The sequence below is a fragment of the Klebsiella sp. TF21-TM genome (assembly GCF_019753495.1).
Lineage (GTDB): Bacteria > Pseudomonadota > Gammaproteobacteria > Enterobacterales > Enterobacteriaceae > Klebsiella > Klebsiella quasipneumoniae.
Genome location: NZ_JAIJYL010000012.1, coordinates 1 through 57671 on the forward strand (window position 1 = coordinate 1; position 57671 = coordinate 57671).

General features: G+C 55.6%; 51 protein-coding genes and 3 tRNA genes (1 of these 54 running past the window's edge). 33 read left to right on the forward strand and 21 right to left on the reverse strand.

The features are described from left to right. Nucleotide 1: 1 nt before the first annotated feature. Nucleotides 2–77 (reverse strand) — tRNA-Gly (locus K5R89_RS13195). Between the two features lie 68 nt (nt 78–145). Then, a tRNA-Gly gene (locus K5R89_RS13200) sits at nt 146–221 on the reverse strand. A gap of 294 nt (nt 222–515) precedes the next feature. On the opposite strand from K5R89_RS13200, the gene K5R89_RS13205 reads away from it, so the two are divergent. Then, entirely contained in the window at nt 516–1247 is a 732-nt protein-coding gene (locus tag K5R89_RS13205) for a transporter substrate-binding domain-containing protein (RefSeq protein WP_086076015.1), read from the forward strand. Between the two features lie 43 nt (nt 1248–1290). Here K5R89_RS13205 and orn read toward each other — a convergent pair whose 3' ends face one another. Beyond that, on the reverse strand, nt 1291–1836 hold the full coding sequence (gene orn, locus K5R89_RS13210; RefSeq protein WP_004206435.1) for an oligoribonuclease: 546 nt from the start codon (nt 1834–1836) through the stop codon (nt 1291–1293). A 94-nt stretch (nt 1837–1930) separates the two neighbouring features. Between orn and rsgA the strand changes: the two genes are divergently transcribed. From rsgA to mscM, 3 genes are all read left to right on the forward strand, one after another. Then, nucleotides 1931–2992: a small ribosomal subunit biogenesis GTPase RsgA gene (rsgA, locus tag K5R89_RS13215; protein WP_023291707.1), complete on the forward strand. Its 1062-nt coding sequence runs from the start codon at nt 1931–1933 to the stop codon at nt 2990–2992. A gap of 138 nt (nt 2993–3130) precedes the next feature. Next, nucleotides 3131–4093 (forward strand): archaetidylserine decarboxylase, encoded by a 963-nt coding sequence (gene asd / locus K5R89_RS13220; protein ID WP_032454624.1) that lies wholly within the window; start codon nt 3131–3133, stop codon nt 4091–4093. A gap of 23 nt (nt 4094–4116) precedes the next feature. Beyond that, nucleotides 4117–7446 (forward strand): miniconductance mechanosensitive channel MscM, encoded by a 3330-nt coding sequence (mscM, locus tag K5R89_RS13225; protein WP_165458144.1) that lies wholly within the window; start codon nt 4117–4119, stop codon nt 7444–7446. Nucleotides 7447–7483: 37 nt separating this feature from the next. On the opposite strand, the gene yjeM is transcribed toward mscM, so the two are convergent. Continuing rightward, complete coding sequence (gene yjeM, locus K5R89_RS13230) at nt 7484–8986, reverse strand: glutamate/gamma-aminobutyrate family transporter YjeM (RefSeq protein ID WP_048336483.1); 1503 nt, start codon at nt 8984–8986, stop codon at nt 7484–7486. Between the two features lie 187 nt (nt 8987–9173). Beyond that, complete coding sequence (gene epmA / locus K5R89_RS13235) at nt 9174–10151, reverse strand: elongation factor P--(R)-beta-lysine ligase (RefSeq protein WP_004206428.1); 978 nt, start codon at nt 10149–10151, stop codon at nt 9174–9176. Between the two features lie 274 nt (nt 10152–10425). Here epmA and frdA point away from each other — a divergent pair, with 274 nt between their 5' ends. The 5 genes from frdA to K5R89_RS13260 all read left to right on the forward strand — a co-directional run bounded on the left by frdA (nt 10426) and on the right by K5R89_RS13260 (nt 14366). Then, nucleotides 10426–12216 (forward strand): fumarate reductase (quinol) flavoprotein subunit, encoded by a 1791-nt coding sequence (gene frdA, locus K5R89_RS13240; protein WP_048296462.1) that lies wholly within the window; start codon nt 10426–10428, stop codon nt 12214–12216. Beyond that, nucleotides 12209–12943 carry a fumarate reductase iron-sulfur protein gene (gene frdB, locus K5R89_RS13245; RefSeq protein ID WP_004177729.1) on the forward strand — a complete coding sequence of 245 codons (735 nt, stop codon included), beginning with the start codon at nt 12209–12211 and terminating at the stop codon, nt 12941–12943. Before frdA ends, frdB begins: the two co-directional genes overlap by 8 nt. A 10-nt stretch (nt 12944–12953) precedes the next feature. Further along, nucleotides 12954–13349, forward strand: a complete 396-nt coding sequence (gene frdC, locus K5R89_RS13250; RefSeq protein WP_002885530.1) for a fumarate reductase subunit FrdC — start codon at nt 12954–12956, stop codon at nt 13347–13349. Between the two features lie 10 nt (nt 13350–13359). Next, nucleotides 13360–13719 (forward strand): fumarate reductase subunit FrdD, encoded by a 360-nt coding sequence (gene frdD, locus K5R89_RS13255; RefSeq protein WP_002885526.1) that lies wholly within the window; start codon nt 13360–13362, stop codon nt 13717–13719. A gap of 113 nt (nt 13720–13832) precedes the next feature. Further along, the gene (locus K5R89_RS13260; protein WP_049013722.1) at nt 13833–14366 is read left to right on the forward strand and encodes a lipocalin family protein; all 534 of its coding nucleotides are present in this window, start codon (nt 13833–13835) and stop codon (nt 14364–14366) included. On the opposite strand, the gene sugE is transcribed toward K5R89_RS13260, so the two are convergent. From sugE to efp, 4 genes are all read right to left on the reverse strand, one after another. Further along, the gene (gene sugE / locus K5R89_RS13265) at nt 14363–14680 is read right to left on the reverse strand and encodes a quaternary ammonium compound efflux SMR transporter SugE (RefSeq protein WP_049013723.1); all 318 of its coding nucleotides are present in this window, start codon (nt 14678–14680) and stop codon (nt 14363–14365) included. The genes K5R89_RS13260 and sugE overlap by 4 nt on opposite strands. A gap of 143 nt (nt 14681–14823) precedes the next feature. Further along, nucleotides 14824–14970 carry a lipoprotein toxin entericidin B gene (gene ecnB / locus K5R89_RS13270; protein ID WP_004206423.1) on the reverse strand — a complete coding sequence of 49 codons (147 nt, stop codon included), beginning with the start codon at nt 14968–14970 and terminating at the stop codon, nt 14824–14826. 157 nt (nt 14971–15127) lie between these two features. Continuing rightward, nucleotides 15128–15259 carry an entericidin A/B family lipoprotein gene (locus tag K5R89_RS13275; RefSeq protein WP_050533655.1) on the reverse strand — a complete coding sequence of 44 codons (132 nt, stop codon included), beginning with the start codon at nt 15257–15259 and terminating at the stop codon, nt 15128–15130. A gap of 73 nt (nt 15260–15332) precedes the next feature. Next, complete coding sequence (gene efp, locus K5R89_RS13280) at nt 15333–15899, reverse strand: elongation factor P (RefSeq protein ID WP_004206421.1); 567 nt, start codon at nt 15897–15899, stop codon at nt 15333–15335. Nucleotides 15900–15940: 41 nt separating this feature from the next. Here efp and epmB point away from each other — a divergent pair, with 41 nt between their 5' ends. Further along, a complete protein-coding gene (epmB, locus tag K5R89_RS13285; protein ID WP_117145837.1) occupies nt 15941–16969 on the forward strand; it encodes an EF-P beta-lysylation protein EpmB in 1029 nt (342 codons plus the stop codon). Nucleotides 16970–17098: 129 nt separating this feature from the next. Here epmB and K5R89_RS13290 read toward each other — a convergent pair whose 3' ends face one another. Further along, entirely contained in the window at nt 17099–17743 is a 645-nt protein-coding gene (locus tag K5R89_RS13290; RefSeq protein WP_044525214.1) for a winged helix-turn-helix domain-containing protein, read from the reverse strand. A 477-nt stretch (nt 17744–18220) separates the two neighbouring features. On the opposite strand from K5R89_RS13290, the gene K5R89_RS13295 reads away from it, so the two are divergent. From K5R89_RS13295 to yjeJ, 8 genes are all read left to right on the forward strand, one after another. Next, nucleotides 18221–18781: a fimbrial protein gene (locus K5R89_RS13295; protein WP_072421229.1), complete on the forward strand. Its 561-nt coding sequence runs from the start codon at nt 18221–18223 to the stop codon at nt 18779–18781. A gap of 60 nt (nt 18782–18841) precedes the next feature. Beyond that, on the forward strand, nt 18842–19534 hold the full coding sequence (locus K5R89_RS13300) for a molecular chaperone (RefSeq protein ID WP_087826852.1): 693 nt from the start codon (nt 18842–18844) through the stop codon (nt 19532–19534). 35 nt (nt 19535–19569) lie between these two features. Further along, entirely contained in the window at nt 19570–22110 is a 2541-nt protein-coding gene (locus tag K5R89_RS13305; protein WP_217259589.1) for a fimbria/pilus outer membrane usher protein, read from the forward strand. 15 nt (nt 22111–22125) lie between these two features. Then, on the forward strand, nt 22126–23157 hold the full coding sequence (locus tag K5R89_RS13310; protein ID WP_227523336.1) for a fimbrial protein: 1032 nt from the start codon (nt 22126–22128) through the stop codon (nt 23155–23157). 292 nt (nt 23158–23449) lie between these two features. Next, nucleotides 23450–23818, forward strand: a complete 369-nt coding sequence (locus K5R89_RS13315; protein ID WP_049013727.1) for a hypothetical protein — start codon at nt 23450–23452, stop codon at nt 23816–23818. An 84-nt stretch (nt 23819–23902) separates the two neighbouring features. Beyond that, the gene (locus K5R89_RS13320) at nt 23903–25189 is read left to right on the forward strand and encodes an HlyD family secretion protein (RefSeq protein ID WP_049013728.1); all 1287 of its coding nucleotides are present in this window, start codon (nt 23903–23905) and stop codon (nt 25187–25189) included. Further along, complete coding sequence (locus tag K5R89_RS13325) at nt 25182–27305, forward strand: peptidase domain-containing ABC transporter (RefSeq protein ID WP_072421225.1); 2124 nt, start codon at nt 25182–25184, stop codon at nt 27303–27305. The genes K5R89_RS13320 and K5R89_RS13325 overlap by 8 nt, the downstream gene beginning before the upstream one ends. A gap of 22 nt (nt 27306–27327) precedes the next feature. Next, entirely contained in the window at nt 27328–28191 is an 864-nt protein-coding gene (gene yjeJ / locus K5R89_RS13330; RefSeq protein ID WP_049013730.1) for a YjeJ family protein, read from the forward strand. Between the two features lie 54 nt (nt 28192–28245). Here the strand turns inward: yjeJ and K5R89_RS13335 are convergent, their stop codons facing one another. From K5R89_RS13335 to K5R89_RS13345, 3 genes are all read right to left on the reverse strand, one after another. Beyond that, nucleotides 28246–28599 carry a DUF4156 domain-containing protein gene (locus tag K5R89_RS13335; protein WP_004152419.1) on the reverse strand — a complete coding sequence of 118 codons (354 nt, stop codon included), beginning with the start codon at nt 28597–28599 and terminating at the stop codon, nt 28246–28248. Nucleotides 28600–28858: 259 nt separating this feature from the next. Further along, nucleotides 28859–30505: a chaperonin GroEL gene (gene groL, locus K5R89_RS13340; protein WP_023291693.1), complete on the reverse strand. Its 1647-nt coding sequence runs from the start codon at nt 30503–30505 to the stop codon at nt 28859–28861. A 37-nt stretch (nt 30506–30542) separates the two neighbouring features. Further along, nucleotides 30543–30836: a co-chaperone GroES gene (locus K5R89_RS13345; RefSeq protein WP_004152420.1), complete on the reverse strand. Its 294-nt coding sequence runs from the start codon at nt 30834–30836 to the stop codon at nt 30543–30545. A 232-nt stretch (nt 30837–31068) separates the two neighbouring features. Here K5R89_RS13345 and yjeH point away from each other — a divergent pair, with 232 nt between their 5' ends. Continuing rightward, complete coding sequence (gene yjeH, locus K5R89_RS13350) at nt 31069–32319, forward strand: L-methionine/branched-chain amino acid transporter (RefSeq protein WP_086075967.1); 1251 nt, start codon at nt 31069–31071, stop codon at nt 32317–32319. Between the two features lie 50 nt (nt 32320–32369). Here the strand turns inward: yjeH and K5R89_RS13355 are convergent, their stop codons facing one another. Next, nucleotides 32370–32846 carry an FxsA family protein gene (locus tag K5R89_RS13355; RefSeq protein ID WP_023291691.1) on the reverse strand — a complete coding sequence of 159 codons (477 nt, stop codon included), beginning with the start codon at nt 32844–32846 and terminating at the stop codon, nt 32370–32372. Nucleotides 32847–33183: 337 nt separating this feature from the next. Here K5R89_RS13355 and aspA point away from each other — a divergent pair, with 337 nt between their 5' ends. The 7 genes from aspA (at nt 33184) to K5R89_RS13390 (ending at nt 41183) form a co-directional block, all read left to right on the forward strand. Next, a complete protein-coding gene (gene aspA / locus K5R89_RS13360) occupies nt 33184–34620 on the forward strand; it encodes an aspartate ammonia-lyase (RefSeq protein ID WP_004177762.1) in 1437 nt (478 codons plus the stop codon). A gap of 114 nt (nt 34621–34734) precedes the next feature. Further along, nucleotides 34735–36036, forward strand: coding sequence for an anaerobic C4-dicarboxylate transporter (locus K5R89_RS13365; protein ID WP_023291690.1), 1302 nt, complete (start codon nt 34735–34737; stop codon nt 36034–36036). A 94-nt stretch (nt 36037–36130) separates the two neighbouring features. After that, on the forward strand, nt 36131–36454 hold the full coding sequence (gene cutA, locus K5R89_RS13370; protein ID WP_050533651.1) for a divalent cation tolerance protein CutA: 324 nt from the start codon (nt 36131–36133) through the stop codon (nt 36452–36454). Continuing rightward, entirely contained in the window at nt 36430–38226 is a 1797-nt protein-coding gene (locus K5R89_RS13375) for a protein-disulfide reductase DsbD (RefSeq protein ID WP_217259588.1), read from the forward strand. The genes cutA and K5R89_RS13375 overlap by 25 nt, the downstream gene beginning before the upstream one ends. A gap of 20 nt (nt 38227–38246) precedes the next feature. Further along, entirely contained in the window at nt 38247–38837 is a 591-nt protein-coding gene (locus K5R89_RS13380) for a transcriptional regulator (RefSeq protein ID WP_023291688.1), read from the forward strand. A 67-nt stretch (nt 38838–38904) separates the two neighbouring features. Continuing rightward, nucleotides 38905–40992 (forward strand): DUF1176 domain-containing protein, encoded by a 2088-nt coding sequence (locus K5R89_RS13385; protein WP_217259587.1) that lies wholly within the window; start codon nt 38905–38907, stop codon nt 40990–40992. Nucleotides 40993–41107: 115 nt separating this feature from the next. Continuing rightward, a tRNA-Phe gene (locus tag K5R89_RS13390) sits at nt 41108–41183 on the forward strand. A gap of 929 nt (nt 41184–42112) precedes the next feature. Here the strand turns inward: K5R89_RS13390 and K5R89_RS13395 are convergent. Continuing rightward, on the reverse strand, nt 42113–42469 hold the full coding sequence (locus K5R89_RS13395; protein WP_305961458.1) for a PerC family transcriptional regulator: 357 nt from the start codon (nt 42467–42469) through the stop codon (nt 42113–42115). Between the two features lie 245 nt (nt 42470–42714). Beyond that, entirely contained in the window at nt 42715–43281 is a 567-nt protein-coding gene (locus K5R89_RS13400; protein ID WP_032454598.1) for a LuxR C-terminal-related transcriptional regulator, read from the reverse strand. A 633-nt stretch (nt 43282–43914) separates the two neighbouring features. On the opposite strand from K5R89_RS13400, the gene pgaA reads away from it, so the two are divergent. The 4 genes from pgaA to pgaD are packed head-to-tail and all read left to right on the forward strand — an operon-like array spanning nt 43915 to nt 50153. After that, nucleotides 43915–46362, forward strand: a complete 2448-nt coding sequence (pgaA, locus tag K5R89_RS13405) for a poly-beta-1,6 N-acetyl-D-glucosamine export porin PgaA (protein ID WP_217259586.1) — start codon at nt 43915–43917, stop codon at nt 46360–46362. Nucleotides 46363–46370: 8 nt separating this feature from the next. Further along, a complete protein-coding gene (gene pgaB / locus K5R89_RS13410; RefSeq protein ID WP_217259585.1) occupies nt 46371–48386 on the forward strand; it encodes a poly-beta-1,6-N-acetyl-D-glucosamine N-deacetylase PgaB in 2016 nt (671 codons plus the stop codon). Further along, nucleotides 48379–49710, forward strand: coding sequence for a poly-beta-1,6-N-acetyl-D-glucosamine synthase (pgaC, locus tag K5R89_RS13415; RefSeq protein WP_217259584.1), 1332 nt, complete (start codon nt 48379–48381; stop codon nt 49708–49710). The genes pgaB and pgaC overlap by 8 nt, the downstream gene beginning before the upstream one ends. After that, the gene (gene pgaD, locus K5R89_RS13420; RefSeq protein ID WP_023291681.1) at nt 49707–50153 is read left to right on the forward strand and encodes a poly-beta-1,6-N-acetyl-D-glucosamine biosynthesis protein PgaD; all 447 of its coding nucleotides are present in this window, start codon (nt 49707–49709) and stop codon (nt 50151–50153) included. The genes pgaC and pgaD overlap by 4 nt, the downstream gene beginning before the upstream one ends. A gap of 47 nt (nt 50154–50200) precedes the next feature. Here pgaD and K5R89_RS13425 read toward each other — a convergent pair whose 3' ends face one another. Further along, nucleotides 50201–50986 (reverse strand): DsbA family protein, encoded by a 786-nt coding sequence (locus K5R89_RS13425; protein ID WP_023291680.1) that lies wholly within the window; start codon nt 50984–50986, stop codon nt 50201–50203. Nucleotides 50987–51211: 225 nt separating this feature from the next. On the opposite strand from K5R89_RS13425, the gene K5R89_RS13430 reads away from it, so the two are divergent. The 3 genes from K5R89_RS13430 (at nt 51212) to cbpM (ending at nt 53263) form a co-directional block, all read left to right on the forward strand. Continuing rightward, nucleotides 51212–51895 (forward strand): TerC family protein, encoded by a 684-nt coding sequence (locus tag K5R89_RS13430; RefSeq protein ID WP_064155498.1) that lies wholly within the window; start codon nt 51212–51214, stop codon nt 51893–51895. Nucleotides 51896–52040: 145 nt separating this feature from the next. After that, nucleotides 52041–52958: a curved DNA-binding protein gene (cbpA, locus tag K5R89_RS13435; protein ID WP_023291678.1), complete on the forward strand. Its 918-nt coding sequence runs from the start codon at nt 52041–52043 to the stop codon at nt 52956–52958. Next, nucleotides 52958–53263 carry a chaperone modulator CbpM gene (gene cbpM / locus K5R89_RS13440; protein ID WP_020481009.1) on the forward strand — a complete coding sequence of 102 codons (306 nt, stop codon included), beginning with the start codon at nt 52958–52960 and terminating at the stop codon, nt 53261–53263. Before cbpA ends, cbpM begins: the two co-directional genes overlap by 1 nt. Before the next feature lie 395 nt (nt 53264–53658). On the opposite strand, the gene K5R89_RS13445 is transcribed toward cbpM, so the two are convergent. The 4 genes from K5R89_RS13445 to K5R89_RS13460 form a co-directional block, all read right to left on the reverse strand. After that, entirely contained in the window at nt 53659–54030 is a 372-nt protein-coding gene (locus K5R89_RS13445; protein ID WP_017900087.1) for a plasmid partitioning/stability family protein, read from the reverse strand. 9 nt (nt 54031–54039) lie between these two features. Continuing rightward, nucleotides 54040–54996, reverse strand: a complete 957-nt coding sequence (gene parM, locus K5R89_RS13450) for a plasmid segregation protein ParM domain-containing protein (protein WP_032454592.1) — start codon at nt 54994–54996, stop codon at nt 54040–54042. A 275-nt stretch (nt 54997–55271) separates the two neighbouring features. Further along, entirely contained in the window at nt 55272–56687 is a 1416-nt protein-coding gene (gene melB, locus K5R89_RS13455; RefSeq protein ID WP_044525156.1) for a melibiose:sodium transporter MelB, read from the reverse strand. Between the two features lie 92 nt (nt 56688–56779). Further along, nucleotides 56780–57671, reverse strand: partial view of an alpha-glucosidase/alpha-galactosidase gene (locus tag K5R89_RS13460; protein ID WP_023291675.1) — the 3' portion only. 461 nt of this gene lie beyond the right edge of the window; the window shows 892 of its 1353 coding nt (coding positions 462–1353); its start codon lies off the right edge, out of view; the stop codon is at nt 56780–56782.

Sequence of the window (57671 nt, forward strand, 5' to 3'; positions counted from 1 at the left end):
TTGGAGCGGGAAACGAGACTCGAACTCGCGACCCCGACCTTGGCAAGGTCGTGCTCTACCAACTGAGCTATTCCCGCTTAATCTTTGGCTTTCGCCCCGCATCTGCGAGATGAAATCCTTTGATCAGGATGGTGCTTTCAAATTTTGGAGCGGGAAACGAGACTCGAACTCGCGACCCCGACCTTGGCAAGGTCGTGCTCTACCAACTGAGCTATTCCCGCGTTACTGCATTTTTTGCCATATTTCGATGGCGTCGTAATTTGCATTTCTGCGTCGTTACGGGAGGCGCATTATACGAGAATTCGATGCCCCTGCAACCCCCTGTTCATCACTTTTTTGCGTTTTTTGTTTAAATGGATATTTTCTCGCCACCTACGCCGCTGAATTGTATAAATAAGCGTCATTTCGGGCAAAATCGCTTTTTCCGCCCGCCTGAATGACGCAAAATCGCTCGCATCATACAGCGGTGGCGCGACGTAAAACGAGGCCACCACGCCGCCAAACAGGGAATTAGCATGAGAAAAGTCCTCACCGTCCTGCTGCTGAGCACGCTGGCCATCGGAACCGCGTCAGCCGAGACGCTCCATTTTGGCACCAGCACGGCCAATCCGCCGTTTGTCACCGCCAACGGCAAAAATCAGCCTGTCGGCTTCGATATCGATCTTGCCCAGGCCCTGTGCCAGCAGATGCAGGCGCAGTGCCAGTTCACGGCGCAGCGTTTCGATACGCTGATCCCGGCTTTACGCTTCAAGAAATTTGACGCGGTGATTGCCGGCATGGAAGTGATCCCGATGCGTGAGAAGCAGGTCGCCTTCAGCCGTCCCTATCGCCAGGCGCTCTCCGGGGTGGTGATCGTCAACAAAGATGTCGCCCATACCTTTGCCGACCTGAAAGCCAAAAAAGTCGGCGTGGTGAAAGGCACACTGCATCAACACTATCTGCGTGATAAACAGAAAGCCGTACAGGCTGTTCCTTACGACGACGTCGCCAGCGCCCTGGCCGCGCTGAAGGCCGGGCAAATAACCGGCGTCATGGGCGACTTCGCCACCCTCGACGCCTGGCAGCAGGAGAACCCTGACTACGCCATCATGGATGAACGGGCCACCGACCCGGTTTATTACGGTAAGCAGTATGCAATTGCGGTGCGCAAAGACGATCCGGAGCTGCTGAATGCGATCAACGATGCCCTGACCGCGGTCATGGCGACGCCTGACTTCCAGCAGATGCAGCAGAAGTGGTTTAAATAACGCAGAAAGGTGTACCGGGCCGCGCACAGGGCCCGGTCGCGGTTTACAGCTTAATGAAATGCTCGCGGTAGTAAGCCAGCTCGGCGACTGACTCGCGGATATCGTCCATCGCCTGATGGGTACCCTGCTTTTTAAAGCCGTCGAGAATTTCCGGCTTCCAGCGACGCGCCAGCTCTTTCAGCGTGCTAACGTCCAGATAGCGATAGTGGAAATAGGCTTCCAGTTGCGGCATGTACTTAAACAGGAAGCGACGATCCTGGCCGATGCTGTTGCCGCAGATCGGCGACTTGCCCGCCGGCACCCACTGCTTAAGAAACTCAATGGTCGCCAGTTCGGCGTCGTGCTCGCTGACGGCGCTGGCCTTCACGCGATCCACCAGCCCGCTGCCGGTATGCGTCCGCACATTCCACTCGTCCATCAGCGCCAGCTGGGCATCCGATTGATGCACCGCGATGGTCGGCCCCTCGGCCAGAATGTTCAGGTTGGCATCGGTCACCAGGGTGGCGATTTCAATAATGCGATCGCGCTCCGGATCCAGCCCTGTCATCTCAAGATCGATCCAAATGAGGTTGTTTTCATTTGCACTCATGCTATTTTCCACCCTTCTTGCGTGACTATATTCATCTAAAATAGCGTGTATCATAGAGGTTTTGCCCCATCAGGGCGACCAGGAGCCAGTTCGATTGAGTAAAAATAAACTCTCCAAAGGCCAGCAGCGCCGCGTCAAAGCCAACCACCAGCGCCGTCTGAAAACCACTGCGGAGAAGGCCGACTACGATGACAACCTGTTTGGCGACACGTCGGAAGGCATTGTCATCAGTCGCTTTGGCATGCATGCCGACGTCGAATCCGCTGACGGCAGCGTGCATCGCTGCAATATCCGCCGGACGATCCGTTCGCTGGTCACCGGCGACCGCGTGGTCTGGCGGCCGGGTAAAGACGCCGCCGACGGCGTAAGCGTCAAAGGGATCGTCGAAGCGGTTCACGATCGCGCCTCCGTCCTGACGCGCCCGGATTTTTACGACGGCGTGAAGCCTATCGCCGCCAATATCGACCAGATCGTGGTGGTTTCCGCGATCCTGCCTGAGCTGTCGCTGAATATTATCGATCGCTATCTGGTGGCCTGCGAGGCGCAGGATATCGAGCCGTTAATCGTCCTGAACAAAATCGATCTGCTGGATGACGATGGCCTGCGCTTCGTCAATGAGCAAATGGACATCTACCGCAACATCGGTTACCGCGTACTGCTGGTCTCCAGCCGTACTCAGGACGGCCTCAAGCCGCTGGAAGCGGCCCTGACCGACCGCATCAGCATCTTCGCCGGGCAGTCCGGGGTGGGTAAATCAAGCCTGCTGAACGCCCTGCTGGGGCTGAATGAGGATCAGATCCTCACCAATGATGTCTCGGACGTTTCCGGCTTAGGCCAGCACACCACCACCGCGGCGCGCCTCTACCACTTCCCGCACGGTGGCGATGTGATTGATTCACCGGGGGTACGTGAGTTCGGCCTGTGGCATCTGGAAGCGGAACAAATCACCAACGGCTTTGTCGAATTCCATGATTATTTAGGCCGTTGCAAATATCGCGACTGTAAACACGATACCGATCCTGGCTGTGCGCTTCGCGAAGCGGTAGAGAGCGGCAAAATCGCCGAAAGCCGTTTCGAGAACTACCACCGCATCCTGGAAAGCATGGCGCAGGTACAGGTAAAAACGCGTAAAAACTTTTCCTCGACCGATGACTGACCATTAAGCTGAGCGTCACGTCAGGCGCGGCTTACGCGGATGCCATTTGGCGAGTTTTACGTATAGAATCGTCCCCTTTTTTCAGGTCCCCGCCCGCTGGCGGGGTCAGGAACGACATATCATGGCCTGGAGGCTACTTTGTTAAACGATCTTAAACTTTCACTGCAATACATTCTGCCTAAACTGTGGCTCACCCGCCTCGCAGGCTGGGGTGCGAGCAAACGCGCAGGTTGGCTGACGAAGCTGGTCATCGATCTGTTCGTGAAATACTACAAGGTCGATATGAAAGAGGCGCAGAAGCCGGATACCGCGGCCTATCGCACCTTCAACGATTTCTTTGTGCGCCCGCTGCGCGACGACGTTCGCCCGCTGAATACCGATCCTAACGTACTGGTGATGCCGGCCGACGGCGTGATCAGCCAGCTTGGTGCCATTGAGAACGATAAAATTCTGCAGGCCAAGGGCCACGACTACAGCCTGGAAGCCTTGCTGGCCGGCAACTACCAGATGGCCGACCTGTTCCGTAACGGCAGCTTCGCCACCACCTATCTGTCGCCGCGCGACTATCACCGCGTGCACATGCCGTGCAACGGTATCCTGCGCGAAATGATCTACGTTCCTGGCGACCTGTTCTCCGTTAACCATCTGACGGCGCAGAACGTGCCGAACCTGTTCGCCCGTAACGAGCGCGTCATCTGCCTGTTTGATACTGAGTTTGGCCCGATGGCGCAAATTCTGGTGGGCGCGACTATCGTCGGCAGCATCGAGACCGTGTGGTCCGGCACCGTAACCCCGCCGCGCGAAGGCATTATTAAACGCTGGACCTGGCCCGCTGGCGACAGCGAAGGCTCCGTCGCCCTGCTGAAAGGCCAGGAGATGGGCCGCTTCAAACTGGGCTCCACCGTGATCAACCTGTTTGCCCCGGGCCAGGTGAAGCTGGTCGACACGCTGCAAAGCCTGTCCGTGACTAAAATCGGCCAACCGCTGGCGACAACGGTGGAAGTAACCACCGCCGCTGAACCGGCGCCGTTACCGGAAGAAGAGATCCGCGCCGAACATCGCGCCAGCCCGCTGGTTGACGATAAACAAGACCAAGGTTAATTCTTCAGCAAAAGGGTTATGCCGTGCGCCTGATATACACTTTCCTGTTGGCCTTGAGCCTCAGTTTCGGGGCGTACGCTGCGACAGCCCCGGATGCTAAACAGATAACCCAGGAACTGGAACAGGCGAAGGCGGCAAAGCCCGCCCAGCCTGAAACCGTTGAAGTTCTGCAGTCCGCCCTGAACGCGCTTGAGGAGCGAAAATCGTCTCTCGAGCGCGCCCGTCAGTATCAGGACGTTATCGACAATTTCCCCAAACTGTTTCAAAGCCTGCGTGCCCAGCTCAACAATCTGAGCGAAGAGCCGCGCCAGGTGCCAGTCGGCCTGACCGCCGATGCGCTGAACCAGGAGATCCTCCAGGTCAGCAGCCAGCTGCTGGAGTCAAGCCGTCAGGCGCAGCAGGAGCAGGATCGCGCGCGTGAAATCGCCGACTCCCTGAACCAGCTGCCGCAGCAGCAAACCGACGCCCGGCGTCAGCTCAATGAGGTTGAGCGCCGCATCGGCACGCAAACCGGCAACAATGCTCTCGCCCAGGCGCAAAATCTTGCCCTGCAGGCGGAATCGGCGCGCCTGAAGGCGCTGGTGGATGAGCTCGACCTCGCCCAGCTTTCCGCCAATAACCGCCAGGAGCTGTCGCGCGCCCGTTCTGAACTGGCGCAAAAGCAGAGCGAGCAGCTGGATGCCTATCTGCAGGCGCTGCGTAATCTGCAGAACAGCCAGCGCCAGCGGGAGGCGGAAAAAGCGCTGGAGAGTACCGAACTGCTGGCGGAGAACAGTGAAAACCTGCCGCCGGACATCACCGCCCAGTTTAAAGTCAACCGCGAACTCTCCCAGGCGCTGAACCAGCAGGCGCAGCGTATGGATCTGGTGGCGTCCCAGCAGCGGCAGGCGACGAATCAAACGCTGCAGGTGCGCCAGGCGTTAAACACCCTGCGCGAGCAGTCGCAGTGGCTGGGCTCCTCTAATCTGCTGGGCGAAGCCCTGCGCGCCCAGGTGGCGCGGCTGCCGGAGCGCCCTCGCCCGCAGCAGCTGGATACGGAAATGGCGCAGCTGCGCGTGCAGCGTCTGCGCTTTGAGGATTTACTCAGTAAGCAGCCGCAGCTGCGGCAGATCCGCCAGGCCGACGGCGAACCGCTGACCAGCGAGCAGAACAAGATCCTGCAGGCGCAGCTACGCACGCAGAACGAGCTGCTGAACTCGCTGCTGCGCGGCGGCGATACTCTGATGCTGGAGCTCACCAAGCTGAAGGTCGCCAACGGCCAGCTGGAAGACGCGCTGAAGGAGATCAACGAAGCCACCCACCGCTATCTGTTCTGGACTTCGGACGTCAGCCCCATCGGCTTCTCCTGGCCGCTGGAGATCGTCCAGGATCTGCGGCGCCTGATCTCCCTGGATACCATCAGCGAGCTGGGTAAAGCCAGCGCGATGATGCTCACCAGCAAAGAGACCCTGCTACCGCTGTTTGCCGCCCTGCTGCTGGTTGGCTTCAGCATCAGCTCCCGGCGCCATTTCACCCGCTTCCTTGAGCGCTCCAGCGCTCGGGTGGGGAAAGTCACCCAGGATCACTTCTGGCTGACGCTGCGCACGGTCTTCTGGTCGATACTGGTGGCTTCGCCGCTGCCGGTGCTGTGGATGACGCTCGGCTATGGTCTGCAGTCCGCCTGGCCCTTCCCGCTGGCGGTGGCGATTGGCGATGGGGTCACCGCGACGGTGCCTCTGCTGTGGGTGGTGATGATCTGCGCCACCTTCGCCCGGCCAAACGGGCTGTTTATCGCCCACTTCGGCTGGCCACGTAACCGCGTGGCGAAAGCGATGCGCTACTACCTGATGAGCATCGGACTGATTGTGCCGCTGATAATGGCGCTGATCATGTTCGATAATCTTAACGACCGCGAGTTCTCCGCCTCGCTGGGCCGCCTGTGCTTCCTGCTGATCTGTGGCGCGCTGGCGGTGGTCACCCTCAGCCTTAAGCATGCCGGCATCCCGCTCTACCTGGATAAAGAGGGGAATGGCGACAACATGGTGAACCGCCTGCTGTGGAACCTGATGCTTGGCGCCCCGCTGGTGGCCATGCTGGCGGCCGCCGTCGGCTACCTCGCCACCGCTCAGGCGCTGCTGGCGCGTCTGGAAACCTCCGTCGCCATCTGGTTCCTGCTGCTGGTGGTCTATCACATTATCCGCCGCTGGATGCTGATCCAGCGGCGCCGACTGGCCTTCGACCGGGCCCGCCATCGTCGCGCGGAAATTCTCGCCCAGCGCGCCCGCGGCGAAGATGAGCCTGTTCACGTCAGCAGCCCGGAAGGGTCGGTGGAGACGGAGGTCAGCGAGGTCGATCTCGATGCCATCAGTACCCAGTCGCTGCGTCTCGTGCGCTCCCTGCTGATGCTGATCGCGCTGCTGTCAGTCATCGTGCTGTGGTCGGAAATTCACTCGGCGTTTGGCTTCCTCGAGAATATCTCGCTGTGGGACGTCACCTCGACGGTGCAGGGGGTGGAAAGCCTCGAGCCCATCACCCTTGGCGCGGTGCTGATTGCCATTCTGGTGCTGATCATCACCACTCAGCTGGTGCGCAACCTGCCGGCGCTGCTGGAGCTGGCGATCCTCCAGCACCTCGATTTAACGCCCGGCACCGGCTACGCCATCACCACCATCACCAAGTATTTGCTGATGCTGATCGGTGGGCTGGTGGGCTTCTCGATGATTGGCATTGAGTGGTCGAAGCTGCAGTGGCTGGTCGCCGCGCTGGGTGTGGGTCTCGGGTTTGGCCTGCAGGAGATCTTCGCTAACTTTATCTCCGGCCTGATTATCCTGTTTGAAAAGCCGATCCGCATCGGCGATACGGTCACCATCCGCGACCTGACGGGCAGCGTCACCCGCATCAATACCCGCGCCACCACCATCAGCGACTGGGACCGGAAAGAGATTATCGTGCCGAACAAGGCGTTCATCACCGAACAGTTTATCAACTGGTCGCTGTCGGACTCGGTCACCCGCGTGGTGTTGACGGTGCCGGCTCCGGTGGACGCCGATACCGAAGAGGTGACCAAGATCCTCATCGCCGCGGCGCATCGCTGTTCGCTGGTCATCGATACCCCGGCGCCGGAGGCGTTTCTCGTCGACCTGCAGCAGGGGATCCAGATTTTCGAGCTGCGTATTTTTGCCGCCGAGATGGGGCACCGCATGCCGCTACGCCATGAGATGCATCAGCTGATCCTGGCGGGCTTCCGCGAGCATGGCATTGATATGCCGTTCCCTCCATTCCAGATGCGGCTGGAAAGTATCGACGGCAGGCAAAGCAGTAAAGCCATGACCTCGGCCGGGAAAACCAGCCGACGTACGGCTGGCAGCCTGTAGGCCATACCCTGCCCGGCGGCGGCGCCGGGCAGACTTTCTAGCTCTCCATTACCAGCACACCGGACGCCAGGCGCCGACGGTAGCTTTCGTAAATGGCCAACGCCAGCAGCGAGAAGAAGATCGGCCCACCGACCATCCACAGCGTGCTGTTCCAGTCCCCGCTGTCGATGACCGGCTGAATAATGGTGAAGATATTGGCGAAGGTCACCACCAGTAGCACCACGCCGGTCGCCAGCAGCGTCGACTGGCGGTTTTTGAAAATCACGAACGGCCGATCGAGATGCGCTTTTGACTTGAAGAACGGGAAGGCGATGGTCAGGAACAGGTAAGGCAAAGTCATGGAGACATTGGCCATCAGCGTCAGTTTGTTATAAAACGCGGAAGCGCTGTCCCCACCGAACGACACCATGACAATAAACACCCCGACCAGCAAACACTGCAGCCACATCGCCGCGGCGGGCATACCATTAACGTTGAGACGGGTCATCACCGATGGCCAGAGCGCTTTTGGCGTGCCCTGGATAATCGCTTTCAGGGGCGAATAGCTGAGAGTGAAAAACGCGCCGGTATAGGCGAGAAACATCGACAGCCCGGTAATACGGGCGAACCAGATCCCGGTGAGGGCTGCCGCCTCTGGCGTCATGTGCAGAGCCTGGCCGAGCGTGTTCCCGAGGCTGGTCATCAGCACATAGGTGATGTTGCCGAGGTTAGTTGAACGCGCACCGAGCACCTGCTGCCAGTTGGCGCTCACGCCCCACAGCACAATCGCCAGCGAATAACCAACCGAGATCACGATCGCCGCGATAATAATCCCTTTGGCAAAGTTCTTTTCCGGTTTATCGGTTTTATCCACTAAGCCGCCGACTGCCTCAATTCCGCCATAGGCGAAGATGGCAAATACCACAAATGACAGCATTGCCATGCCCGACTGATAGCCCGGATTAGGCGAAAGGGCGAAGTTTAACGGTTGGGCGAAATGGCCGCCGTTGAGCAGCAGGATCGCCCCGCTCACCAGCAGCAGCACCAGATTAAGCCCCATCACCGCGATACCGCCGACGGCGGTGATCCTGGCGATTTTATTGATCCCTTTGACGGCAATAAAGGTCACGACGACCATCCAGCAGGCCGCCAGAATGCCCACCGTCTGCGTCGGGGTCAGGCTACCCAGCGCCCAGCTTTGGGTTTTGTCGGCGCCAAACAAAAAGGTAGATAGCGGCACCCAGATCTTAGCCGCGGTACTCACCATCCAGACGATGTACGACGCAAACCACATAAAGGTGCCAATAAACGCAAAGCGCGGCCCGACGCTGTGGTTCATCCAGGAGTAAATGCCGCCCTCTTCCCGACGAAAGGCTGAGCCCATCTCCGCCATCATCAGCGCAAACGGAATGAAGAAAAAGAGTGCGGAAAAAAGATAAAACGGCATAGCGCTGTAGCCCATCAGATAAAACGCCGACGGGCTGTTGGCAAAGCCAAACACCGAGGTGAAGATCATCAGAATCAGCCCAATCAGGCTCATCTTCTTGAGTTGTTGATGCATAAACCTATCCAAACGTGAGCATCGCCCGACGGGCAACGCCTGGTCTCATAAAAAGAGCGCGGATAGTAGCAAAAGCACGGAGAGAGATTGTGGGTATTCGGGCGAATGCCGGGATACCGTGCGAGGTATAGGTCAGGAGAGGCCTGTCACCTCCCTCGCCCGCAGGCGGCGGGAGGTGACAGCGCCATCAGGCGCGGTCGACCGTAAAGGCGATCACTTCGCCGATGCTTTCAGCGCCCAGCGCCAGCATCACCACGCGATCAACGCCCAATGCCACGCCGGAGCAGTCCGGCAGACCTGCCTCCAGCGCCGCCAGCAGGTTGTTATCGATGGGCTGCTGCGGGAGGCCGCGCGCGGCCCGCTTGCGATTGTCCTGCTCAAAGCGCAGGCGCTGCTCATGGGCGTCGGTCAGCTCGTGGAAACCATTCGCCAGCTCAATTCCTTTGTAATAGACCTCGAAGCGCTCAGCGACCCGATGATCTTCCGGGCTGATCTGCGCTAAAGAGGCCTGAGTCGCCGGGAAATGATAAATGAACGTCGGCCGATCTTTGCCGATGTGCGGCTCCACGCCCATGGTGAACAGCAGTTGCAGCAGCGTGTCGCGATCTTCTTCAGTATCGGCGATATTGCTCAGATCCAGCTTCGCCGCGACTTCGCGCAGCTGCGCCTTATCGGCAGAGAGCGGGTCAATATCCAGATGACGCTGGAACGCCTGCTGATAGGAGAGGCTTTCCGCCGGCTGGCACTCCAGCACCTGCTGCAGCAGATCGTCCACCTCGTTGATCAGACGATACATGTCATAGCACGGACGATACCACTCCAGCATGGTGAATTCCGGATTGTGATGCCGCCCCATCTCTTCATTACGGAAGCTGCGGCACAGCTGGAAAACCGGGCCGCAGCCCGCCGCCAGCAGGCGCTTCATATGGTATTCCGGACTGGTCATCAGGTACAGATTGAGTCCCTGTGAGTGGCCCGGGCCGACGAAACGGGTTTCAAACGGGAACAAATGGATATCCGTTACCGTCGCCTGACTCATGCAAGGCGTCTCCACCTCCAGCACGCCGCGATCGGTAAAGAACCGGCGGATTTCCGCCATCACCGCCGCGCGTTTCAACAGATTGGGAATGGGTGCGCTCGGCTGCCAGGTTGCCGTCTCGCTCATGGTACTTTCTCCGATTGCAAACAAGGGCACGAAGTCTACTCGCAACCGGCGAGTGAAACAAATTTTGTGCAATCCCCGGCAGATTACATGCCATTAATCTATCGTTAACCTAAATGCATAAATATCACTGATAAATAACCGCACATATCGATAAAAAAATCGAACACGTCAATTTTCCATACTGACCCTACGGCTATACTCCTGTACCTATAAAGGAGCAGTGATACTTTTTCGCCAGCCCGGCGGCGAAATACACTAAAACTGGAGGAATGTCGTGCACACTTTTCAAGCCGATCTCGCCGTAATTGGCGCCGGCGGGGCAGGCCTTCGCGCCGCTATCGCCGCCGCCCAGGCCAACCCCAATGCCAAAATCGCCCTGATTTCTAAAGTCTATCCGATGCGCAGCCATACGGTCGCTGCAGAAGGGGGGTCCGCAGCCGTTGCCCAGGATCACGATAGCTTTGAGTACCATTTTCACGACACCGTCGCCGGAGGCGACTGGCTGTGCGAGCAGGATGTCGTCGACTATTTCGTTCACCACTGCCCGACGGAAATGACCCAGCTGGAACAGTGGGGATGCCCGTGGAGCCGCCGCCCTGACGGCAGCGTTAACGTCCGGCGCTTCGGTGGCATGAAGATCGAACGTACCTGGTTTGCCGCCGATAAAACCGGCTTCCACATGCTGCATACCCTCTTCCAGACCTCCCTTCAGTTTCCCCAAATTCAACGCTTTGATGAACATTTCGTCCTTGATCTGCTGGTCGATGACGGCCAGGCCCGCGGCCTGGTGGCGATGAATATGATGGAAGGCACGCTGGTGCAGATCCGCGCCAACGCGGTGGTGCTGGCCACCGGCGGCGCCGGACGCGTCTATCGCTACAACACCAACGGCGGCATCGTTACCGGTGACGGGATGGGTATGGCGCTGGGCCACGGCGTGCCGCTGCGCGATATGGAATTCGTGCAGTATCACCCGACCGGCCTGCCGGGCTCCGGGATCCTGATGACCGAAGGCTGCCGCGGTGAAGGCGGGATTCTGGTCAACAAAAACGGCTATCGCTATCTGCAGGATTACGGCATGGGCCCGGAAACCCCGCTCGGCGAACCGAAGAACAAATATATGGAGCTGGGCCCACGCGACAAAGTGTCCCAGGCCTTCTGGCACGAATGGCGGAAAGGGAACACCATTCCCACGCCGCGCGGCGACGTGGTCTACCTCGATCTGCGCCACCTCGGCGAGAAAAAGCTGCTGGAGCGCCTGCCGTTTATCTGTGAGCTGGCGAAAGCCTACGTCGGCGTCGACCCGGTGAAAGAACCGATTCCGGTACGCCCGACCGCGCACTACACCATGGGCGGCATCGAAACCGATCAACAGTGCGAAACCCGCATCAAAGGGCTGTTTGCCGTGGGCGAATGCTCGTCCGTTGGTCTGCACGGCGCCAACCGCCTGGGCTCCAACTCGCTGGCCGAGCTGGTGGTCTTCGGCCGCCTGGCCGGGGAACAGGCCATGCAGCGCGCCGCGCAAGCGGGCGAGACGAACGGCTCCGCCCTCGATGCGCAGGCTGCAGATGTGGAGCGTCGTCTGAAAGATCTCGTCAACCAGGAGGGTAACGAAAACTGGGCGAAAATCCGCGACGAAATGGGGCTCTCGATGGAGGAAGGCTGCGGCATCTACCGGACGCCAGAGCTGATGCAGAAAACTATCGACAAGCTGGCTGAGCTGCAGGAGCGCTTTAAGCGCGTGCGCATTACCGACAACTCCAGCGTATTCAACACCGATCTGCTTTACACCATTGAGCTGGGACACGGTTTAAACGTTGCCGAATGTATGGCGCACTCGGCCATCGCCCGTAAAGAATCGCGCGGTGCGCACCAGCGTCTGGATGAAGGCTGTACCGAACGCGACGACGTCAACTTCCTCAAACATACGCTCGCCTTCCGCGAGGCTGATGGCGCCACCCGCCTGGAATATGGCGATGTGAAGATCACCACGCTGCCGCCGGCGAAACGTGTTTATGGCGCTGAGGCGGAAGCGGCTGAGAAGAAGGAGACCACCCATGGCTGAGATGAAAAACCTGAAAGTCGAAGTGGTGCGTTACAACCCGGAGGTCGACACGGCACCGCACAGCGCGTTCTATGACGTGCCTTACGATGAGCAGACCTCGCTGCTGGACGCGCTGGGCTACATTAAAGACAACCTGGCGCCCGACCTGAGCTACCGCTGGTCCTGCCGGATGGCGATCTGCGGCTCCTGCGGCATGATGGTCAATAAGGTACCGAAGCTGGCCTGTAAAACCTTCCTGCGGGATTACACCAAAGGCATCAAGGTTGAAGCGCTGGCCAACTTCCCGATCGAGCGCGATCTGGTGGTGGATATGACCCACTTTATCGAAAGTCTGGAGGCCATTAAGCCGTATATCATCGGCAATAACCGCACCCCGGACCAGGGACCAAACAAGCAGACGCCGGCCCAGATGGCCAAATACCATCAGTTCTCCGGCTGTATCAACTGCGGACTGTGCTATGCCGCCTGTCCGCAGTTCGGCCTGAATCCGGAGTTTATCGGCCCGGCGGCGATCACCCTCGCCCACCGCTATAACGAAGACAGCCGCGACCACGGCAAAAAGGAACGCATGGCGCAGCTTAACGGCCAGAACGGCGTCTGGACCTGTACTTTCGTGGGCTACTGCTCGGAAGTGTGTCCGAAGCACGTCGACCCGGCGGCCGCGATCCAGCAGGGCAAGGTGGAAAGTTCGAAAGACTTTCTTATCGCCACCCTGAAACCACGCTAAGGAGTGCATTATGACGACGAAACGCAAACCCTACGTGCGGCCGATGACCTCCACCTGGTGGAAAAAGCTGCCGTTTTATCGCTTCTACATGGTGCGGGAAGGCACGGCGGTACCGACGGTCTGGTTTAGCATTGTGCTGATTTACGGGCTGTTTGCCCTCAAGCACGGCGCCGAAAGCTGGGCGGGATATATCGGATTCCTGCAAAATCCAGTGGTGGTGATCCTCAATCTGATCACCCTGGCGGCGGCGCTGCTGCACACCAAAACCTGGTTCGAGCTGGCGCCGAAAGCCGCCAACGTCATCATCAAAGGCGAAAAAATGGGGCCAGAGCCGGTGATTAAAGGTCTCTGGGTGGTGACGGCGGTGGTCACCGTGGTGATCCTGTTTGTCGCCCTGTTCTGGTAAGGAGGCTGAGATGATTAATCCCAATCCGAAACGTTCCGATGAACCCGTTTTCTGGGGGCTGTTTGGCGCTGGCGGCATGTGGGGCGCGATTGTCGCGCCGGTGATGGTGCTGCTGGTGGGCATTTTGCTGCCGCTGGGGCTCGCCCCCGCCGACGCCTTCAGCTATGAGCGCGTGCTGGCCTTTGCCCAAAGCTTTATCGGCCGCGCGTTCATCTTTCTGATGATTGTCCTGCCGCTGTGGTGTGGGCTGCATCGTATTCACCACGCCATGCACGACCTGAAAATCCATGTGCCAAACGGCAAATGGGTCTTCTACGGTCTGGCGGCGATCCTCAGCGTCATTACTCTCGTTGGCGTACTGTTTATCTGATCCCGCAAGAGCCCGGCAGCAATTCTGCTACCGGGCTCGCTTCATAGAAAAATCTTGCCGCCTTTGCCCTGCCGGACTCTACACTTAGCTTAAAAGCCAGCAAGGAGCATACCATGCGTATCCTGCCGATAATCACCGCGGTCGCCGTCTCGTTCCTGTCTGTCGCCTGCAGCCCCCCTGCCCCGCCGCCGGGCGTCACCGTGGTCACCCCCTTCGACGTTCAGCGCTATCTGGGTACCTGGTACGAAATCGCCCGCTTCGACCATCCTTTTGAAAGCGGGCTTGAAAAGGTCACGATCGCCTGGCAGCCGCGCGATGACGGCGGTCTGGACGTGGTCAATAAAGGCTATAACCCCGACCGCGACATGTGGCAGAAAACGGACGGGGTGGCGTATTTTACCGGCGAACCCAGCCGCGCCGCGCTGAAGATCTCCTTCTTCGGCCCCTTCTATGGCAGCTATAACGTCATTGCGCTGGATAAGGAGTATCGGTACGCGCTGGTCTGCGGCCCCGACCGCGACTATCTCTGGCTACTGGCGCGAGCCCCCACCATCGCCCCGGAAGTCAGGCAGCAGATGCTGGATATTGCCACCCGGCAGGGTTTTGATATCAGCAAACTGGTCTGGGTCAATCAGCGCTACAACTAGTGCGCGCTGATCTTCAGGCCAATGATGCCGACCACGATGCAGACAAGACTGACGATACGCATAGCGCTGGCGGATTCACCTAACAGTACGATACCGGTCACAGCGGCGCCCACGGCGCCGATCCCCGTCCAGACGGCGTAAGCGGTACCCACCGGCAGGGTTTTCATCGCCCATGAAAGCAGCGCCATGCTGACGACCATCGCGACGATGGTGATGACGCTGGGAACCAGGCGGCTAAAGCCATGGGTATATTTCAGGCCGACGGCCCACACCACTTCCAGCAGGCCAGCGATAAATAAGACTATCCAGGACATAAGGCTCCTTTGCTGGGGCCGTCCCCGGATGAGAAACGCTTACGGGTCGTCCCGTAAGGTGGATGAAAAGTCGTAGTGAGTATATCCAACAGAATGGGGGAAGTGAAGAACGGTACGGCGCAAAACCGTACCGTCGAAGGCTGTTATTGCTGAGCTTTGGTTGCTGCGCCAGAGATTGCGCTGCCGCCCTCTGAAATATCCTGACCCACACCGCGCGTGGTGTTACAAGCGGTCAGTGCTGAAGAGAGGACCAAAACCGTAAAGAACGCTGCAATCGTTTTTTTCACCATAATGTCATCCTTAGTGTCAGTTTTGTTTTCATGCCCTATAAGCATAGACAAACCGTCCACAGATGAAGGGATCTTTGCGTTTTTTAAGAGAAAAGGAGTATTCGTGAAGGAAGCAGGCGCACCGGAAGGCGATCGCGGCAGGCGAAACGGAATGAAGTCAGCTTACAGCGCGAGAGATGGCGTGACCCAGGCCCTGAATATCTTCACCGAAACCGCGGGCGGTATTGCAGCCAGACAGCAGTGCGCTGCTCAGAAACAGTAACGCCAGGAGTTTTGCGCTGCGCTTCATGTGTCGTGCTCGTCGTGCCAGTACAGAAAGAGCGGCGCAGCACAGAGGCTGCGCCAGTCATCATGACGTGAAATTACTTCACGCGGGATACGTATTCGCCAGAGCGAGTATCCACTTTAATCACTTCGCCAATCTGGACGAACAGCGGCACTTTAACCACAGCGCCAGTAGACAGGGTCGCTGGTTTACCACCGGTACCCGCGGTGTCGCCTTTCAGACCTGGGTCGGTTTCAACGATTTCCAGCTCAACGAAGTTCGGCGGGGTGACCGCGATCGGCTGGCCGTTCCACAGGGTCACGATGCACTCAGCCTGATCCAGCAGCCATTTGGCATTGTCACCGATCGCTTTCGCATCAGCAGACAGCTGTTCGAAGGTTTCGTTGTTCATGAAGTGCCAGAACTCACCGTCGTTATACAGGTAAGTCAGGTTCATATCGACAACGTCCGCGCCTTCTGCAGAATCAGTAGATTTGAAGGTTTTCTCAACGCGGGTGCCGGTCAGCAGACGGCGCAGCTTAACGCGCGCAAACGCCTGGCCTTTACCTGGTTTAACGAATTCGCTGGCTTCTACCGCATAAGGTTCGCCATCTAACATGATTTTAAGACCAGCACGAAAATCGTTGCTATAGTAAGTCGCCATAAGGCCCTCTGAAATTGTTTAACTGGTAGCTAAGCCACAAAATGGCGCATATTGTAACCCTAAATACCCCATCCAGAGAAGATTGGATAACGCAACTTGCCAATGTTGTGACCAGTCCTGATGAACTGCTGCGTCTTTTAAATGTAGACGCTGATGAAAAACTGCTGGCCGGACATGAGGCCAGACGCCTGTTCCCGCTGCGAGTCCCGCGCGCGTTTATTGCCCGAATGGAGAAAGGCAACCCTGACGATCCGCTGCTTCGTCAGGTACTTACCGCCGAAGAGGAGTTTATCGTCGCCCCCGGCTACTCCACCGATCCGCTGGAAGAACAGCACAGCGTCGTGCCCGGCCTGTTGCACAAATATCGCAACCGGGCCCTGCTGTTGGTGAAAGGCGGTTGCGCGGTCAATTGCCGTTACTGCTTCCGCCGCCACTTCCCTTATGCCGAAAATCAGGGCACCAGGCGCAACTGGCAGACGGCAATGAACTATATCGCTGAGCATCCGCAGCTTGATGAAATCATCTTCTCCGGCGGCGACCCGTTGATGGCGAAGGACCATGAGCTTGACTGGCTAATGACCCAGCTGGAAGCCATTCCGCACGTTAAGCGTCTGCGTATTCACAGCCGCTTGCCAATCGTGATCCCGGCGCGTATCACCGAGACGCTGACCAGCCGCTTCCACCGTTCGTCGCTGCAGGTGATCCTGGTTAACCACGTCAACCACGCTAATGAAATTGACGGCGAGTTTCGCGCGGCGATGGCCATGCTGCGTCAGGCGGGCGTCACGCTGCTTAACCAGAGCGTGCTGCTGCGCGGGGTGAATGATAACGCGCAAACCCTGGCCGATCTCAGCAATGCGCTGTTCAATGCCGGGGTAATGCCCTACTACCTGCACGTGCTGGACCGGGTACAAGGGGCGGCACACTTTATGGTCAGCGATGATGAAGCCCGTGAAATCATGCGTGAACTGTTGACCCTCATCTCCGGCTATATGGTGCCGAAGCTGGCGCGAGAGATCGGCGGCGAACCCAGCAAGACGCCGCTGGATTTAGGACTGAAGCAGCGTTAGCTCCCCTCCCTTGTCTGCCAGGTCGTGCTGGCAGACATCTTAATATGAATACACAGCCAGGTTGGGACTAACATACTCGGCAATCCACTTTACCGTTACCTTCTCGATATAAACCCCAGCGGCGGCGTATTATCGATGTAACACGATCAGTACGATAACATTGATAACTATCATCACGACAATCAGCGCGATTAACCAGGTGGGAACTTTAAAGGTTATATGTAATCGTTCCGATACTTTCTCTGCCACCTTCACGCTATTTTCCCGCCTATCATTCTCCTGGATTGCTAAATTCACTGGTAGTGGAAGACTTAATTTATGGTCAATTTTCCCCGTATCATTGAAAATGACATCAGCAGTTTTACTACTGTGAAAATGCGTTAATCTTTCCCGATTCATATTCTCGCACTCTTCATCCGAGAGCGGGATAACTAAAGTATCCGGGGCGACGCTAAAGCCTTTTTGTCTGACGGTGATAATGATATCCTCAGATAGTCCGGCTTTGAGCAGCGATTTTCTCAACAAAGAGATATTTTGATAAAATGTATTTTGCGAAACTACCACTCCCCGTGTTTCCCATACAGCCGCCAGAAATTCATCCCGAGAAATCACTTTGCCGCAATTCTGCAATAGCAGCAGCAAGCATCTGGCGGTAGGCGCATTGAGGCTGATGCTCTCCCCATTCCCGGCAAGCGGTCGCAGCTCATTCATATTGGCATTAAATATAATTTCCTGATTAATTATACAGCCATTAAATAATGCAATGTCATCCATATCCTTGCCCCACGCAACCCTATTATCCATAACAAAAATAAATAACCCCAGCTAAACCATGGCGTGAACATTATCGCTTCAGACTGAAGCGGGGTCAGTTCACATTGAACTTCAGCTTTGAGGATACCGCATAAAAAATGCCACGCGATAGTTATCTTGTTTAAAAGCCACATTTTCGGATTAAATTTATCTCAACCTAACTCAACATCTCATTAGAAAAGGTCATTATTAAATTCACGCGTACTTCATCAAGAATTCACAAGCATTTTTTGCACCAGACTTTTAAATTACCCCCGCTTCTCCATGGTTCGCTATGGCAAGTGATATTGTAGCGTCGTTCAACAGGAAGGTAGGTTTCAGCACTATATAAGGAATGCTGGCGCTTATTTTCAATATCAATAGGAATGTATACCCCATTCCCATGATAACTGTTATCGATTCTACACAGGACTAAGTATCTATATATGGATTAATTAAATGAAAAAGACAATCGTAGCTGTAATGGTCGCTGCTTCTGCAGTTCTGAGTGCTCAGGCTTTCGCGGCAGGGAACAGCTCTCAGCTGACAATTCTGGGCAACGTAACCGACACCGGTGAATCCTGTAACGTTACTCCTTCTGCTCTTATTCAGGGTGGGTCTTTAACTTTAGACGATGTTAAAGCCTCTATCCTGGATGGTCAGAGTGTCAATGCTCCGTATATGGCACTGGCTAAAGATATCGAGTACAAGATTGAAGATTGCCAGAAAGGTGCGACTGCTTATACTGGTAATATCAACGTCACCGTTACTGGCGACTACATCAGTGGCCAGGATGACGTCCTGACTAACACCGCAGCTAACCCAGCAACCAATGCAGCTGTAACCGTAGTAAATACCGACGGTTCACGCGTTAGCTTTACCGGTACTACCGCAAAAACTATCGCTTATACCGCTGGTACACCGTCTTTTATGCGTTATAAAGCAGCATATGTTAAAACTGCTAACGGCGTAACTGATGGTGCAGTTAAAGGTGTTGCTACCTTTACCATCAACTACTAATACCTAATGGGGCTTGCCGTCTACGGCAAGCCCCATTCTTTTTTATTCAGGGAATGAATTATGTTCAAGTCATTATTTAAAATAGTGGCCCTTATTTCTCTTTCCGCAAGCTTTGCCGCCCACAGTGGGGTTGTCGTTGACTCTACTCGTCACCTTTTTAAAGAAGGCACGCGAGAAATCAGCGCCAATCTGGAAAATAAAGACAATATCCCTTACCTGGTCAAATCATGGGTTGAGCCGCGTGAAGGGAGCGCTACCTCATTTTTTATGGTAACGCCGCCGTTGTTTCGTCTTGAAGCCAAGCAGAAAAACACCGTCCGTATTTTTCCTAATGCCAACATTATCAATGCCCCAAAAGATAGAGAGTCAGTTTATTATTTTAACGTAATGTCTATACCACCAACCAGCGATGCGGATACCGATAAAAACAGAATCCAGCTGGCGGTACGCCATAGAATGCGTCTGATCTATCGCCCTTCATCCATCCAGGATCTCTCCATAAATCAGGAAGCTAAAAAACTGGAATGGCGGAAAGTTAATAACAAAATCACGGTAAAAAATACAACGCCGTTTTTTATCTATTTCAAATCTATCAAAATTAATGGCGTAGAACTGAGTGGTTTCATTAATAACATTGATGCCTTTGCGACCAAAGAATTTTCGCTACCAGCAGGCGCAAATGGGTCTCAAGTAGAGTGGAAAATCGCAACCGACAACGGGGGCACAGGTTCTGCCTACTCGGTATCTATTTAATTTCTATTCTTATTTGATAGGCCAGGGTGAAAAGTATGTCTATTTTAATAAAAAAAAGGGATGAAGTTTTTTCTGGTGTGTCCCGCACATTTTTCGTTCTTGTACCTGCGCTAGCCCTTGGTTTTAGTAGCAATGCCTTGGCTCGCGATTTTTTTGATCCTGACTTTATCAAATCAGTGGGTCAAAGCGATCCTTCCTCAATACCGGATTTATCACTATACGCAACAAAAGACGCACAGGCGCCAGGGAAATATCGCATCGATGTTGTTTTGAACAATAATTTGCAAGAGACAACGGACGTGCGCTTCGTTGAAAGAAAAGATCCGGCAACCGGTGATTTGAAGTTAGTACCATGTTTAAGTATTGCTACATTAAAAAATTACGGGTTAAGAGCAGAGGCTTTTCCCACTTTAACAGAAGACGCTGACGGCTGTACAAATACCAGCGTGATACCGGATTTCAAAACAGATTTTAACTTCAATACTCAACAGTTGTTAATTTCTATACCTCAGGCTGCGCTCTCAACCATTGCGCAAGGTTTCGTTCCCCCTGAAGAGTATGACGAGGGTATCAACGCTTTACTAACCAACTATCAATTCAGTTCAGGAAAGGATTATGAGGCCGATAATGAATATTATAACCTCAACCTGCAGTCAGGATTAAACATCGGGCCATGGCGTCTTCGTAATCTGAGTACCTGGAATAAATCAGCAGGCGTGAAAAGCGACTGGGATTCTGTGTATCTATATGCCCAACGGAGCATCATTCCGTTGAAAAGTACATTGGTAATGGGGGAAAGTAATTCATTATCAAGTATCTTTGATAGTGTTCCATTTACCGGTATTCAGCTTGCTACTGATACGGACATGATACCTGAAAGTCTACGCGGATTTGCTCCGATCGTTCGCGGTATAGCCCGAACTAATGCCCGCGTGGTTATCAAACAGAACGGATATCAGATCTATCAGTCCTTTGTCGCTCCCGGTGCCTTTGAGATTACCGATCTTTATTCAACCGGAGGTAACGGTGATCTTTATGTTACCGTGGAAGAAGCCGACGGCTCCCGACAAAACTTCGTCGTTCCCTACGCCTCTCTGCCATTGATGCTTAGAGAAGGGCAGACTGAATATGAAATCACTAGCGGTAAATATCGCCCTTCTGATGGCGATATTGATGAAACGCCTTTTACGCAAGCAACTTTCAGCTACGGCGTATTAAGCAACACAACTTTTTACACTGGCTTACAGGCTGCCTCAAATTATCAGGGACTGGCTTTTGGTGTCGGGCAAAACCTGGGGGACATCGGTGCGATTTCAGCAGACGTCACTCAAGCCTGGTCGAAAAAGAAAGATGAGGATAAAACATCAGGCCAGTCCTGGCGTATCCGCTACGGTAAAAATATTCTTGAAACCGGAACTAATATCTCCGTCGCGGGCTATCGCTATTCAACTGCTGGGTTCAATACGCTTACCGATGTAATGAACACCTATAACAACCGTTACGGCAGTTATACTTCTCATTCTATCCGGAACAGAACCAACATCACCGTAAACCAAAGCTTGGGATCAGATCTTGGTAGCCTCTCAGTATCTGGTATATTTGAAGACTACTGGGATAGCAATCGCCGTAATAGTTCATTAAACATTGGTTATAATGGCGGATTCCGTCGCTTTAACTACTATGCAGGCTATAGCTATAGTCGCTATTCCTGGGGCGATAATAGCAGACGTTCTGTTGAAGATGACCATGTTGTTTCATTTAATATTAGTGTACCGTTAGGCGATTGGATGCCGAATACTTATGCAACGTACAACGTCACTAACAGCAGTCCAGGCTCTACCGATCAGTATGTTTCTCTGAGCGGTGTTGCACTGGAAAACCATAATCTGGACTGGAACGTACAGCAGGGTTATAGCAATCGGGAAGATGCTAGTGGCGGTGTCTATAGCAATTATCGTGGTTCACTGGGTTCCGTTAATGGCGGCTACAGCTATAGCAAACATAGCCAACTTATTAATTATGGTATGAGCGGAGGGATGCTGGTTCACGCTGACGGTATTACCCTAGGTCAGGAAATGTCAGAAACCGCCGTATTGGTCAAAGCTCCTGGGCTGAATAACGTTCGCCTTGAGAATGACTCGACTATCAAAACAGATTATCGCGGCTACGCCATTATTCCTTACGTAACACCTTACCATCGCACCAGCGTGACATTAGATAACACCACTTTGAGCGATAATATGGAATTGCCAAATACCACACAGAAAGTAGTGCCAACTCGTGCGGCTATTGTACGGGCAAGTTTCGAAGGTAATATTGGTCGCCGCGCATTCCTTATTCTGAAAAGACCATCGGGTGATTTTGTTCCATATGGCGCGACGGTGACGCTTAATATGGATAAAAAATCCCAAGCTAGTATCGTATCTGATAACGGTATGGTCTATATGTCGGGCCTGAAAGATAGTGGTGAAGTATACGCTCAGTGGGGAGCGAAAAACGGTCAGCAGTGTAAGGCCACTTATAACTTATCTACTACCATCGAAAGCATTACGCAAGCCACTGCGGTTTGTCGTTAACAAAGAAGGCAATACATGATGAAAAATATATTGACATTTATCAGTTTATTATTTATTAGCCTTCCCGTAATGGCTAATTGTAAATATAGTGATGCAGGTAATGGTGCCGCTGTCGGCATTACATTTAAGTCCAAGATTTTATCTGATAATACTTTACCCGCTGGCAGTGTGCTTGCCGTACAAACTGTAGGTGGTAATGTCTCCAATATGAAAACATTTAATAGCTGCGGAGCCGGTGATGTATATGGGATCATGGCTTCGCCAAATACCCCCGAAGTTGTAGGCGTTAAAGGGGTACTTGGTGGTCCCGTATATGAAACTGGTATCGCCGGTATTGGCTACGAAATTTCTGACGCCCGAATTGGGGCTAATGGTCGGCCTGTACCTGCAACCTTAGGTAACATCTCTGCATATGGCTTAAGCGATCCAGGTGTTGAACAAATCACCGTCTGGTTGATTAAAACCAAGGATAACATTGATACAAACAGCGGTAATACGCGTAAATTTTCTGTGTCTTATCTGGCTGGCACAACGACGCAGGTTGCCGGTAATTCGCAAACTGCCCGATTATTACGAGTCGACATTACTGTAGGACCGTTAACCTTCAAAAATTCAACGTGTAATATAAATCCACGAGGCGGAAGAACGATAAATTTATCAAACATTGAACTTTCTCAACTTGATACGATAAAACAAGGCGCTAACACTGGAAAACAGAAAGAATTCACTTTGGATATCAATTGCCCTGCATCATCGGTTGGAAGTAAATATATTTACTGGTTCAACCCAATAACCGAAAACTCAGCATCAAAAGATGGTGTATTGTTAAATTCAATATCGACTGCAGCAGGAGGAGCTAAAGATGTTGGGTTTATAATAAAAAAAGGAACAGCACCAATAAAATTTTTCGATTATAAATCCTATCAAATTTCAAAGATTAGTGCTAGTCAATCAATTAGCCTCAGTGCTGATTATTACAAACTAACCAACGACATTTCCGCTGGTCAGGTCAAAGCAATTTTTGAAATAGTGTTACAAGAAGAATAAAAGCCTTTACATCTCTCTTAACGCTATCCTGACATTCATATAACCATGTCAGGATGGCACCTACCCCAAGTTAAATATGAACTCATTTCTAAAACTCTCAATTAATAGTTCAGGTAACAAAATCATGTAAAAATCACAATCTTGAAATTGCTAATCGGAAAATAATCATTATAGTACTCACCGAAATGTTCTTGAGGCACACTCCTCCAGGAATTATTTCGTGAAAGTTTGATAGTTAAATAATTTTAACTTATATGACAAACTACATTCATTAAATACAAAGGGATTATTTATGAAAGAACTAAATGTTTTTGAAATGGAAGTTATTTCTGGTGGCTATAACTGGGATTTTTCTTCTGCGACTTCCGCCTTCACATCTCTGGCGGGTAATGCCATCGAAGCTGCAGGTTCTGCACTTGTGGGTGGAGTTATCGGTGGTATGCTGGGCACTTTAATCGGTGGTACTCAATCTGGCGCCAATGGCGGCCTGCTTGGTTTTGGCCTGATTGGTAACGGCGTTGGCATGTTCTGGGGTCTCTTATGGGGAGCCATTGGTGGTGCTGTTGGCGCTACGGCTGTAGGCTGGGATACCACTATTGATACGATGATGCAAATGGCTATAAACGGAATTGAAGGGAAGTTTGTTCCCTGGGCTCATTAATTTTAGCACTTTACTCTTCACTTTAATTATAAAGGTCCTGTCAAGGACCTTTATTTACCGTCGTGTCAATAATTGAAAAACAAAATGAATAAAGGTCTTTTTCGCAAAGAAGCTGTTGAATACAAAAGGAATCACTGGAAGGGAAAGGCCTTACTACTTGCAGGCCTTCCTGCATGGCTAATTGTTTTTTTATCCATGACATTTCTTTGCATACTTATTTCTACAATGATTTTTTTTCATTTCACTCAACGAATAGATGTTCGCGGTGAGGTTATAACATTACCCCATTCTGTTAATGTATTTTCACCACAACAGGGGTTTGTAGTAAACCAACACGTCCAGGTTGGTGATATGGTAAGTAAAGGGCAGCCTATTTATGAACTGGATGTCTCACGGAGCACTATCAGCGGGAATGTTAGCATAGCGCAAACACAAGTAATTAATGAAAAAATTACTAATGCAGAAGATATAATAAACAAGCTTACGCAGAATAAGTCGGAGACGTTAGCTGCTCTCAATAAACAGATCAAAACTACTAGCGAATCTTTGCATGAGACGAATCGTATGTTAGCAAATACTCAGGCTGGTTTAAAAAAAATGCATACCAACCTCTCTAGCTACGATAACTATCTGAAAGAAGGTTTAATTACTAAAGATCAGTATAACTATCAACACTCGTTATATTTTCAACAGCAAAGCGCCTATCAATCCCTGGTGACCCAAAAAATGCAGCTAGAATCTCAGCTCACGCAAGCTAACAGCGATAGAATCACCAAAGCAGCAGACTTTGATAATCAGATCTCCAGTCAGCATAATCAAATCAATGATTACAAAAATCAGCTAGTTGAATCCAACGCCAGCGGTAATCTTATTATTAAAGCGACTACCAACGGAAAAATTGAATCACTGGCCGTGACTAAAGGGCAGATGGTAGAGAACGGTAGTAGCCTGGCGCAGATCAAACCAACCGGTGAGATTGAGTATTATCTCATTCTATGGTTACCCAATAACGCCATCCCTTACGTAAAACCCGGCGACACGATAAATATTCGCTATGATGCTTTCCCTGCTGATAAATTTGGCCAATTTCCAGGCAAGGTTACTTCTATTTCCTCGGTACCAGCTTCACGTCAGGAGATGGCAGAATATACCAATGTTAGCAATGGCACTAATCAGCAGGAATTAGCTCTCTATAAAGCGATTATAAAAATAAAAGACAAGACCTTTAGCTACAATGGAAAAACGCTCACGCTCTCAAACGGCCTGAAGGCTCAGGCAGTAGTTTTTCTTGAAGAACGCCCACTTTATATGTGGATGTTTACTCCTTTCTATAAGATGACGCAAAGCGTGAGCGGCCCGATCAATGAATAAAGAACTGTTTAAAACCATTACCGACAAGCTTAATTTTTCATTTCGCCATAAAACTCCTGTCATTTTACAGTCGGAGGCTGCCGAATGCGGTATCGCCTGCCTGGCGATGATTTGCGGCTTTTACGGACTTAATATAGACCTGTTCAATTTCCGCCATCGTTACGGTAGTCCTTCTCAGGGCGTTTCGCTCATGTCGCTGAGCAAAACGGCGGAACATGCCGGTCTTAAAAGCCGGGCTCTCTCTCTGGATCTGGATGAAATCAAGCAGCTGAAGCTACCCTGTATTATCCATTGGGGAATGAACCATTACGTCGTGCTCACTAAGGTACGTAAAAACAGCTTTATTGTTCACGATCCGGCGCTGGGTAAGCGGGTTATTGGTATCCAGGAAATTTCCAATAACTTTACCGGCGTAGCACTGGAACTATGGCCGGACCAAAACTTTCAGCAAGAACAAGCGAAATCACGCCTGCGTCTTTTGGACCTGATGCGCAATATTGTGGGGCTAAAATCGGTACTGCTAAAAATCTTTGCTTATTCGGTGGTGGTTGAAGCTATCGGCCTGCTATTACCTATCGGTACGCAACTGGTGACTGACCATGTCATCATGGCGCACGATCAGAGCCTATTGTCAGTCATCTGTATCGGACTGGTCTTCTTTACGCTGTTTCGTACCTTTATCAGTATGCTGCGAGCGTGGACTTCATTAACGCTAAATACGCTGACTAACATTCAATGGAAAACGACTCTCTTTGACCATCTGGCCAGTCTGCCGCTGTCGTTTTTTGAGAAGCGGCATCTGGGAGATATACAGTCACGCTTTTCTTCTCTGGATACCATTCGTTCGACGTTTACGAACAGCATCGTCAGCGGCATTATTGACTCGATCATGACGATAGGCCTGCTAGTCATGTTAACGCTGTACGGTGGTTGGCTGGTATGGGTCGTGGTAGGGTTCACCTTATGTTATGCCATTATGCGCTTTGCCACTTACAGCTTCTATCGCCGTGTTGCCGAAGAGCAGGTCATCAAGGGTGCGCGTTCCAACTCGCACTTTATGGAATCGCTATACGGTATTTCAACCATTAAAGCGCTGAACTTGAAAGAACGTCGTTCGCAGCATTGGTTAAATATCAACATTGATGCCTGCAATGCCGGAATCAAACAGACTCGTTTCGATATGATGTTTGGCGGAATCAATACCTTTATTACCTCTATCGACCAGGTTGCTGTACTCTGGCTGGGTGCAATTATGGTCATTGATAACAATATGACCCTCGGTATGTTTATGGCTTTCAACGCCTATCGAGGGCAGTTCTCCCAGCGGGCGTCAAGCTTAATCGACCTGGTCATGCAGCTGCGAATGTTATCGTTACATAATGAGCGTCTTTCAGAAATCGTATTTAGCGAGCCGGAAAAAGAATTGCCTTCTCGACGTATTTTTGGTGAAAACACTGGCGTAAAATTAGAAGTTAGGAATCTCAGCTATCAGTACGATCCGTTTTCACAACCTATTTTTTCTAATTTAAATATTACCGTTGAGCCTGGCGAATCCATTGCGCTGGTAGGCCCTTCTGGCGTAGGTAAGACCACGCTGCTGAAAGTCATGTGCGGGCTGTTAGAACCAACCAGCGGCGATGTGGTAGCTGATAACCTTGATATTCATAAAATTGGCATCAATAACTTCCGTCTTGGAACAGCCTGCGTCCTTCAGGAGGATAGACTTTTCTCAGGCTCGCTTATCGATAATATCAGCGGCTTTGAAGATAATGCCGATATGGATTTTATCATCGAGTGCGCACGCAGATGTAATATCCATGATGAAATCATGAAAATGCCGATGGGCTATGAAACCATTGTCGGAGAGCTTGGCTTAGGGATCTCTGGGGGGCAAAAACAGCGAATTTTAATCGCTCGTGCGCTCTATCGCAAACCCAGCATTCTGTTTATGGATGAAGCCACCAGCCACCTCGACCTGAAAAATGAATCGGTCATTAACCAGTCTATCTCTGGTTTAAGCATTACCCGAATCATTGTTGCCCATCGGCCATCCACCATTGCCTCAGCTGATCGCATCATTGATATGTCACAGTTCCACATGCAGGCACCAGCGTAACTATCAGGAGAAGGATATCCGTATGCAAGGAAAATTTATTGGTTTTAATACCGCATCTATAAAATATGATGACAAATTTTTGGCTTTAATGCTCAAAGTTAAACAGAGTAATCAACTCTGTCAGTCTTATTATCTTCAGGCTCCAGTTCTGGCAGATCTCTTATTAGTTCTGCAGCACCGGATAGCCAAGGTACTGCAGCGCTTAAAAACTGAAGGTGAAAACTATAAGAATGAACTTGTGGCTTTTAATGAACAACTGATAGAAAACACGCCGAATATTGATATCTCGGAAGTGCAGTCCCCAAATCCAGATAGGCGGATCATGTCAATAACGTTAAAACCAGGCAATACATGGTCAACGCTTATTCTGGTGCTACAAAACGAACAAATTGCTACGCTGCACATTGATGATATGCAAGTTGAAGCAATGCTGGTTGGTATTCAGCAATCTCTTAAAAATGCTAGTGATAACGAACTCATAAATTATTTAACTGCATCGCTGGAAGGGGTGATGCTATATGCGGTGGATTTAACAGATATCAGCAGCATTGATTATCAGCAGTATCTTCAGGATGAATGGAAGCTCAATCTTTTTTCACATTATCTCGGGGTATTGTACTGCTGTGATACTGAAGAAGGCAGAAAAATTATCTCCGGCGCAGTAATTAAAACCAACGCCGATCATCCGTCTCAGCAGGAAAACAGCGTGATGATGCACTTAATTGAGAGAAGCGCGAAGCTGAAAGAAATGCATGCCGAGCTGGCGCCATGCCAAATCTTCAGTACCATTATTCCTTCCCAGCCAGGAAGAATGCTCAGCCTGGAAGAGTGTCTGCGTCCCCTGCATGCCTTCTATCTGGAGAAGAAAGCGGAGCTTAACGCCTGACCCTCTTCTACCGGTCACGCCTCTCTCTACGCTCGCAGAGAGAGGCATCGCGCATCAGTTCGGGCACTTATATACCTGGCCGTTCATCTCGCTGTCGGTGGGCACAAAGCTCGACAACAGATTTTGCGTCGGGCTGCTGACGCCATAAATCACGTTGCCGCCCATGGCTGCCGCCTGGTTACGCAGGGCGTTAGCCGCACCGCGCATGGAGCCACCCTCATCGCCATTCTGGCCGGAGAGCCAGTTACTCTGTTTACCCGTCGCGGTCCCTAACAGCTGACACTCTGCGCCCGGCTTCTCCTGCACGAAGCGCACATTCTGGCCGGCAGAGGTTAATTCATTGCTGGAACTGCAACCTGCCAACAGTAAGGCTGCGCCGACAATCCCTGCTAAATATTTTACCTGCATGTTAATCCCCATGATCGATGAGCTGGACGCACTGGCCCGGATGTAAACCTGTCATCCTTCAAACTGCGTCGGCATGAGCCGCTTTCATTCCTTAGCCGGTCGCGCTAGTTAGTCGCTTCCGATACGGAGGTGCTTGCCGCTCTGATGCAGCTTAAATGATTTTTATGTATAAGCCTTATACTAAAAAGCGCGCCAAAAGAAAAACCCCCAGCCATTACTGGCCAGGGGTTTCTGCTTTTTTATGCCGTAGAGCGCACGATTACATCATGCCGCCCATACCGCCCATGCCGCCCATACCGCCAGCAGCACCTAAATCAGGCGCATCGCCTTTCGGCAGGTCGGTCACCATGCACTCGGTGGTGATCATCAGGCCAGCCACGGAAGCCGCGTACTGCAGTGCAGAACGGGTGACTTTGGTTGGGTCCAGGATACCGAAGTCGATCATGTTGCCGTATTCTTCAGTTGCCGCGTTATAACCGTAGTTACCGTCGCCGGCTTTCACGTTGTTCGCCACAACAGACGGCTCTTCACCGGCGTTGGACACGATCTGACGCAGCGGCGCTTCCATTGCGCGCAGCGCAACTTTGATACCGACGTTCTGATCTTCGTTCTGACCGGTCAGGCCAGCGAGTTTCGCTGCAACGCGAACCAGCGCTACGCCGCCGCCAGCCACCACGCCTTCTTCAACCGCAGCACGAGTGGCGTGCAGGGCATCGTCGACGCGTGCTTTTTTCTCTTTCATTTCAACTTCGGTTGCCGCGCCGACTTTGATTACGGCAACGCCGCCAGCCAGTTTAGCGACACGTTCCTGCAGTTTTTCACGGTCGTAGTCGGAGGTTGCTTCTTCGATTTGCTTACGGATCTGAGCAACGCGGCCCTGGATTGCGGATTCTTCGCCAACGCCATCGATGATGGTGGTGGTGTCTTTGTTGATAACCACGCGTTTCGCCTGGCCCAGGTCTTCCAGAGTCGCTTTTTCCAGCTCCATACCGATCTCTTCAGAGATAACGGTACCGCCAGTCAGCGTCGCGATATCCTGCAGCATGGCTTTACGACGGTCGCCGAAGCCCGGCGCTTTCACCGCAGCCACTTTCACGATGCCGCGCATGGTGTTAACCACCAGGGTCGCCAGCGCTTCGCCTTCAACGTCTTCAGCGATGATAACCAGCGGTTTGCCAGCTTTCGCTACGGCTTCCAGAACCGGCAGCATTTCGCGGATGTTGGAGATTTTTTTGTCAGCCAGCAGGATGAACGGGCTTTCCAGCTCAACGGCGCCGGTGTCCGGCTTGTTGATGAAGTACGGAGACAGGTAGCCGCGGTCGAACTGCATACCTTCAACCACGTCCAGTTCGTCTTCCAGACCGGTACCGTCTTCAACGGTGATCACGCCTTCTTTGCCAACTTTATCCATCGCTTCCGCGATCAGTTTACCGACGGTTTCGTCGGAGTTAGCGGAGATGGTACCTACCTGAGCGATAGCTTTGGAGTCAGAGCACGGAACGGACAGCGCTTTCAGTTCTTCAACAGCGGCAACGACAGCTTTGTCGATACCACGTTTCAGATCCATCGGGTTCATGCCTGCAGCAACGGCTTTCAGGCCTTCGTTCACGATAGCCTGCGCCAGCACGGTTGCGGTGGTGGTGCCGTCGCCTGCCGCGTCGTTCGCTTTAGAGGCAACTTCTTTCACCATCTGCGCGCCCATGTTTTCGAACTTGTCTTCCAGCTCGATTTCACGTGCAACGGAAACACCATCTTTGGTGATGGTCGGCGCGCCGAAGGATTTGTCCAGAACCACGTTACGGCCTTTCGGGCCCAGGGTCACTTTAACTGCATCTGCCAGTACGTTTACGCCGCGCAGCATTTTTACACGAGCGTCGTTACCGAATTTTACGTCTTTTGCTGCCATTTCTTATATTCCTCAAATTCGTTCAGGGTCGTGCGAATTAAGCTTCAACAATTGCCAGGATGTCGCTTTCGGACATGATCAGCACTTCTTCGTTGTCAATCTTCTCAGTCTTCACGCCGTAGCCATCGTTGAAAATCACGATGTCACCAACTTTAACGTCCAGCGGCTGCACGGTCCCGTTTTCCAGGATGCGGCCTTTACCGACAGCGATGATTTCGCCACGCGTTGACTTAGCTGCTGCAGAACCGGTCAGAACGATGCCGCCCGCAGATTTGGTTTCAACTTCTTTACGTTTGACGATCACACGATCATGTAACGGACGAATACTCATTGATAGCTCTCCTTCGAGAAAGTCATTATCAGTTATGGGTGACGCCGGGCCGAACGCGGTTTACCGGCTAGTGCAGAGAGAGATGGGGATGGCCATTTCCCGCTTCAAGGGCAAAATTAAAAAAAATTTTTACCTTTGCGCTGGCGCGCAAAAAGCGGCGCCACCGGGCAGCCGGTCATAAGGAAAAGCGATTGTGATACTCTCTTTCTTTTCACTGGCGCAGGATGGAATCATGAGTGGTTTAAAACAGGAGTTAGGGCTGGGACAGGGAGTCGGGTTGCTTTCCACCTCACTGCTGGGTACCGGCGTTTTCGCCGTTCCGGCGCTGGCGGCGCTGGTCGCTGGCGATAACAGCCTGTGGGCATGGCCGTTGCTTATCCTCCTTGTTTTTCCGATTGCCATCGTCTTCGCCCTGCTGGGCCGCCATTTCCCCAGCGCGGGCGGCGTGGCCCACTTTGTCGATATGGCCTTTGGCCCACGGCTGGCCAGCGTCACCGGCTGGCTGTTTTTATCGGTTATCCCGGTCGGACTCCCTGCCGCCCTGCACATCGCCACCGGCTTCGGCCAGGCGCTGTTCGGCTGGCATGATGCGCAGCTGCTGCTGGCGGAGCTGGGTACCCTGGCCATCGTCTGGTGGGTCGGTTCACGTGGCGCCAGCTCCAGCGCCAACCTGCAGACGCTGGTTGCCGTGCTGATCGTGGCGCTGATCGTCGCCGTCTGGTGGCGCGGTGGGATAAGTCCGGCGCAGATCCCCTTCCCCGCCCCGGCGGAGATCGACCGCGGCCAGCTCTTCTCCGCGCTGTCGGTGATGTTCTGGTGCTTTGTCGGCCTGGAAGCCTTTGCCCACCTCGCCTCGGAGTTTAAACACCCCGAGCGCGATTTTCCCCGCGCGCTGATGATAGGCCTGCTGCTTGCCGGTTCGGTCTACTGGGCCTGCACCGTGCTGGTGTTGCACTTCCACGCCTTTGGCGAGGAGATGGCGGCGGCGGCGTCATTACCGAATATCGTGGTCCGCCTGTTCGGCGTCGAAGCGCTGTGGGTGGCCTGCGTCATCGGTTACCTCGCCTGTTTCGCCAGCCTCAACATCTATATTCAGAGCTTCGCCCGCCTGGTCTGGTCGCAGGCGCAGCATAAGCCACAGAGCTACCTCGCGAGGCTGTCGCCGCGGCAGATCCCACGCAACGCCCTCAACGCCGTGCTGGGCTCCTGCGTGGTCAGCACCTTGTGTATCTATTTTCTCGATATCAATCTGGACGCGCTGATCGTCTATGCCAACGGCATTTTCATCATGATCTATCTGCTGTGCATGCTGGCAGGCTGTCGTTTGCTGCGCGGCCGCTATCGGCTGCTGGCGGCGGTGGGCAGCATTCTCTGTCTGCTGCTGCTGGCGATGGTCGGCTGGAAGAGTCTGTACGCGCTGGTGATGCTGGCGGTGCTGTGGTTGTTTTTACCAAGACGTAAGCTGGCGACAGGAAGCGTATAGGCGCAAAAAGAAAGCGGCCCGGTCGCGTCTGCAGACCGGGCCGATAAACGTTAATCGCGGCGATCGTCCTTGTGGTCCAGACGGTCGCGCTGTTCATCCTTGCGCTGGTATTCCCCTTCGAAGGTCTCTCCGCCGCCAGTCCCGGCGCTAAAGCCGCCGCCCGGCATCCGGCTGAAGCGCAAATGCGGCATCAGCTTCATCGTCAGGTGCTTCTGCACCGGGGGCAAAAGCAGCAGCAGGCCGAGGAAGTCGGTAAAGAACCCCGGGATCAACAGCAGCAGGCCAGCGATAATCAGCGAGACGCTCTTGATCATCTCCGCCGCCGGGCTCTCGCCCGCGGCCATCTTCTGCTGCATCAGCAGGAAGTTTTTGAAGCCCTGGTTGCGCACCAGCGACATCCCCACCACCGAGCTAAAGATCACCAGGATCAGCGTCATAAAGACGCCCAACACGTGAGCGACCTGGATAAAGATCGATATCTCAATGTAAACGTAAAGAAAAAAGGCAATAAACGGAATCCAACGCACCGGCGTCTCCTTCATCGACAGGCGCCGAATTCGGCCCCCGTAGTCATCAATTTGCTGATCGCATCCCACTAAGATGGGGATGCTGAGCGGCTTTTCAATCAGCGGAAATGCTTATTTTTTCCAAGAATAGGAAAGCGGTGACCCATTTCACAGATTAATAAATCTTCTCACACCCGCGATGTAATAAGTGATCAAGCTTACTGATATTCGCTATCATCAGCATATGATCTTGGGCACCGGGCCGGTTAAGGAAATAATCGTCGGCCAGAAAATATACTGAATCCTGGATATTCTGTGTATTTGGTGAATTCATTGGCAGCTTGAAAAGAAGGTTCACATGTTAAACAACATTCGTATCGAAGAAGATCTGTTGGGCACCAGGGAAGTTCCCGCGGACGCTTACTACGGCGTTCATACTCTGCGAGCGATTGAAAACTTCTACATTAGCAACAGCAAAATCAGCGACATACCAGAATTCGTGCGCGGCATGGTGATGGTGAAGAAAGCCGCCGCGCTGGCGAACAAGGAGCTGCAGACCATTCCTAAAAGCGCGGCAAATGCGATTATCGCCGCCTGTGACGAAGTCCTGAATAACGGCAAATGCATGGACCAGTTCCCGGTCGATGTCTTCCAGGGCGGGGCCGGCACCTCCGTAAACATGAACACCAACGAAGTCCTGGCAAACATCGGCCTCGAGCTGATGGGCCACCAGAAAGGCGAATACCAGTACCTGAACCCAAACGATCACGTCAACAAATGCCAGTCCACCAACGATGCCTACCCGACCGGGTTCCGCATTGCGGTGTATGCCTCTATCCTCAAGTTAATCGATGCGATTAAGCAGCTGGGCGAAGGTTTCCAGGCGAAAGCCGAGGAGTTCCAGGACATCCTCAAGATGGGCCGCACCCAGCTGCAGGACGCGGTGCCGATGACCCTCGGTCAGGAGTTCCATGCCTTCAATGTGCTGCTCAATGAAGAGACCAAAAGCATTCTGCGCACCGCGGAGCTGCTGCTGGAAGTGAACCTTGGCGCAACCGCCATCGGCACACGCCTCAACACCCCGGACGGTTATCAACAGCTGGCGGTGCAGAAGCTGGCGGAAGTGAGCAACTTACCGGTCGTTCCGGCGGAAGATCTGATTGAAGCCACCTCGGACTGCGGGGCGTACGTCATGGTTCACAGCTCGCTGAAACGCCTGGCGGTGAAACTGTCCAAGATCTGTAACGACCTGCGCCTGCTCTCTTCCGGACCGCGCGCGGGCCTCAACGAAATTAACCTGCCTGAGCTGCAGGCTGGCTCTTCTATTATGCCGGCGAAGGTTAACCCGGTGGTGCCGGAGGTGGTCAACCAGGTCTGCTTTAAAGTGATCGGCAACGACACCACGGTGACCATGGCCTCAGAAGCCGGGCAGCTGCAGCTGAACGTGATGGAACCGGTGATCGGCCAGGCGATGTTCGAGTCTATCCACATTCTGACCAACGCCTGCTACAACCTGCTGGAGAAATGCGTCAACGGCATTACCGCCAACAAAGCGGTGTGCGAAGGTTACGTCTATAACTCCATCGGCATCGTCACCTACCTCAACCCGTTTATCGGCCACCACAATGGCGATATCGTCGGCAAGATCTGCGCCGAAACCGGGAAGAGCGTGCGGGAAGTGGTGCTGGAGCGTGGGCTGCTGACGGCGGCGGAGCTGGATGACATTTTCTCCGCGCAAAACCTGATGCATCCCGCTTATAAAGCGAAGCGTTATACCGATGAAAGCGAACAGTAATCTTTCCGGATAGTCATTCAAAGGCATGTCAGCGATGACATGCCTTTTTGCTTTTTAGTTTTACTAAAATACAACAATCCAATATCAACTTGTTAAAAAACAAGGAAGGCATATATGTTTGGTGCAGAACTGGTTATTGTCCTGCTGGCGATTTATCTCGGCGCCCGGCTCGGCGGCATCGGTATCGGCTTTGCCGGTGGCCTTGGCGTCCTTGTCCTGACGCTTATTTTTCAAATTAAACCGGGTGCGATCCCCTTCGACGTTATTGAAATCATTATGGCGGTGATTGCCGCTATCGCCGCCATGCAGGTCGCAGGCGGAATGGATTACCTGGTCAGCCTCGCCGAACGGATGCTGCGTCGCCACCCGAAATATATTACCTTCCTTGCCCCGCTGGTGACCTGGTTTATGACCGTACTCGCCGGCACCGGCCATACCGCCTTCTCCACGCTGCCGGTGATCACCGAAGTGGCCAAAGAGCAAGGCATCCGTCCGTCCCGTCCGCTGTCGATTGCGGTGGTGGCCTCCCAGATAGCGATCACCGCTTCGCCCATCTCCGCCGCGGTGGTGTTCTTTGCCGGGATCCTGGAGCCGCTGGGCGTTAGCTACCTGATGCTGCTGGCCATCTGTATTCCGGTCACCCTGCTGGCGGTGATGCTCACCGCTATCGTCTGCAATTTTCTCGGCTGCGAACTGAAAGACGACCCGGTTTACCAGGAGCGGCTGGCCAAGGGTGAGGTCAGACTGCGCGGCAGCCAGGTGTTTGAGCTGAAGCCGCACGCCAAACGTTCCGTTCTGCTGTTTCTGATCGGCATCGTAGCGGTGATGTTCTACGCCACGGCCATCAGCGATACCGTCGGTCTGATCAAAAACCCGGTACTACCGCGTAACGAGGCGATCGTGGTGTTTATGCTGACCATCGCCACGCTGATCAGCATCACCTGCAAAATCGACACCGGCGAAGTGCTCAACGCCAGCACCTTTAAGTCCGGCATGAGCGCCTGCGTCTGCGTACTCGGCGTCGCCTGGCTGGGGGATACCTTCGTTAAAGCGCATATCAGCGATATCCAGGCCGTGGCCGGCGACCTGCTGCATAACTACCCGTGGCTGCTGGCGGTGGTGCTGTTCTTTGCCGCCACGCTGCTCTACTCGCAGGCGGCCACCACCAAAGCGCTGATGCCCGCCGCGCTGATGCTGGGCGTGAGCCCTCTCACGGCCATCGCCTCGTTTGCCGCCGTCTCCGCCCTTTTCGTTCTGCCGACCTACCCCACCCTGCTGGCGGCGGTCGAAATGGATGACACCGGCTCCACCCGCATCGGTAAATACGTCTTCAACCACGCCTTCCTGATCCCCGGCGTCATCGCCATTACGCTGTGCGTGATCCTCGGGTTTATTTTTGGCGGCATCATGCTGTAAATCTCTTCAAATTCGGGCCAGATCCTGGCCCGTTTCGTTAATCCTCCCCACCTTGCGTGCTATAGTGCCTCTTTTCGCTGATACGAGGTTCATGATGACTACGCCTGATGCTGTTGTTGTGCTCTGTACCGCGCCGGATGAAGCGACCGCCCAGGATCTGGCGGCAAAAGCGCTGGCCGAAAAGCTGGCCGCCTGCGCCACGCTCCTGCCGGGCGCCACCTCGCTCTATTACTGGGAAGGGAAGCTGGAGCAGGAGTATGAAGTTCAGATGCTGTTCAAAACCGATCTTGCCCATCAGCAGGCGCTGCTGGACTGCCTGAAGTCTCACCACCCGTATCAAACCCCTGAACTGCTGGTTCTGCCCGTCACGTATGGAGACAACGATTACCTCTCATGGCTTACCGCATCTTTACGCTGATCCTGCTGCTGTGCAGCGCGTCAGCCACCGCCGGGTTATTCGACGCGCCGGGGCGCTCGAACTTCGTGCCTGCTGACCAGGCCTTCGCCTTTGACTTTCAGCAGCAACAGCATGACCTCAACCTGAGCTGGCAAATCAAGGATGGTTACTATCTTTATCGTCAACAGTTTACCTTCCGCGCCGCCGGGGCGACGATCGCCGAACCGGCGCTGCCGGCGGGCGAGTGGCATGAGGATGAGTTTTACGGCAAAAGCGAGATCTTTCGTCAGCGCCTGACCGTCCCGGTCACGGTGAAGCAGGCGGACAAAGACGCCACCCTCACCGTCACCTGGCAGGGCTGCGCCGATGCCGGATTCTGTTATCCGCCGGAGACCAAAGTGATCCCGCTGAGCGCCGTGCTGGCGGCTTCGGCAGATGGCCGGGCGACCACCATTGCCCCTGCGCCGCCGGCGAGCAGCCGTCCGGCGTTCAACCCGCCGCTGCCGGTTGAGCCGCGTCCGGCCCCGGAGATCGCCACTTCGCCTGCGCCTGCCTCAGCGCCGCCCGCTGACGCCCCCGCCCGCCTGCCTTTCACCGCCCTGTGGGCGCTGCTGATAGGCATTGGTATCGCCTTCACCCCCTGCGTGCTGCCGATGTATCCGCTGATTTCCGGCATCGTGCTGGGCGGCAAACAGCGGCTTTCCACCGCGCGCGCCCTGCTGCTGGCCTTTATTTATGTCCAGGGGATGGCCTTAACCTATACCGCGCTGGGGCTGGTGGTAGCCGCCGCCGGGCTGCAGTTCCAGGCGGCCCTGCAGCACCCGTATGTGCTGGTGGGTCTGTCGGCAGTGTTTATACTGCTGGCGCTCTCCATGTTCGGCCTGTTCACGCTACAGCTGCCCTCCACGCTGCAGACCCGACTGGCGCTGCTCAGCAATAAGCGCCAGGGCGGCTCGCCCGGCGGAGTCTTTGCGATGGGCGCTATTGCCGGGCTGATCTGCTCCCCCTGCACCACTGCGCCGCTGAGCGCCATCCTGTTATTTATCGCCCAGAGCGGTAATCTGTGGCTGGGCGGCGGCACGCTGTACCTCTACGCGCTGGGCATGGGCCTGCCGTTGATTCTCGTCACCGTGTTTGGCAACCGTCTGCTGCCGAAGAGCGGCCCGTGGATGAGCCATGTGAAGACCGCCTTCGGATTCGTGATCCTGGCTCTGCCCGTTTTCCTGCTGGAGCGCATCCTTGGCGATCAGTGGGGATTACGTCTGTGGTCAATGCTTGGCGTCGCCTTCTTCAGCTGGGCGTTTATCACCTCGCTGGGCGCGACCCGGTCGTGGATGCGGCTGGCGCAAATCATTCTTCTTGCCGCCGCGCTGGTCAGCGCCCGTCCGCTGCAGGACTGGGCGTTTGGTGCCCCGGCGCCCGAGCAGCAGGCGCATCTGGCCTTCACCCGCGTCAGCTCGGTAACCGAGCTTGATCGGGCGCTGGCGCAGGCAAAAGGCCAGCCGGTGATGCTCGATCTCTACGCCGACTGGTGTGTAGCCTGCAAAGAGTTTGAAAAATACACCTTTCGTTCACCTGACGTGCAGCAGGCGCTGAAAGGCGTCGTGTTATTACAGGTTGATGTGACAAAAAACAGTCCGCAAGACGCCGCGCTGCTGAAGCGCCTGCAGGTGCTCGGTCTGCCGACGATCCTGTTCTTCAACGCGCAGGGCCAGGAACAACCCGACCGGCGGGTCACCGGCTTTATGGATGCTGCGGCATTCAGCGCCCATTTGCGCGATTGGCAAGCGTGAGCGACACTTTAGGAGGAAAGATGGAGGAGAACACCGTGCTACGTGAAGACGTCCTGGCAGAAGCCATTAAAATTCTTGAAATTGAAGGTATCGCCAACACGTCGCTGGAGATGGTCGCTGAGCGCGTGTCCTGTCCGACGAGCGACCTGAAACGCTTCTGGCCCGATCGCGAAGCGCTGCTCTACGACGCGCTTCGCTATCTGAGCCACCAGGTGGATGCCTGGCGCCGTCAGCTGCTGCTGGACGACACCTTAAGCGCAGAGCAAAAGCTGCTGGCGCGCTATAGCGCGCTTACCACCTGCGTCAGCAACCAGCGCTACCCCGGCTGTTTATTTATCGCCGCCTGCACCTTCTATCCGGATGCCCAGCACCCGATCCACCAGCTGGCGGAACAGCAGAAGCAGGCTTCGCTGGCCTACACCCATGAGCTGCTGACCCAGCTGGAGGTGGATGATCCGGAAATGGTCGCCAAGCAGATGGAGCTGATTGTCGAGGGCTGTCTGAGCCGTCTGCTGATCAAGCGTAGCCAGACGGATGTCGATACGGCGCGGCGGCTGGCAGAAGATATTCTGCGCTTCGCCCAGTGCCGTATGGGCGGGGCCTTAACCTGATTCTGATATCCTAACCGCCACGTCGCGCCTATAATTTCCCCCTCACTGATTGCTGACAGGGATTGATATGCGCGCGTTCTTCTGGGCTGCCTGGCTGGGGCTGTGCTCCACACCTCTGCTGGCGGCGCCCCTGCAAGGTTTTTCCTTTGCGCAAAAAGACTGGGAGCTCGCCTGCGATAACACTGGCACCTGCCGGGCGGCAGGTTACGGCGTCCGCATGGGCGAGGTCAGCGTGCTGTTGACCCGCAACGCCGGCAGCGAACAGCACCTCACCGCTACGGCCACCTTCGCGCAGATCGAACACGATATCCCCGCCGACTCCACCGCCAGCCTGCTGATCGACGACCGGGACCTCGGCTCGCTGGATGCCGTGGATGACAGCCACTTCCGTCTGGACAGCGATCAGACCTCCGCCGTGCTGCAGGCCCTGGCGAACCAGCGCAAAATCGAATTCACGCTTAACGGCCAGCACCTGCCGCTTTCCAGCTCCGGCAGCCGCGAGGTGCTGAGTAAAATGGATGCGTTTCAGCGACGAACCGGCACCGCCGACGCGCTGCTGGATAAAGGCGACGCGGGCGACGATGCCATTTTGCCCGCTGCCCCCGCCCCGGAAATCATCGCCGCGCCGGTGATCCACAACGCGCAACCTGTACCGCTGAGCATGCTCCAGCGCCAGAGGCTGTTGCCCGCCCTGACGCCGCTGCTGAGCCAGCGCTGTGAAGACTGGCAGAACCCGGCCATTCCGGCGGCAGAGCGCCAGATCACCCTCACCGCGCTGGATAAAACCCATTCGCTGGCGCAGGCGCTCTGCTGGCGAGCGCCCTATAACGATGGCTATGCCCTGTGGCTGGTCGATAACGCCCAGTTGAGCAAACCGCGGCTGCTCACTACCGAGGCCTCCAGCTACGCCAACGGCACGCTGGTCTTCCTGCACAAAGAGCGGGGCATGGCCGACTGCGTAACCGGCGAGACGCGCGTCTGGGAGGGTAAAACCTTCGTTCCCAGCCTGAAGTACAGCACCGGTATGTGCCGGGAAATCACCCCGGGCGGCACCTGGATGCTGCCGACCTTTGTCAGCCAGGTGATCCCGAAGCAGCAGAAAGAAGCGGATAACCTGGCCCTGCGAACGCTGTACAACGGGGTGCTGAAAGCGCAAAAAAGCGATCCGGAACTGGCGCTGAACCGGGTCGCCGAGCAGTTTCCGTTAACCGGCCATATTACCGACTTCACGCTCACTTACGCCGATGACAGCCTGGTGACGACCAGCAAACCGTCCCCGGATATCAGCGATGACGAGTGGCAGGCGTTTCTGCGCTCCGCAATTAGCGCAGATTCAGAAAACGGTAAAGTCAGCTTTACGCTTATCGACCTCGACGGCGACGGCAAACGCGATCTGATCATCGACAGCTACGTGGGCGGCACCGGGCTCTTCAGCTACACCGGGGTGCTCCGGCGCGGCGATGATGATTTTGCCGCCGTCAACGATAGCGACAGTGATAACGGCGATGATTTCGATGCCGGGGTGCCCGGCGCCCTCTTTTCGATCAATGGCCGCGGGGCCAACCAATGGAACCACTGGGTCAAAATCAACGGCCAGGTGTATGCCCTGTGGTACAACGGCCAGTTTGGCGAAGATAATCTCTATCTGCTGCGCCCGTTCAGCACCGCCAGCCAGACGCCCGCGGTGACGGTTCGCTATCGCTATACGCTGAACAGCATCCGCTCCCCGGAGAAAGACCAACCGCTGACCCCCAGCCTGAGCGACAGCGATAAAGCGGATCTGCTGCGCTCGCTGGAGGTGATGCAGGGCAACCTGCTGAAAGACAAACCCGCCAGCGACAACGATGCGCCGATCTGCCCCATTCCGCCCGGCGCCTCCGCCGACGAGGCGGACAACTATTACAGCGGCGTTGCCGTTAACTATATCTATGAGACGGTGGCCTATATTCCGGTCTGGCTGAACGGAAAATGTTATATCGGCACCATTTTCAGCCATCATGGCGCCTATCGTCACGGCGTGGATGCGGAAATTACGCTGAGCTCGCCGCGGGAAGATGAAGAGGTCATTGGTGATTACCTGATCTCCGGGTTGCGCCACGTTATCTCCGTCACCAGCGGCTGGAAAAGTCGTGAAGGCGATAACGGCATGCAGTGATATTGAGTCAAAATGCGCCTTTGAACGCGGAATTGCCGCAAAGATAAGCAATCGACAAGTAATTTAAGAAATTTGGTTGACGGGGTGGGCGGATTACGGTTTAATGCGCCCCGTTGCCCGGATAGCTCAGTCGGTAGAGCAGGGGATTGAAAATCCCCGTGTCCTTGGTTCGATTCCGAGTCCGGGCACCACTTATTCAGAGAACCCAGCCTATGGCTGGGTTTTTGCTTTTCTACATCCGGACTCTTCATCGAACTGCGTTCGATTATTCGCCGCACAGCGGCTCACCCCTTCGGGGCCAGCGCGACACGCGCGCTGTTCAACGCCTGCGGCGTTAGTCCGAGTCCGGGCACCACTTATTCAGAGAACCCAGCCTATGGCTGGGTTTTTGCTTTTCTGCATCCGGACTCTTCATCGAACTCCACTCTATGATCCCCTGCCCGGCGGCGCTGCGCTTGCGCGGGCCTACGCTGTTTGAGCCTGCGGCAGGACCCGTAGGCCGGATAAGGCATTTATGCCGCCATCCGGCACAACCGCGGGCACGGCGTCTGATGTATATCGCCCGGCGGCGCTGCGCTTGTGCGGGCCTGCGCTGTTTGAGCCTGCGGGAGGACCCGTAGGCCGGATAAGGCATTGATGCCGCCATCCGGCATAACCGCGGGTACGGCGTCTGATGTATATCGCCCGGCGGCGCTGCGCTTGCGCGGTCCTGCGCTGTTTGAACCTGCGGGAGGACCCGTAGGCCGGATAAGGCATTTATGCCGCCATCCGGCACAACTGCGGGTACGGCGTCTGATGTATATCGCCCGGCGGCGCTGCGCTTGCGCGGTCCTGCGCTGTTTGAGCCTGCGGGAGGACCCGTAGGCCGGATAAGGCATTGATGCCGCCATCCGGCACAACCGCGGGTACGGCGTCTGATTTATATCACCCGGCGGCGCTGCGCTTGCGCGGGCCTGCGCTGTTTGAGCCTGCGGGAGGACCCGTAGGCCGGATAAGGCATTTATGCCGCCATCCGGCACAACCGCGGGTACGGCGTCTGATGTATATCGCCCGGCGACGCTGCGCTTGCGCGGGCCTGGGGGTCAATGAAACGTCTGCACAAACGCAGTGAAGAAAGGTATTACTCGGCGGCGGTTTTCCCTTTGCCGGGCAGCCTGAACGCTTCGCCATAGGGCTTCGCAATGCCCATGCGATACTGCGTCTCCTTTGCCGCCTGGTGGAGATCGGCGAACTCCTCTTTCGGCGCCGGCGGACGTTGCGCCTTTTTCAGACACTGATTGCGATGGTGGCGGATCCACTCTCGGTCCTCATCGTCCAGGCAACGCTGCATCACCTCAATCCATCTGGATGCTGCCCGACGGTAGAGCCCGCAGGCTTCTAACCGCTCCGCAATACTGTCCCTTATTCTCATCCACCTCGCTCCTCTGATGCTTTCACGATATCTCATGGTATTCCGACACGTGAGCCGGAATACCATGGTAAAGTTAATTTATGACAAAACTATTCCTCTGCGGCGCAAGGAATATAATCATTATAATAATCGCTGTGCATAGCAAACCGCCATGGCGGTAATTACTTCCAAAGAGCTCCGGAATTATATGCCGGGCGCCGCCCTGGATACCGACTGGTATCGACGGTTGTACCTATCAATATCTATTTAATTTATTACATTTCCATCGTCACATACCTTGCGATATCACCTATTCCCTGTACAACCACGCCTTATGGCGATCGACCGGACTGGTCCAGCAGTTTATTTTTGAAGATAAATAAGCAGGCTTCATTAAAATTATCTAACCCCAGACGCTCATAAAGCGCGGTCCGCTTGCGGTAAAGGCTTTTTAGCGAAGTATTCAGATTCACCGCCACCTCCTCCATTGTCATCCCCGCCCCAAGAAAACGCAGCATCAGCTGCTCTGTCATACTTAAGCGCAGATTGTCGAACCACTCTTTGGTCAGCCGCTTGCTCTTCATCTCCAGAAAAAGCCCAAATAAGGTCGCCATATCGGCGGGTGATAATGACATGTTTAAAAACGATTTCAGACTGAGTAAATGCTCTTCCCGATGGCGCATATCGAGGACAATACAGCATATTCGCTTTCTGGATTGTGCCGCCTCCATGACCAGATAATCGTAATGACAAAGCGGCGAACGGCTATCAACCAGCAGAGAGAGTTCATCAACCTCATTATCTAAAATCGCTTTTCCGCTAGAATCTAACTGAATGATATCAGGAAAGAAATTCTTAACTCCTTGAAAAAGATAGTGATCCTGGGTAACTAATATCATTGAATTTGCCACAAGTCTTCCCTTTAACATTTAATCAACAAATTCTCGTCAACCAGACGTTTTCCTTGCCCCTGGGGAACGCTCCGCATGGCGGTAAAAATAACGAGATCTGTGATTTATCATTAGCGCGGCATCTGAATCTGGCTGTGAAAAACCTCCCTGGGTGCGGACAGAAAATAAACGGATTAATTATAAATAAAAAAATCCCACAGAAAAGATGCTTTTTTTGCTATTGAGAATTTTTGTCAGAAATCATCTTAAATATCCATGAAAAACCTTTCTCCTCACTGCAATATAAGCCACCCAACAAAATTAAAACAAAATTTCAGCCAACTCCATTTTTTATTTATTTCAGTAAGTTAAAGGAACTCGCTTCAACATGGCGATTCGAATTAAACCATTTTTACAGATTTATCTTAAAACGCAGTTCGTCATTTAACCATATTTATCCGCTGCGGTATCGGGTATAAATTATCCATTCAATTATCCACAGGAGATATGTTTATTACTTTGCAATAAGTCATTCACCCGCAGTGCCAGTCAGCTAAATGGGACCATCCTCATCCTTTAACTCACCGTCAAAGGACGGTCGTGTTGTGCAATGGATTCTTGATGAACATATGGCAAATAGAAATGGAAAGATCACCTTATTCAAATACGTTATTGTTTAATCGCAACACGAAACTCTCGCTGTCAATCGGTGTGCTTTTGCTCTTCCCGACGCTGGTTCAGGGAGCGGACTCGCTCTATGACCAGCAGATCCTGCAAGCGCGTCAAGGCCAGTACGCCCCCTTTCTCTCATATCTTCAGCAATACCAGCTGCGGCATGCCTTAACCCCTTCTCAGGTTGCAGACTGGCTGCAGGTAGCCCTCTGGGCCGGCCAGGACGACGAGGTGGTGAAAGTCTGGCGACGCTATCAGGTCTATATGCCGCTTCCCGCACGGGGCACCGCCGCCGCGGCGCAGGCGATGCGCAACCAGAAACAGTGGCAAGCCTCGCTCCTCCTCTGGCAGCAGGCTCTCAGCCAGGCCCCCGACAGTGACGACTATCGTATCGGCTATATCAAGACGCTGGCCGATGCCCGCAAGGACGGCGAGGCGCTCAGAGAAGCGCGTCGCCTGGTGGCGGAGCAGGCGAGCATTGCCCACCTGCAGACCCTCTCTTATGTCTACCTGCGGCTTGGCAAGAGCTGGGACCAGCTGCTGGTGGATACGCAGATCCTCGATCGCGAACCGCAGAACAAAGCCGCGCTGGCGAGCCTGATGGCGACCCTGACCCGCAACCGGATCGACTCCCCCGCCCTCGGCCTCGCGAATAACGTCGAACTGACGCCCGCGGAAAAGCGCAACCTGCAGCTGAACGCCGCCGCCGAACTGGTGCGCCTTGCCGATACACCTTCCCGTGAAGAAAAGGCGCGTTACGCGCTGGCCCGCACGGCGCTGGCGCAATACGACGCGATGATCGCCGCCTGGCGTCCCGACCCGCAGGCCGCCCCGGACATCACCCGGGCGCGCATTGACCGTCTGGGCGCGCTGTACGCCAACGCAGACTACGCGCAGGTTATCCGCGAATACCAAAGCCTGATGGCGCAGCAGCAGGCGGTTCCCGACTGGGCCATCGGCTGGGTTATCTCCTCTTATATCGCGCTTAAGCAGATTGAGCCTGCGTTGACGCTTATTCATCAGCATCCCTCGTGGCTGACGAGCCAACAGAATGAAGAACATGAGCTTTTCTTCGCCCTGCTGGACACCGCTCAGTACCCGGCGGCGCAACGGTATGTCGCCCGACTCAGCCGGAATGCGCCCTATATCCGTCATCTCTACGGCTCGCCGACACCCCAGCCGAACGACGACTGGCTCACCGCGCAGTCGCTTAACGTGCACTATCTCTCCGCCACCAACGCCCTGCCGCAGGCCGAAGCCCGCATGCAGCGCCTGGCGGCGACGGCCCCCGGCAACCAGGGGCTGCAGATCGACTATGCCGCCCTGCTGCAGGACAGAGGGCTGCCGCGGGCAGCCGAACGCCAGCTGAAAGCGGCGGAAGCCCTGGAGCCCGCCAGCCTGCAGCTGGAGCGCCAACAGGCCTGGGTCGCCCTCGATCTGCAGGAGTGGCGGCAGATGGATCTGCTGACCGACGACGTTATCGCCCGTTCGCCACGGGATCTGAATACCCAGCGCCTGGCCAGAGCCCGCGACATCCATTATTTCTCCGAGCTGCGCCTGAGCGTCGGCAAAGGGCTGCATTCCGACAACCCGGTGAGCGGTACCCACGACCTCAGTTTTGAGACGGCGATCTACAGCCCACCGATAGCCGACAGCTGGCGATTGTTCGGCGGCCACCGCTTTGCCCAAGGCAATTTTGAAGAGGGGAAAGGCAGCCGTCGCCAGCTGTTCGCCGGTATTGAATGGCGTCCGCGCGACGCCTGGGGAGAACTTGAACTCTCCAGCGTCAATTTTCACGGCGAGAATAAGCCCGGCGTCCGCCTTTCCGCCGCACACGACGTCAACGATCGCTGGCAGCTGGGCGGCGAGCTGGAGCGGATTTCGCAGCAGACGCCGCTGCGCGCATTACGCAACGGCGTCAGCGCCAACCGCGGCGAAGGCTGGCTGCGCTGGTATCAAAACGAGCGCCGGGAGTACCGCGTCAGCGTGGCCGCCAGCCGCTTTACCGACCACAACCGTCGTCAGGAGTACACCCTCTCCGGTAAAGAGCGCCTCTGGCAGACCCCGTGGCTAACGCTGGATCTGCAGCCCGGTCTGTCGGCCAGCGCCAATAGCCGCACCGACACCGCGTATTACAGTCCGGCCCGCGACCTCGCGGCCACCGCGGCGCTGGCGGTCGATCACACGCTTTACCAGCGGTATGACACCGTCTGGAGTCAGCAGCTGCTCGCCGGCGGCGGCAGCTACTGGCAAAAAAATCACGCCGCCGGCGCGATAACGACGCTGGGCTACGGGCAGCGTCTGCGCTGGAACAACCTCGTCGACGCCGGGGTGATGCTGAACTGGGACAAACGCCCCTACGACGGTAAACGTGAAAACAACCTCGCTATCACTGTTGATGCAAACATACGGTTTTAAGGATGACCATGCTGAACACGACCCTGCGCAACGGCCTGATGCTTCTCGGCTGGCTGTGCCTTATCTTCAGCGTGCGTGCTGAGGAGGTCCCCTTCCTCGCCCCGCAGCAACGACCCCAGCTGGAGGCCAATAACCCCTGGCCGGCGGATCGCTTTCTGGTGCTGGCCTATCATGACGTCGAAGACGACGCCGCCGACCAGCGTTACCTTTCGGTGCGTACCAGCGCGCTTAATGAGCAGATCGCCTGGCTGCTGCATCACGGCTACCATGCCGTGAGCGTTCAGGACATTCTGGACGCGCATCATGGCCTTAAGCCGCTGCCGCCTAAGGCTTTTCTTCTCAGCTTCGACGATGGCTATAGCAGTTTTTATACTCGCGTCTGGCCGCTGCTTAAAGCCTGGAACGTTCCGGCGCTGTGGGCGCCGGTGGGCAGCTGGGTGGACACCCCCGCCAACCAGCCCGTTAATTTTGGCGGCCTGATGACGCCGCGCGATCGCTTCGCCACCTGGGAGATGGTGCGCGAGCTTAGTCGCTCGCCGCTGGTGGAGATCGGCGCGCACACCTGGGCCTCGCACTACGGCCTGCCGGCCAATCCGCAGGGCAGCCGCGAGCCCGCCGCCGCTAACCGCGGCTGGGATAAAACCACCGGCCGCTATGAAAGCGACGCGCAGTTTACCCGGCGAATGGCCGATGACGTGCAGAAAGTGACGGCGAAAATCCACGACGTCGCCGGGAAAGCGCCGCGCGCCTGGGTGTGGCCCTACGGCGCCGCCAGCGGCAGCACCCTGGCCATCGCCAAACAGCAGGGGTATCAGCTGGCGTTTACGCTGAACGACGGCCTGGGCAACGTGAAGGATCTGGATAATATTCCGCGCATGCTGATCGCCGGTAACCCGTCGATTAAGGCCTTTGCCAACGCAGTGGCGCAGATTCAGGAAGCCGATCCTGTTCGGGTGATGCATGTGGATCTGGACTATGTCTATGACCCCAATCCCGTCCAGCAGGCAAAGAATATCGATAAGCTGGTGCAGCGCGTCTATGACATGAAAATCAGCCACGTCTTTCTGCAGGCCTTCTCCGACCCGCAGGGTGACGGCACGGTCAAGTCGCTCTATTTCCCCAACCGCTGGCTGCCGATGCGCGCCGACCTGTTTAACTTCGTCTCCTGGCAGCTGCAGACCCGCGGCGGGGTGAAGGTTTATGCCTGGATGCCGGTGCTGGCCTTCGATCTCTCGTCCGCTCTGCCGCGCGTTCAGCGCTGGGATCCGCAAACCGGGAAGGCGTTACTTGCCCGTCAGCCCTATGTCCGCCTGTCACCCTGGGATCCCCGGGTTCGCCAGCAGATCACCGACATCTATGAGGATCTGGCCCGACACTCCAGCTTCAGCGGGATTCTGTTCCACGACGACGCCGTGCTGACCGATTTTGAAGACGTGAGCCCGGAGGCGGTCGCCGCCTGGCGGCAGAGTGGCCTGGCGCACGATGCCGGCCCGGTGCCCCAAAGTCCGCAAGAGCGCCAGGCATGGATGCGTTTCAAAAGCCAAACCCTGACCCGCTTCACTCTGCAGCTGCGCCAGTCGGTACAGGCCATCCGCGGCCCGCAGGTAAAAACGGCGCGTAATCTCTTCGCCCTGACGATCCTTGAGCCGCAGAGCGAAGCCTGGTTTGCGCAAAATCTGGATGACTTCCTTGCCGCCTATGACTGGACGGTCCCCATGGCGATGCCGCTGATGGAGTCCGTGCCGATTGACGCCAGCCAGGCCTGGCTGACGCGGCTGGTGCAGGCCGTCGCCCGCCGCCCGGGCGCGCTGAAGAAAACCATCTTTGAGCTACAGGCCAGAGACTGGAACCGACGCCAACACAACGCCATTCCCGACCAACAGCTGGCGGACTGGATGCATTTGCTGCGGCTAAACGGCGTCAAAAATTACGGCTACTACCCAGACGATTTCATTAACAATCAGCCAGATATCTCCCGTATCAGACCGCAATTTTCTTCCTGGTGGTACCCTGACCATGACTGATCGCATTATCGCATTGTGCATTTTATGCCTCGTTTTCGGGCTGCCGTTAGGCGTCGCAGCGGCGTTTACCGGCGAGCTTATCCTCGACTTTGTCTTTTTCTGGCCGCTGTTTATGTCGGTGCTATGGATCACCGGGGGTCTGTACTTCTGGTTCCAGCTGGAGCGCCACTGGCCGTGGGGAGAGGATACCCCGCCGCCGTCGCTACCGGGCAATCCGCTGATCTCGATCCTGATCCCCTGCTTTAACGAGGAGAAAAACGCCCGGGAGACCATCAGCGCGGCGCTGGCCCAGCGTTACGCCAACCTCGAAGTGATCGCGATTAACGACGGCTCTTCGGACAACACCGCCCAAGTGCTGCAGCAATTGGCGCAGGAGGAGCCAAGGCTGCGGGTGATCCACCTGGCCGCCAACCAGGGAAAAGCGGTGGCGCTCAAAGCGGGCGCCGCCGCCGCGCGCGGCGATCTGCTGGTCTGCATCGATGGCGACGCCCTGCTGGACCGGGATACCGCGGCCTGGCTGGTCGCCCCGCTGATCCACTACCCGCACGTCGGGGCGGTCACCGGCAATCCGCGGATCCGCACCCGATCCACGCTGATCGGCCGCATTCAGGTAGGGGAGTTCTCGTCGATCATTGGCCTTATCAAGCGGACGCAGCGGATCTATGGCCGGGTCTTTACTGCCTCCGGCGTGATCGCCGCCTTCCGGCGTCAGGCTCTGGCGGACGTCGGCTACTGGAGCCCGGATATGATCACTGAAGATATTGATATCAGCTGGAAGCTTCAGCTCCGCCACTGGGACATCTTTTTCGAGCCGCGGGCGCTGTGCTGGATCCTGATGCCTGAGACCCTCAAAGGGTTATGGAAGCAGCGTCTGCGCTGGGCCCAGGGCGGGGCCGAAGTCTTTCTGGTCAACCTGCGCCGCCTGTTTCACTGGCAGCATCATCGGATGTGGCCGCTGTTTCTGGAGTATGCCTGCTCCACGCTGTGGGCCTTTGCCTACGCAGTCACCATCCTGCTGTTTATCCTCAGCCGCCTGATGCCATTGCCGGACAACCTGACAGTGCACAGCCTGTTTCCGCCTGAGTTCACCGGCATGCTGCTCGGCCTGATGTGCCTGCTGCAGTTCGTCGCCAGCCTGTATATCGAACGGCGCTATGAGAAAAAGGTCGCCAAATCCCTGTTCTGGGTGATCTGGTTCCCGATGGTTTACTGGATGATCGGCCTGCTGACCACGCTGGTCGCTTTTCCGAAAGTGATGTTGAAACGTCAACGTTCCCGCGCGCGCTGGGTGAGCCCGGACCGGGGAAAAGGAAGCCTGCGATGAATGAAAATACGCTCATCTTAACCGAACACCGCGTGCTGCCCCGGCTGGTGGACGCCGGCTTAACGCTGCTGGCCTGGCTCGGTTTTCTGTTCTTTCTCTACGCCAATTTGCTGATGCAGTTCATCGCGCCGCCCTCCCCGCGCTGGTCATCGTTGATGGACTCCCTGAATACGGCGCTGGTGTATTTATTGATTGCCGCGCTGAACGGCTGGTTGCTGATCCTCTGGTACCACTATAACCGACGCCGCGCCCATACCCGGCGTCACACCGCGGTGCTTACCCTGCGAGATGAGGAGCTGGCCAGCAGCTTTAACGTCGCCCCACAGATCATCTCCGAAATGAGTCGCTATAATTTGCTGACCGTTTACCACGATCACATTGGCCAGATTATTGATTTAAAAAGCCACGCGCTGCCGCCGCCCGAGGAGAGGGATCAGGAATGATAGCAGGGCCGCCCCCGGCGGCCCTGACTGGGTAACGACGCCGCCGATCAGCCGCCGGCCTTTTTAATGGCGGCTTCGAGCGAGGCTTTATCCGCCAGCCCCGGGAAGACGGTGATGCTGGCTTCCGTGGCGCCAGTAGTCGGCATCACGATCACGCCCGGCGTGCCGCTGAGACCAATCTCCTGGGCCAGGTCGTTAATGCTCTGCAGCACCGGTTCGACGTCGGTGGCCTTCTTCGCATCAAAGCCGGCTTTCTTCGCCTGCTGCTGGATATCCGCCGTCGTCAGCTTGCCTTCGTTATGTCCGGTGGCGTAGATCCCGTTATGGTAGGCCAGATAGGCATCCGCCCCTTTCTGCTGATAGATCTGCAGGCCGGTTTTCGCTGCTTCCAGCGAGCTTTCCCAGCGGCCGCCGAAGATAGGCCACTCTTTAAAAGCGAAGCGGGTCTGCGGATGCGCTTTAATTACCTGCTCCATCACCGGCGCCAGCCGGCTGCAGTAGACGCACTGGTAGTCAAAGAACTCAATCACCGTGACTTTGCCGTTGGCCGGGCCGTAGGTCGGGGTATTTTTATCCTGGGTCAGCAAGGCGGCATTCTTCAGCACCGCCTGGGTGGCCGCGCTGGCCTGCTGCTCAGCCTGAATTTGCTGCAGTTTCTGGCTTGCCTGCAGGAGAACTTCCGGGTGGGCGACCAGGTAATCGGCGGCGATTTTGCCGATTTGCGCCTCCTGTTCCGCGGTGAAAGTCGCCGGCGCGTCAGCGGCAGAAGCCATCGCCGGCAGTAAGACAGCGCTCAGCAGGGCGACAGAGAGGTATTTCTTGTGGCCAGACATAGTGGGGATCCTTGCGATAAGTGAACAGCAGGTGAGTCTGTATGACAAAATATCACCCTTTTTCGCCGAAGCCTTGCCCGACGACGCGTTGATTCGTAACTTTATTTTTCAGGCTCAGGTTTCCCGCGCGACGGCGCGGACCGGCGCCAGTGGTCAACGCTCCCCGGGCGGAGCCCCCGGCGCAACGGCTTTTCGTGGTATTTATTTCAGGTGGTTTCTCTCGATATGTATGCGTTTCTTCAACAATGGGACATGGCGGTGATTATGCTGCAGATTGTCGCCATCGACTTACTGCTGGGCGGCGACAACGCCGTGGTGATCGCCATGGCCTGTCGCAAACTGCCGCCACAAAAACGCACCAAAGCGATCGTCATCGGCACCGTAGGCGCCATCCTGGCGCGCATCCTGCTGCTGGCGATCGCCCTGTATCTCCTGTCGCTGCCGTGGCTGAAAATAGTCGGCGCGCTGCTCCTGCTGTGGATTGGCATCAGGCTGGTCAGTAATGAGGAGGACGAGAGCGAGGTTGCCAGCTCCGGCAGCCTGTGGCGCACCGCAGTCACCATCACCGTCGCCGATGTGATCATGTCGCTGGATAACGTGCTGGCGGTGGCCGCCGCAGGCAAAGGGCACATTGCGCTGGTCGCCCTCGGCGTGGCGATCAGCATTCCGGTTATCGTCGCCGGCAGCAAGCTGGTGCTGGCCCTGCTCACTCGCTTTCCCGCGGTGGTGCTGCTGGGCGGGATGCTCATCGGTTGGATTGCCGGGTCAATGCTGGTCAGCGACCCTACCCTTCGCCAGCTGTTTCCCACCGCCGGCGACGGCATTGCGCGCCTGGCCGGCGCCATCGGCGCGCTGCTGGTGCTGTTCGCAGGCTGGCGCCGTCGTCCGCGGCCGCAGGTGAAAGACTAGCCGCGCCCGCGACGCCGTTGACCCCGACGGCGTCAAGTTTCCGCCACTTTTCTTCCCCTTCAGGGCGCATTTGCCCTACGCTTTATACAGACGCCTGATCCAGGGAATATGTAACCACCGCACTGAGCATAGATGAGATAACAGCATGGAATTGAAGGATTATTATGCCATTCTCGGGGTGCAACCAACCGACGATCTGAAAACCATCAAGACCGCCTACCGCCGCCTGGCGCGCAAGTACCACCCCGACGTCAGTAAAGAAAACGATGCCGAAGCCAAATTTAAGGATCTCGCCGAAGCCTGGGAAGTCCTGAAAGATGAGCAACGGCGCGCGGAATACGATCAGCTCTGGCAGCATCGCAACGATCCCGGGTTCGGTCGCCAGCAGCAGACCCACGAGCAGAGCTACAGCCAGCAGGATTTCGACGACATCTTTTCCTCCATGTTTGGCCAGCAGGCGCATCAGCGTCGCCGTCAGCACGCGTCGCGCGGCCACGACCTGGAGATCGAGGTCGCGGTGTTCCTTGAAGAGACGCTGGCTGAGCAGACCCGCACCATCAGCTATAACCTGCCGGTGTATAACGTGTTCGGCATGATCGAAAGCGAGACGCCGAAAACGCTGAATGTGAAGATCCCCGCCGGGGTGGCCGATGGACAGCGCATCCGCCTGAAAGGCCAGGGGACGCCGGGCGAAAACGGCGGGCCGAACGGCGATCTGTGGCTGGTGATCCACATCGCCCCGCACCCGCTGTTCGACATCGTGGGACATAACCTGGAGATCGTCCTGCCGCTGGCGCCGTGGGAGGCCGCGCTGGGCGCCAAAGTCACGGTGCCCACCCTGAAAGAGAGCATTCTGCTGACGGTGCCGCCGGGTAGCCAGGCAGGGCAGCGCCTGCGTATCAAGGGCAAAGGGCTGGTGAGCAAAACCCACACCGGCGATTTGTTCGCCGTTATTAAAATTGTGATGCCGCCAAAACCAGATGAAAAAGCGCGTGAGCTCTGGCAACAGCTGGCCACCGCCGAAGCCAGCTTCGATCCGCGTAAAACATGGGGGAAAGCCTGATGGCTACAGTAACAGTGACGTTTACCATTACCGAATTGTGCCTGCGTACCGGGGTGTCGGAAGAGGAGCTGACGGAGATTGTCGGCTTAGGCATGATTGAACCGCACCAGCCGCAGGCGGACGCCTGGCTGTTCGACGACAGCGCGGTGACGATCGTCCATCGCGCGGTGCGCCTGCGTAACGAGCTGGAGCTGGACTGGCCGGGGATTGCGGTGGCGCTGACGCTGCTGGATGAGAACGCGCGGCTGACCCGCGAAAATCGCCTGCTGCAGCAGCGCCTGGCCCGCTTTCTCGCCCACGGATAGGGGCGACATCCCGGGTGGCGGCGTTCCGCCTTCGTGCCGGATGGCGGCTACGCCTGACCCGGCCTACAAACTAAGCACAGCGCAAGCCGGGGAATTTCCCGGGTCGCGGCGTTCCGCCTTACCCGGGCTACCGGACCAGGCTCACTCATTGCATTGGTTCTGTAGGCCCGCGCAAGCGCAGCGCCGCCGGGCATGGCCACAGCCAGGGAGCCGCCTGTATGCCGGGTGGCGGCTACGCCTGACCCGGCCTACAAACTAAGCACAGCGCAAGCCGGGGAATTTCCCAGGTCGCGGCGTTCCGCCTTACCCGGGCTACCGGACAGTGTAAACAGTAGCCCGGCTAAGCGCAGCGCAAGCCGGGGAGTTTCCCGGATAGCGTAAACCGCGAATAGCGCTTAGTCCGGCAGCGAACCGGCGAGGTTGCGCGCCGAAACGCTCTCGCTGACCGGCGCGGGCGGCTCCGGCGCCTTAGCCGGGGCGGCCGCTGGCGCGGCTGTCGGGGCGGAAGAGGCCGGCTGGATCTCAAGGAACGAGGCCAGCATCTTGCGCAGCGTTTCCGGTTTAGTGTCTTCCGCCAGCAGCGCCGCCAGCATCGACGGTAAGCGGCTATCGACTTCCCCTAACGCCAGCCCCGCCAGCAGCGCCGTGCGCGACATATCGCCACGGTCGCCGCGATGGTGGGCCTCAATTTTTGCGTCCGCAAAGCGCTCGCTGGCGCTGATATCCGGGCGCAGGTAAATCAGCACTTTTCTGCGTTCCAGAGTCATAGACGCTCCTTAGCCAATAATTTTCAGACCACGCACCAGGGCGAACTGCGGCTCTTCAGCCACCACGAAACGGTCCTCACGCAGGCCCATACGTTCACGAATGGCATCGGCAACCAGCGGCGCGCCGCCGCCAATCACGATGGCATGCGAGTAGCCTTTAAAGCTATCGATAGCCGTCAGGACGCGGGTGGTCAGACGTTCGATGCTGTTAGTGATCACCTTTTTCACCTCAGAAACCGCATCCGGATCGTTGATGTTATCGGTCAGGTACGCTTCGTCATGGCGATTGATAATGATCTGGTCGACGTTATAGCTTGAGGTATCGGTGTTAGCCCGCGCCAGCGCCAGCTTAACGGCGTCGGTCACCAGCGATACGCCCAGCTTCGGGTCGCCGTAAATGCGCGAAACCGAGGTCATCTGCCCGGCGACCATCGAGATATCGAGCGTGGTGCCGCCGAGGTCGATAATCAACACCGAATGGGAGGGCTTGAGTTCATCGCACAGGCTAATGCCCGCCGGAATCGATTCCGGGCGCACGGTGACTTTGGTGATGTTAAACACCACGCCTTTATTCAGCTTAACTTCGCGCAGCAGGCTCTTTTTCTTACGCTCAATGTTATCGAGGCGATATTGCGCATCCTCGTCATAAAATTCAGTCAGCGGCAGCGTCACAACTATTTCGACGTCCTGTGGCTCAAGACCGCTGGTCAGCAGCGCGTGATGGACAGCGATGGAGTTCAACGGGCTGTACTGCCAGTCAATATTATTGGTCGGGAGCGCATCGGGAGTGATCAGGTCGAATGAGTACTTTTCATCATCCACGGTGTAGTTAAAGGGCTTCCCGGAACCGAAGGTGGCAGACCAGCCGCGTTTAAAACTATTGGGGCTGATATGGGTGAAAGTTTCGCCATCTTGCTCCCACAGCATTTTGATATTGGTTGAACCATCATCGATAAAAATGCGCATCGCATTGCTCCATCACTGAGACAAATAAGAGAAAAATGTAACACCCAAAAAGAGTAGCAAGAGTTAAAAAGCAGCGCAAGAGCACGAAAAAGAGACAATTCTGAGTTTTAATTGAGAACAATTAGAGCAAATAACAACTTCACGAACCTAGATAGAGAATATTTTGAGACAAATTAGAGAAATGCCTTTTCTCTTTTCGTCCGCTTTCAACGCTCATTTTTGTCCAAAAAAGAGAGCATCCCTCCCCTCTTTCGTCAGCTGTTTTCGAACGCTTTTTACACCTGGTTGGGTACCACAATGGGCCGTTCCGGCTCAGCCACATTTTCCGGTACCCGGCGATATTTATCCAGCAGGTGAATCTGAATGCGACGCAGCATATCGCCGTTGAGCTTGTAATAGCGGAAATAGAGAAACAGCGTCAGGGCAAAAAAGAGCGTCGGCAGCGCAATCATAATCGCCTGCATCCCCAGCAGCGTCTGGGACGACTGGGCCACATTCGGCACATAACCGATGATACCGAGCACGATGGCGATAAACCAGGCCGCGAACGCCGAGCCCGCTTTCACCACCAGCGTCTGCACCGAATAGGCGATACTTTCGCAGCGGATGTTCATCGTATATTCGCCGTAGTCGACGGTATCGGCCACCATAATAACCTGCAGCACCCAGAACAGCGCGGTGCCGATATTCAACAGCACGCCGGCCAGCGAAATCAGCGCGACGTTGTAGACCCCGCTCAGCGCCATCAGCAACAGCACGCCGCAGCCCAGCACCGGCATGATCGAAGCGCCCGCCCACAGAATGCGCCGCGACAGCCCTTTCACCAGCCGCGGAAACAGCACCAACGTCAGCAGATTCGCCGCGCCGGCGTAGGACATGTAATACGGGAACATCTCCGCGCTGCCAATCACGTAGGTAAAGTAGTAAATCGCAAAGCCAGCAATAATATTCGCCGCCGTGTTATAGGCCAGCGCCATGCCCAACAGGCAGGCCAGCTGATCGTTTTTATAGATCAGCGCCACCATCTGGCGCAGTGAAAGATGGCTGGCATCCTCGCTCACGCCGCTATCCGAGGAGTAAACCTCGTGGACGTTACGCAGCGTGACGAGGGTGGAAACCACGAAGAAGGCGATCAACACCAGGGTGAACATCTGGAAACCGAAACCGCGGTCGGCGCCGCCCACGGCGCTGACAAACGGCAGCGTGACGCCGGCAGTGACGAATCCCGCCAGGCTGGCGAAAAAGCGTGGATACGGCACCAGCTGTTCACGTTCGCGTTTATCGAGGGTAATGGTCGGCACCAGCGACCAGAACGGCACATCCATGATGGTGTAGGTGAACCCCCACAGCAGGTAGGTCAGCCACACCCATGCCAGCAGCGCCCCGCCGGAGAAGTGATGGGCGCTGAACAGCATATACAGCACCACCGAGTTGGTTATCGTGCCAATCAGGATCCACGGTTTGAATTTCCCCCATCGCGATCGCGTACAGTTGACGATCCAACCCATGATCGGATCGGCTATCGCATCGAGGATCCGCGCCACCAGAAACAAGGTGCCGACCACCCCAACCGACAGTCCAACAATATCGGTGTAGTAATACATCAGGTACATGTAGACGATACCGATAGCGAAATCTTTACCAAAGGCACCAAATCCGTAGCTGAGCTTTGTTGTCATTGAAATACTCATAGGGTACAGGTCGCTGTCGCCAGCGCCTCCTTCAGTGTTTGATAGAGCATGCAGGACGCCGCCGGGTCGTTGCCCCCGGCGGCATGAGAAGATTAACGATGCAGCCAGGACGGCAGCCAGTCGCCGTGGCTGGCGATCAGATCGTCCACCAGCGCGTAGATCTCTTCGATCCCCAGCACCGCGGCGGTGTGCGGATCCATCATCGTGGCGTAATAGACGTAATCGCGATTTTCGGTGAGGATCGCCTCCGTGAGCAGCGTCTGCACGTTGATGTTGGTCTGCATCAGCGCCGCCAGATGCGCCGGCAGCGCGCCCACTTTGGTCGGCTGAATGCCGTTGGCGTCCACCAGGCAAGCCACTTCCACGCAGCAGCCCTGCGGCAGGTTGTCGATAAGGCCGTCATTGCGCACGTTGCCATACACCACGCTTGGCTCGCCGGTCCAGATGGCGTTCATGATGGTGCTGGCATACTCACGGGATGGCTTCACCTCGATGCGCTCGCCGCGCTGATAGCTCTCCAGCTCCTGATGCCAGTTGGCCAGTTGCTCGACGCAGCGTTTCGGGTATTCATCCAGCGGCACTTTATAGCGGGCGATAAGGTCCTCGCGGCCCGGCTTGATAAACCATGGCGTGTATTCGGCAAAATGCTCCGATGACTCGGTCACAAAGTAGCCGAGCTTTTTGAACATCTCATAGCGGACGATGTTTTCGCAGCGCGGGTTACCGTGCAGGTTAGGCTTCGGCGCGCGCCCATCGGCGTAGGCCTGCAGCAGGTCGGGATAGAGGCTGACATAGCTGCCGTCGGCGAGCTTTTTCTCCAGCGAGAGATAGAACGCCATATGGTTAATCCCGGCGCAGCGGTAGCGTAAATCCGCCGGGTTGAGGTCAAGATCGCGCGCCAGTTCTTCCGCCGTTCCCTGCACCGAGTGGCACAGGCCAACCTGTTTAATATGCGGGTAGCGGGCGTACATGGCCCAGGTGTTC

What these genes read in the sequence shown, in the direction of transcription:
- K5R89_RS13290 (WP_044525214.1), bottom strand. Translation starts at nt 17,743, where the DNA reads ATGGATGACATTGCATTATTTAATGGCTGTATAATTAATCAGGAAATT.
- cbpM (WP_020481009.1), top strand. Translation starts at nt 52,958, where the DNA reads ATGGCTACAGTAACAGTGACGTTTACCATTACCGAATTGTGCCTGCGT.
- orn (WP_004206435.1), bottom strand. Translation starts at nt 1,836, where the DNA reads ATGAGTGCAAATGAAAACAACCTCATTTGGATCGATCTTGAGATGACA.
- epmA (WP_004206428.1), bottom strand. Translation starts at nt 10,151, where the DNA reads ATGAGCGAGACGGCAACCTGGCAGCCGAGCGCACCCATTCCCAATCTG.
- pgaA (WP_217259586.1), top strand. Translation starts at nt 43,915, where the DNA reads ATGGAAAGATCACCTTATTCAAATACGTTATTGTTTAATCGCAACACG.
- cbpA (WP_023291678.1), top strand. Translation starts at nt 52,041, where the DNA reads ATGGAATTGAAGGATTATTATGCCATTCTCGGGGTGCAACCAACCGAC.
- cutA (WP_050533651.1), top strand. Translation starts at nt 36,131, where the DNA reads ATGACTACGCCTGATGCTGTTGTTGTGCTCTGTACCGCGCCGGATGAA.
- aspA (WP_004177762.1), top strand. Translation starts at nt 33,184, where the DNA reads ATGTTAAACAACATTCGTATCGAAGAAGATCTGTTGGGCACCAGGGAA.
- parM (WP_032454592.1), bottom strand. Translation starts at nt 54,996, where the DNA reads ATGCGCATTTTTATCGATGATGGTTCAACCAATATCAAAATGCTGTGG.
- K5R89_RS13395 (WP_305961458.1), bottom strand. Translation starts at nt 42,469, where the DNA reads ATGGTATTCCGGCTCACGTGTCGGAATACCATGAGATATCGTGAAAGC.
- frdB (WP_004177729.1), top strand. Translation starts at nt 12,209, where the DNA reads ATGGCTGAGATGAAAAACCTGAAAGTCGAAGTGGTGCGTTACAACCCG.
- pgaC (WP_217259584.1), top strand. Translation starts at nt 48,379, where the DNA reads ATGACTGATCGCATTATCGCATTGTGCATTTTATGCCTCGTTTTCGGG.
- pgaB (WP_217259585.1), top strand. Translation starts at nt 46,371, where the DNA reads ATGCTGAACACGACCCTGCGCAACGGCCTGATGCTTCTCGGCTGGCTG.
- ecnB (WP_004206423.1), bottom strand. Translation starts at nt 14,970, where the DNA reads ATGGTGAAAAAAACGATTGCAGCGTTCTTTACGGTTTTGGTCCTCTCT.
- K5R89_RS13365 (WP_023291690.1), top strand. Translation starts at nt 34,735, where the DNA reads ATGTTTGGTGCAGAACTGGTTATTGTCCTGCTGGCGATTTATCTCGGC.
- K5R89_RS13300 (WP_087826852.1), top strand. Translation starts at nt 18,842, where the DNA reads ATGTTCAAGTCATTATTTAAAATAGTGGCCCTTATTTCTCTTTCCGCA.
- K5R89_RS13305 (WP_217259589.1), top strand. Translation starts at nt 19,570, where the DNA reads ATGTCTATTTTAATAAAAAAAAGGGATGAAGTTTTTTCTGGTGTGTCC.
- K5R89_RS13315 (WP_049013727.1), top strand. Translation starts at nt 23,450, where the DNA reads ATGAAAGAACTAAATGTTTTTGAAATGGAAGTTATTTCTGGTGGCTAT.
- K5R89_RS13375 (WP_217259588.1), top strand. Translation starts at nt 36,430, where the DNA reads ATGGCTTACCGCATCTTTACGCTGATCCTGCTGCTGTGCAGCGCGTCA.
- K5R89_RS13335 (WP_004152419.1), bottom strand. Translation starts at nt 28,599, where the DNA reads ATGCAGGTAAAATATTTAGCAGGGATTGTCGGCGCAGCCTTACTGTTG.
- melB (WP_044525156.1), bottom strand. Translation starts at nt 56,687, where the DNA reads ATGAGTATTTCAATGACAACAAAGCTCAGCTACGGATTTGGTGCCTTT.
- K5R89_RS13400 (WP_032454598.1), bottom strand. Translation starts at nt 43,281, where the DNA reads ATGATATTAGTTACCCAGGATCACTATCTTTTTCAAGGAGTTAAGAAT.
- sugE (WP_049013723.1), bottom strand. Translation starts at nt 14,680, where the DNA reads ATGTCCTGGATAGTCTTATTTATCGCTGGCCTGCTGGAAGTGGTGTGG.
- frdC (WP_002885530.1), top strand. Translation starts at nt 12,954, where the DNA reads ATGACGACGAAACGCAAACCCTACGTGCGGCCGATGACCTCCACCTGG.
- K5R89_RS13260 (WP_049013722.1), top strand. Translation starts at nt 13,833, where the DNA reads ATGCGTATCCTGCCGATAATCACCGCGGTCGCCGTCTCGTTCCTGTCT.
- K5R89_RS13385 (WP_217259587.1), top strand. Translation starts at nt 38,905, where the DNA reads ATGCGCGCGTTCTTCTGGGCTGCCTGGCTGGGGCTGTGCTCCACACCT.
- K5R89_RS13320 (WP_049013728.1), top strand. Translation starts at nt 23,903, where the DNA reads ATGAATAAAGGTCTTTTTCGCAAAGAAGCTGTTGAATACAAAAGGAAT.
- K5R89_RS13345 (WP_004152420.1), bottom strand. Translation starts at nt 30,836, where the DNA reads ATGAGTATTCGTCCGTTACATGATCGTGTGATCGTCAAACGTAAAGAA.
- pgaD (WP_023291681.1), top strand. Translation starts at nt 49,707, where the DNA reads ATGAATGAAAATACGCTCATCTTAACCGAACACCGCGTGCTGCCCCGG.
- yjeH (WP_086075967.1), top strand. Translation starts at nt 31,069, where the DNA reads ATGAGTGGTTTAAAACAGGAGTTAGGGCTGGGACAGGGAGTCGGGTTG.
- frdD (WP_002885526.1), top strand. Translation starts at nt 13,360, where the DNA reads ATGATTAATCCCAATCCGAAACGTTCCGATGAACCCGTTTTCTGGGGG.
- K5R89_RS13310 (WP_227523336.1), top strand. Translation starts at nt 22,126, where the DNA reads ATGATGAAAAATATATTGACATTTATCAGTTTATTATTTATTAGCCTT.
- K5R89_RS13425 (WP_023291680.1), bottom strand. Translation starts at nt 50,986, where the DNA reads ATGTCTGGCCACAAGAAATACCTCTCTGTCGCCCTGCTGAGCGCTGTC.
- K5R89_RS13380 (WP_023291688.1), top strand. Translation starts at nt 38,247, where the DNA reads ATGGAGGAGAACACCGTGCTACGTGAAGACGTCCTGGCAGAAGCCATT.
- yjeJ (WP_049013730.1), top strand. Translation starts at nt 27,328, where the DNA reads ATGCAAGGAAAATTTATTGGTTTTAATACCGCATCTATAAAATATGAT.
- efp (WP_004206421.1), bottom strand. Translation starts at nt 15,899, where the DNA reads ATGGCGACTTACTATAGCAACGATTTTCGTGCTGGTCTTAAAATCATG.
- K5R89_RS13205 (WP_086076015.1), top strand. Translation starts at nt 516, where the DNA reads ATGAGAAAAGTCCTCACCGTCCTGCTGCTGAGCACGCTGGCCATCGGA.
- K5R89_RS13275 (WP_050533655.1), bottom strand. Translation starts at nt 15,259, where the DNA reads ATGAAGCGCAGCGCAAAACTCCTGGCGTTACTGTTTCTGAGCAGCGCA.
- K5R89_RS13325 (WP_072421225.1), top strand. Translation starts at nt 25,182, where the DNA reads ATGAATAAAGAACTGTTTAAAACCATTACCGACAAGCTTAATTTTTCA.
- epmB (WP_117145837.1), top strand. Translation starts at nt 15,941, where the DNA reads ATGGCGCATATTGTAACCCTAAATACCCCATCCAGAGAAGATTGGATA.
- K5R89_RS13445 (WP_017900087.1), bottom strand. Translation starts at nt 54,030, where the DNA reads ATGACTCTGGAACGCAGAAAAGTGCTGATTTACCTGCGCCCGGATATC.
- groL (WP_023291693.1), bottom strand. Translation starts at nt 30,505, where the DNA reads ATGGCAGCAAAAGACGTAAAATTCGGTAACGACGCTCGTGTAAAAATG.
- yjeM (WP_048336483.1), bottom strand. Translation starts at nt 8,986, where the DNA reads ATGCATCAACAACTCAAGAAGATGAGCCTGATTGGGCTGATTCTGATG.
- K5R89_RS13430 (WP_064155498.1), top strand. Translation starts at nt 51,212, where the DNA reads ATGTATGCGTTTCTTCAACAATGGGACATGGCGGTGATTATGCTGCAG.
- K5R89_RS13295 (WP_072421229.1), top strand. Translation starts at nt 18,221, where the DNA reads ATGAAAAAGACAATCGTAGCTGTAATGGTCGCTGCTTCTGCAGTTCTG.